Raw genomic sequence first — 56,504 nt, forward strand, 5'->3', positions numbered from 1 at the left:
TTGCCGCCGGCGGCCCAACGGATACGGTCGCGCGTCTCGTTGCTGAATCCATGTCGAAGGATCTCGGCCAGCAGATCATCGTCGAAAATGTCGGCGGCGCAGGCGGCACGCTGGGTGCTGGTCGTGTGGCATCGGCCGATCCGGACGGTTACACGGTCCTTCTCCATCATATCGGCATGGCCACCAGCGCCACGCTCTACCGCAAGCTTGCCTATGACACGCTGAACGCCTTCGAATATGTCGGCCTGGTCACCGAAGTGCCGATGACCATTCTGTCGCGCAAGAACCTTGAGACGAATGATCTGAAGGGTCTGATCGAATACGCCAAGGCGAACAAGGACAAGGTCACTGTCGCCAATGCCGGCATCGGCGCTGCCTCGCATCTGTGCGGCATGCTGTTCATGAGCGCCATCGAGACGCCGCTGGTCACCGTTCCCTACAAGGGTACCGGACCGGCCATGACCGATCTGCTCGGCGGCCAGGTCGACATCATGTGCGACCAGACCACCAACACCACCAAGCAGATTCAGGGCGGAACCGTGAAGGCCTATGCCGTAACCACGGCCAAGCGGTTGGACGTGCTGCCTGACGTGCCGACGGTCGTCGAGGCGGGCCTGCCGAAGCTTGAGGTTGGCATCTGGCACGGCATCTATACGCCCAAGGGCACGCCGGCTGAAATCAACGAAAAGCTCTCCAAGTCGCTGCAGGTCGCGCTGAAGGACAAGAATGTCGCGGCTCGTTTTGCCGAACTGGGCACCACGCCCTCCTCGGAGAGCGATGCGACGCCAGCGGCGCTGAAGGCCAAGCTCGAAAGCGAAATCGCCCGCTGGAAGCCGGTGATCGAAGCTGCCGGCCAATATGCCGACTGATGAACGCGGAAGGGCCGGCGGCATCGCGCCGCCGGTCGACCGTGATCATTTTAACAGGCGGACCGGTGTGATGCCGGCCGCGGTGGAGGGGCATCTTTCATGAAGTCGTTATTTAATGACCCTGCCGAGGCAGTCTGCGGGGCAATTTTCATGGGACTTGGCGTCTTTTTCGCCTTGCAGTCCTATGGGCTGGAGATCGGAACCGCCTTTCGCATGGGGCCGGGCTATTTCCCGCTCGTTCTGGCAATCATTCTCATTCTGCTCGGTGGCATCATATTCCTGCGCTCAGCCCGCCCGGCCGCGGAAGGGATCGGAGCGATCGCCTGGCGTGGCATATTCTTCATCCTGCCCGCGCCGATCTTCTTCGGCTTCACCGTTCGGGGTCTTGGTTTCGTGCCGGCGCTGTTTTTCAGCGCACTCATCGCCTCATTCGCCTCGCACAAGATGAGCCCGCTTATGGCGATTGTTCTTTCCGCAGCCATCACGGCCTTTTCCGTCGCTGTTTTCAATTACGGTCTCGGCCTGCCGTTCCAGCGCTTCGGCCCCTGGCTTAAATTTTGAGGTGCTGCGATGGATTTGCTCGATAATCTTGCTCTCGGTTTCGTCACGGCCTCATCGCTGGCAAACCTGTTCTTCTGCCTGATCGGCGTGCTGCTCGGCACCCTGATCGGTGTGTTGCCCGGCATCGGCGCGACGGCGACCATTGCCATGCTGCTGCCCATCACCTTTCAGCTCGAGCCCGTCTCGTCGCTGATCATGCTCGCCGGCATTTATTATGGCGCGCAATATGGCGGTTCCACCACGGCCATCCTGATCAACATGCCCGGGGAATCCTCCTCTGCCGTCACCGCCATCGATGGGTATCAGATGGCGCGCAAGGGCAAGGCAGGGGCTGCTCTCGCCATTGCCGCCATCGGTTCGTTCTTTGCCGGCACGGTTTCCACCTTCCTCGTGGCGATCTTTGCGCCGCCGCTCACCGCGATTGCGCTGGAGTTTGGTGCGGCGGAATATTTCTCGCTGATGGTCGTAGGCCTCGTTTCGTCCATCGCCCTTGCCCATGGCTCCATCGTCAAGGCGCTGGCTATGGTCGTACTCGGTCTGCTGCTCGGTCTGGTCGGCACGGATATCTATAGCGGCACGCCGCGTTTCACCCTTGGTATCCGCGAATATGCCGATGGTCTGAACTTCGTCGCCGTGGCTGTTGGTGTCTTCGGTATCGCCGAAATCCTGCGCAACCTCGAAAACGAGCGCACCCGTTCAGTACTGATCGCCAAGGTCAGCGGGCTGATGCCCACACGGGAGGATTTCCGGAAAATGGTCGGCCCGGTACTACGCGGCACGGCCATCGGTTCCGCGCTCGGCATCCTGCCGGGCGGCGGCGCCATCCTCGCGGCCTTTGCGTCCTACACGGTGGAAAAACGCGTCTCCAAGAACCCGGAAGAATTCGGGCATGGCGCGGTGGCCGGTGTGGCCGGTCCGGAATCGGCCAATAATGCCGGCGCCCAGACCTCCTTCATCCCGCTGCTCACTCTCGGCATCCCCGCCAATCCGGTGATGGCGCTGATGATTGGGGCGATGATCATCCAGGGGATCGTGCCGGGTCCAAACGTTGCAGTCGAGCAGCCGGCGCTGTTCTGGGGCATCATTGCCTCCATGTGGATCGGCAACCTGATGCTCGTCGTCCTGAATCTGCCGCTGATCGGGCTGTGGGTTAAGCTGCTGACGGTGCCCTATTACGTGCTGTTCCCCATCATCATGGCCTTCTGCGCCATCGGGGTATACAGCGTCAACTCCAACGTCTTCGATCTCTATGCCGTCGCCTTCTTCGGCTTCATCGGCTACGTGCTGGTGAAACTGCGCTGCGAGCCGGCGCCGCTGCTCCTCGGTTTCGTGCTCGGCCCGCTGCTGGAGGAAAACCTGCGTCGCGCGATGATCCTGTCCCGGGGTGATCCGACCACCTTCGTCACCCGGCCGATCAGCGCCACACTGCTTTTCATCGCTTTGGCCGTGCTGATCGTCGTCTTCCTGCCAAGCGTGAAGAAGAAACGCGAAGAGGTTTTCGTAGAAGAAGACTAGGCAATATCAAACTTCTGGACGCCGGCGATGGAAACATCGCCGGCTTTTTCCGTTTCCGGATCACTATGACGAATTCGCTTCGCGAAAGCGACATATGGTTGACTCGCAAGCTTTTAGGCCCAAGGAAGGGCTGGAAAGAGAGGTCGATATGACGTCGGAAACCGAAAAACGGATCATCGCGCTCGAGGAGACGGTCGCGCATCAGGCGAAGGTGATAGAGGAACTGTCCGACCAGTTGGCGGAACAGTGGAAGGTGGTGGAGCAGACCCGTGCCAAGCTCGACCGATTGACGGAGAGGTTCCTGACCCTTGAGGAACAATCGCTGGACGCGCCTGCGATCACCCGGCCGCCGCATTATTGACAGGGAAGAGCAGATGAAAAACGACACAGCCGCGCTTGCCGCCGATATCGTCGATTTCTGGAAGAAGGCCGGGCCGGACAAGTGGTTCGACAAGGATGCCGCCTTCGACAGTCATTTCCACGACCGTTTCCGTGATGCGCATTTTGCGGCCGCGAGACGCGAGCTGGACGACTGGCTGGACGGCGCGGAAAGCAGCCTTGCGCTGATGCTTCTGCTGGATCAGTTTCCACGCAACTGCTTTCGCGGCACTGCCCACATGTACGCCACCGACCCGCTGGCGCGGCTCTTTGCCGATGAGGCCATCCGACGCGGGCATGATCAGGCGGTGGGCGAGGACTTACGCGTCTTCTTCTATCTGCCCTTTTCCCATGCGGAGGATATCGCCGCCCAGCGGCGTGCATGCGACCTGAACCAGCCGCTCGGCGGGCTTTATCTTCATCATGCCGAAGAGCATCGCGATATCGTTGAACGTTTCGGCCGTTTTCCGCATCGCAACGACATATTGCTGCGGGAAACGACATCAGAAGAACGGCAATATCTGGAAGAAGGCGGCTTTTCCGGCTGAGCCCAAACGCAAACGCCGCCAGTCTCAAGGGATGGCGGCGTCCTAAAAGCTTGGGACCGGCGGAAATCAGCCGTCGAAGAATTCCTTCATCCGGGCAAAGAAGCCCGTCGATTCCGGATTGTTCTCCTTCGAGGAGAGCTGCTCGAACTCCTGCAACAGCTCGCGCTGACGCTTGCTGAGTTTCTGCGGCGTCTCGATCTGAATCTGGATATAGAGATCGCCTGTCTGCGCCGAACGCAGCACCGGCATGCCCTTACCCTTCAGACGGAACTGCTTGCCCGGCTGGGTGCCCTCGGGAACCGTGACACGTGACTTGGTGCCATCGAGTGTCGTGACATCGAAGGTGCCGCCAAGCGCCGCCGTCGTCATGGAGATCGGTACGGTGCAATAAAGATCGGCGCCGTCGCGCTGGAAGAACTCATGCGGACGCACGGACAGGAAGATATAGAGATCGCCCGCCGGACCGCCGCGCATGCCGGCCTCGCCTTCGCCCTGCAGGCGAATGCGGGTGCCGTCTTCGATACCCGAGGGAATGTTGACCGAGAGCGAGCGCTCTTCCGTTACGCGGCCCTGGCCGTGGCACTTGCCGCAAGGATCGGAGATCGTCTGACCGCGGCCATGGCAGGTGGGGCAGGTGCGTTCCACCGAGAAAAAGCCTTGCGCCGCGCGCACGCGGCCGGAACCCTGACAGGTGGCACAGGTCTTCGGCTGTGTGCCGGGTTTGGCACCCGAGCCCGAACAGACGTCACAGGTGATCGAGGTCGGAACCCTGATCTGCGCCGTCTTGCCGGTGAAGGCCTCTTCCAGCGTGATTTCCATGTTGTAGCGAAGGTCGGCCCCGCGCTCGCGCCCGCCGGAGGAGCGGCGCGCACGGCCGCCACCCATCATCTCGCCGAAGATGTCCTCGAAAATATCGGAGAAGCCGCCATTGGCGAAACCGCCGCCACCAAAGCCGCCCCCGCCGCCCATGCCGCCATTTTCAAATGCGGCGTGGCCGAAACGGTCATAGGCCGCGCGCTTCTGCGGGTCTTTCAGCGTTTCGTAGGCTTCGTTGATTTCTTTGAATTTCCGTTCGGAATCGGCATCATCAGGATTCTTGTCCGGATGGTACTTCATCGCGAGTTTGCGGAAGGCGCTTTTCAGCTCTTTTTCGTCCGCGGTCTTGCTGACGCCGAGTGTTTCGTAAAAGTCTGCTTTCGCCATTAAGTTAACAAGCCCCGCAAATGGATTTCCGGCTGCACTCGGCAGCCGGATGTCTTGCATATGTTGTCAGGAGACGGGAAGCCGCGCGATTAAGCGGACTTCTTGTCGTCCTTGATTTCTTCATAGTCGGCATCAACGACGTCATCCTTGCCGCCTTCAGAAGCATCACCGGCCTCGGCCTGCTGTGCTTCGTAGATGGCCTGACCGAGCTTCATGGAAACTTCCATGAGGGTCTGGGTCTTCGCCTGAATGTCGTCTGCGTCAGGCTCGGCGGCTTCGACAGCGGTCTTCAGGGCGGCTATGGCGTCTTCGATTGCCTTACGATCGGTCTCGGAAACCTTGTCACCATATTCCTTCACCGACTTCTCGGTGGAGTGAATGAGGCTTTCGGCCTGGTTCTTGGCTTCGACACCTGCACGACGCTTCTTGTCGGCTTCCGCATTGGCTTCGGCGTCCTTGACCATCTTTTCGATGTCGGCATCGGAAAGACCGCCGGAGGCCTGGATACGGATCTGCTGTTCCTTGCCTGTGCCCTTGTCTTTCGCCGAGACCTGCACGATGCCGTTGGCGTCGATATCGAAGGTGACTTCGATCTGCGGAACACCGCGCGGCGACGGCGGCAGGCCGACGAGGTCGAACTGGCCGAGCAGCTTGTTGTCCTGGGCCATTTCGCGCTCACCCTGCGAAACGCGGATGGTCACGGCCGACTGGTTGTCTTCGGCGGTCGAGAAGGTCTGGCTCTTCTTGGTCGGGATCGTCGTGTTGCGATCGATCAGACGGGTGAAGACGCCACCCAGCGTTTCGATGCCGAGCGACAGCGGGGTCACGTCGAGCAGCAGAACGTCCTTGACGTCGCCCTGCAGAACGCCAGCCTGGATAGCGGCGCCCATGGCAACCACTTCGTCAGGGTTCACGCCCTTGTGCGGCTCCTTGCCGAACAGCTGCTTGACGACTTCCTGCACCTTCGGCATGCGGCTCATGCCACCGACGAGAACGACTTCATCGATCTCGGAAGCGGAAACGCCGGCATCCTTCAGCGCTGCCTTGCAAGGCGCGACGGTGCGCTGGACGAGATCATCGACCAGGCTTTCGAACTTGGCGCGGGTCAGCTTCAGCGTCAGGTGCTTCGGACCGGAAGCGTCAGCCGTGATGAACGGCAGGTTGATTTCGGTCTGCTGCGAGGACGAGAGTTCGATCTTTGCCTTTTCGGCAGCTTCCTTGAGGCGCTGCAGGGCAAGCTTGTCGTTCTTCAGGTCGATGCCCTGATCCTTCTTGAACTCGCCGGCCAGATATTCGACGAGACGCATGTCGAAGTCTTCACCGCCAAGGAAGGTATCACCATTGGTGGACTTCACTTCGAAAACGCCGTCGCCGATTTCCAGAACGGAAATATCGAAGGTGCCGCCGCCAAGGTCGTAAACGGCGATGGTCTTGCCGTCCTTCTTGTCGAGGCCGTAGGCGAGCGCTGCCGCGGTCGGCTCGTTGATGATGCGCAGGACGTCCAGACCGGCAATGCGGCCGGCATCCTTGGTAGCCTGGCGCTGGGCGTCGTTGAAATAGGCCGGAACGGTGATGACGGCCTTTTCGACCTTTTCACCGAGATAGGATTCAGCCGTTTCCTTCATCTTCTGAAGGATCATCGCGGAAATCTGCGACGGGGAATAATTCTTGTCCTGAGCCTTCACCCATGCATCGCCATTGTCGCCCTTGACGATTTCAAAGGGAACGAGGGCCTTGTCCTTTTCGACAGTCGGGTCTTCGTAACGACGACCGATAAGGCGCTTCACCGCAAACAGGGTGTTGGTCGGGTTGGTGACCGCCTGGCGCTTGGCCGGCTGGCCGACAAGGCGTTCGCCATCGTCGGAAAATGCCACCATGGACGGCGTGGTGCGCGCGCCTTCCGCATTTTCAATTACTTTCGTGTCCTTGCCGTCCATCACTGCGACGCAGGAATTGGTCGTGCCAAGGTCGATACCGATTACTTTTGCCATGCTCTTCTCTCCTTGAAGCGAGCCGTCGGAACCCCGTGAGGCATTCCATTGACAACTCCTTGACTTGGATTTGCAGTATTCGCTGCAGTTATGCGGCGTATATAAGGAGCGATTTTTCCTGCTGCAAGGCGCAAGAGAGGGGTAAGAGCAGCAAAAAGCGGATGAATCCCTTGTCTGTGCAGAAGCATAGCCATCAACGCATGCGGAAGCGGAAAAACGCGACTTTGCCGTTACGCCTTGCCGTTATTGAATGCGGCCGGGTTGGACGCTGGCGGGGTTCGGTTTTGACGCTGATAGAGATGGCGTGAAATGGCGGACAGGGTGGGATTCGAACCCACGGTACGCTTTCACGCACACACGCGTTCCAGGCGTGCGCCTTAAACCACTCGGCCACCTGTCCTTTTTTCAAATCTGCATGTTTTGAAGAATGCAAATCACTGGAACGGCGCGATATATACCGATGAATTCGCAGGGATCAACACGAATCTGACAGTTTTTTGAAATGTCGGCAATTTCCTGTGTTCCGACGCGATTGCAAACCGGTTTTCCCACCTTTATCGATGCATTATAGGTTTCAAAAAGTGGCTGTCTGACCGGCAGATCGTGAGCGAGGTATACCAATGAAAGCTTTTTTGCGGTTTTTGAGCTTTCTTTTCCTCGTTGCGGCGGTTTTTCTGGGCGTGCTCGATTCGATCCGCTCGGTTTCCACATCCTCGATCGACATCACCGGCATCCTGTCCGTCTGGAACTATCTTCTTCCTGCTTCCCGCACCATGGTGGAAGCGGCCTTGGCTCACTATATTCACCCTGAAGCGTGGCGCTTCATTGAAAACGCCCTGACGGCGGTGCCCGCATTTGCCGTTTCCCTGGCGCTTTCCCTGCTCTGCTGGATGGCGGGGTACAGGAAACACAGGGCGATGCGGCGTTTGTCAGCCTGACTTATGTCAGTCGAATTGGGCGCGCCCGCAGACGTGAACCACAAGAGAAGCGGCGGAGCTGGCCGCATGGAGGACCGAATGTTCCTGTTCGATACGCTTTCAAAAAAGACGACGATGCCGACGCAAGAAACCGCCTTGCCTGGCCGTGAAGCGGCGCTTGCGGTGCCGGAAGCCCATTTTGTCAATGGCCGGCCCTTGAAGGGACCTTATCCCGACGGTCTTGAAACCATCTATCTCGGCATGGGCTGCTTCTGGGGCGCGGAACGGCTGTTCTGGAAAACGCCGGGGGTGTGGGTGACGGCGGTGGGTTATGCTGGTGGTTTCACCCGTAATCCCACCTATCAGGAGACGACGACAGGTCAGACGGGCCACGCCGAAGTGGTCAAGGTTGTCTATGACCCGGCCGTGATTTCGCTCTCGGGCCTCTTGAAGATATTCTTTGAGGAGCACGACCCGACGCAGGGGATGCGCCAGGGCAACGATGTCGGCACGACCTATCGTTCCGCCATTTACGCGACGACGGAAGGCCAGTTGCAGCAGGCGCAGAAAGCGCGTGATGCTTTTCAGGAGGCTCTGGAGGCGGCGGGCCATGGCAGCGCCATCACCACCGAGATCGGGCCGCTTGAAAAGTTTTATTACGCTGAAGACTATCATCAGCAATATCTTGCCAAGAACCCGGGTGGCTACTGCGGCCTCAGGGGAACGGGCGTAAGCTGCAATATCGACTAGATTTTTTGCAGGTCGCCGGGTGGAAAGACCAAAAAAGCGCCAGAATAAAGTTTTTCCACCGGGTCAAAAAAACCGGATGAATTTTTCATTGAGCCATGCAAGGATATGAGCCAAGCACAGCCGGGAAACACGGCTGGCGGTTCCGCAGACATTCCCGGCCAACGGGTTTGCGGGAGGACCCTTAAAATATCAATTGCAACAACAGGGCTGCACAATGAAAAAATCCCTTCTGACGCTTTTTGCGCTTGCCGCAATGTCGGCTTCCGCGCTGGCCGCCGATATTAAGCCGGCGCTGGTCTATGGCACGGGCGGCAAGTTCGACAAGTCGTTCAACGAAGCCGCTGCGGCTGGCGCTGAAAAGTTCAAGGCGGAAACGGGCATCGAGTTCCGCGATTTCGAGCCGACCAGCGACACGCAGGGTGAACAGGCCATCCGCAACTTCGCCAGCAAGGGCTTCAACCCGGTCGTTGCTATTTCCTTCATCTGGGAAGCGCCGATGGCCAAGGTCGCGGCAGAATATCCCGATACGAAGTTCGTGATTGTTGATACGGTCGTGGATGCGCCTAACGTGCGTTCCGTCGTTTACAAGGAGCACGAGGGTTCTTACCTCGTCGGTCTTCTGGCGGGCATGGCCTCCAAGACCGGCAAGGTGGGATTCGTCGGCGGAATGGATGTTCCCTTGATCCGTAAATTCGCCTGTGGTTATGCACAGGGCGCAAAAGCCGCCAACGACAAAATCGAAGTCTTCCAAAACATGACGGGAACGACGGGTGCAGCCTGGAATGATCCCGTCCGCGGCGGTGAACTCACCAAGAACCAGATCGATCAAGGCGCCGACGTGATCTATGCGGCAGCCGGTGCGACCGGTCTCGGCGTTCTGCAGACAGCCGCAGACAATAAGAAGCTTTCGATCGGCGTCGATTCCAACCAGAACCACCTGCATCCCGGCTCGGTTCTGACGTCCATGGTCAAGCGGGTCGATCTCGCAGTTTATAACGCGTTCAAGGATGCCAAAGACGACAAGTTCACAGCTGGCGTCGTGGCGCTCGGCGTGAAGGAAGACGGCGTCGCTTACGCGGTTGACGACAACAACAAGGCTCTGATCACACCGGAAATGACTGCTGCCGTGGACAAGGCGAAGGCCGACATCATCTCTGGCACCGTCAAGGTCCATGACTATATGGCGGACAAGTCCTGCCCGAAATGATATGATACAAGCTTGGGGCGCATGATGATTTTCATCTTGCGCCCTTTTCATATCCAGCCTTCGGAGAGGTTTCGGTTTGAGTATGGACCCTGCAATCGAACTCGTGGGCATCGACAAGAAATTCGGTGCCGTTCACGCCAACAAGAACATCAATCTGACCATTGCCAAGGGCACAATCCACGGCATCATTGGAGAAAATGGCGCGGGAAAATCTACCCTGATGTCTATTCTCTATGGGTTTTATCAGGCAGACGCCGGTGAAATCCGCATGAAGGGCACGCCAGTCTCGATCCGCGATAGCCAGGCAGCAATCAATGCCGGTATAGGCATGGTGCATCAACACTTTATGCTGGTGGAAAATTTCACAGTGCTGGAAAACGTCATGCTTGGTGCTGAAGGCGGCGCGACACTGTCGAGTGGCCGGGCTGGCGCACGTAAGGAACTGAAACGTCTAGAGGAAGATTACGGACTGGAAGTCGATCCGGATGCGGTGATCGAAGAACTGCCTGTCGGTCTCCAGCAGCGCGTCGAAATCCTCAAAGCCATGTATCGGGGCGCGGAAATCCTGATCCTCGACGAGCCGACCGGCGTTCTGACCCCGGCTGAGGCCGATCACCTTTTCAAGATCCTCGGCGTGTTGCGCGAGCAGGGCAAGACCGTCATTCTCATCACCCACAAGCTGCGCGAGATCATGGCGATCACGGATTCCGTCTCCGTCATGCGCCGCGGCGAAATGGTGGCGACCCGCAAGACATCCGAAACCAGCGTCGAGGAACTGGCCGAACTGATGGTGGGCCGCCGGGTGCTGCTCCGGGTGGAAAAGGGTGAGACGACGCCGGGCGAGGTTCTGCTTTCCATCCGCAACCTGACCGTCAAGGACAGCCGCGGCGTCACCATGGTGGATGATGTCTCGCTCGATGTCCGCGCCGGTGAAATCGTCGGCATCGCCGGTGTGGCGGGCAATGGCCAGTCCGAACTTCTTGAGGCGATCGCGGGGATCCGCAAGCCCTATTCGGGAGAGATATGGGTGGCCGGGCAGAAGGTCGACCGTCCCGATCCGGCTATTTTGCGCGAGCTCGGTCTCGCGCATATTCCGGAAGACCGGCACCATATGGGGCTGGTGTTGAAATTCGAGGAATATGAGAACTCCATCCTCGGTTATCACCATGACGAGCGTTACGGCAAAGGGCCTTTCCTAAACCCCGAGGCGATCCGCAAGGATGCGGTCGAAAAGATCGAGAAATACGATATCCGTCCGCCGAACCCGCAGCTGAAGACCGCCAATTTTTCCGGCGGCAACCAGCAGAAGATCGTCGTCGCCCGCGAAATCGAGCGTGACCCCAAGATGCTGATCATCGGCCAGCCCACCCGCGGCGTGGATATCGGCGCCATCGAATTCATCCATCGTCGCATCATCGAAATGCGCGATGCCGGAAAGGCTATTTTGCTGGTTTCGGTCGAACTCGATGAAATCCGTTCCCTTTCGGACCGGATCATGGTCATGTTCGCCGGGCGTGTCGTTGGAGAAAAAACGGCGGAAGCCGAAGAACAGACGCTGGGCCTGATGATGGCCGGCATCGCCGCATGAGGCATGAATGAGCACCGCTTCCACCCCCCTGCCAAACTGGATCAGCTACGGCCTGTTGCCGCTGCTGAATGTCGTCACCGCCTTTCTGATTTCCGGCCTCGTCGTCTGGTCGATCGGTGAAAATCCGCTGGCAGCACTTCGCCTGCTGATCGAAGGTGCGCTCGGCCGTGGCGACGCTATCGGCTTCACGCTGTTTTACACGACGAGCTTCATTTTTACCGGCCTCTCTGTCGCGGTCGCCTTCCATGCCGGTCTGTTCAATATCGGCTCCGAAGGTCAGGCCTATATTGGCGGGCTGGGCGCCGCGCTGGTGGCGCTGGCGCTCGACCGTTATGTGCCCTGGTATGTGACGATGCCCTTCGCCGTCATCGGTGCTGCAGTTTTCGGCGCGGCCTGGGCCTTCATTCCGGCATGGCTGCAGGCAAAACGCGGCAGCCACGTGGTCATCACCACCATCATGTTCAACTTCATCGCCGCGGCGCTGATGGTCTATCTGCTGGTGAACGTGCTGATCGTACCGGGCAAGATGGCGCCGGAAACGCGCACTTTCCTGGCCGGGGGGCAATTGCCGAAACTGGACTGGCTGATGGCGCTGTTCGGCCTCAAGCTTGGGCCGGCGCCGTTCAACGTCTCCTTCATCATCGCGCTGGTCATGTGTTTCCTCGTCTGGGTGCTGATCTGGCGCACCAAGCTCGGTTATGAGATGCGCACACTCGGCGTCAGCCCTTCAGCAGCCGTTTATGCCGGCATTCCCTATGCGCGCACCGTCATCATCGCCATGCTCATTTCCGGCGGTCTGGCGGGCATGATGGCGCTGAACCCGGTCATGGGCGCTTCCGCCCGCCTGCAGGTGGAATTTGTCGGCGGTGCGGGGTTTGTCGGCATTGCCGTGTCGCTGATGGGGCGAAGCCACCCGCTTGGCATCATCTTTGCGGCATTGCTGTTCGGCATCCTCTATCAGGGCGGCGCAGACCTCTCTTTCGAGATGCCGAACATTACCCGCGAGATGATCGTGGTCATCCAGGGTCTGGTGATCCTTTTCGCCGGCGCGCTGGAATATATGTACCGGCCGGCGATCGTCCACATCTACCAGCGCTTGGCAAAGGGGTGAGCTGATATGGATTTCTTCGATATGATGGTCAGCATTCTCGGCTCGACCGTCCGTCTCACCATCCCGCTGCTCTTCACCGCGCTTGCCGGGCTTTTTTCCGAACGCGCCGGCGTGTTCGATATCGGACTTGAAGGCAAGATGCTGGCGGCGGCCTTCGCTTCCGCCTGTGTTGCCTACATCACCGCAAATCCCTGGGCCGGTCTGCTGGCCGGCATTGCCGTCTCCATCCTGTTCTCTTTGATCCATGGTTTCGCCGTCATCACCAATCGTGGCAACCAGATCGTTTCGGGCGTGGCGCTCAACTTCATCGCCGCCGGTCTGACGGTGGTTCTGGGGCAGGCCTGGTTCGGGCAGGGCGGCCGCACACCGCAGCTTCCGGGAGAAGGTCGGTTTGCCCCGATCATCCTGCCGGGTGCGGATGCGCTGCGCGAGGTGCCGTTCATCGGCCCGCTCTACTCCAATGTCATTTCCGGCAATAACATCCTCACCTATCTCGCCTTCCTGGCGGTGCCGCTGTCCTGGTGGGTGCTTTACCGTACCCGTTTCGGCTTGCGTCTGCGCGCCGTCGGTGAAAATCCGGGTGCTGTCGATACGGCAGGCATTTCGGTCACATGGATGCGTTTCCGCGCGGTCATCGTCGCCGGTTTCCTCTGCGGTTTCTCAGGCGCCTATCTCGCGGTGGCGCAATCGGCAGCCTTCATCGCCAACATGTCGGCCGGCAAGGGCTATATCGCGCTGGCAGCGCTGATCTTCGCGAAATGGAAGCCGGTGCCGGTCATGTTCGCCTGCCTGCTTTTCGGTTTTCTGGATGCTTTCGCCAACTTCATGCAGGGCAAATCCGTGCCCGGCATCGGCGAGGTGCCGGTGCAGATTTTCCAGGCCATGCCCTATATTCTGACCTGCATCCTGCTTGCTGGTTTCATCGGCGTCGCCAAGCCCCCCAAGGCCGGTGGCGTTGCCTATGCGAAGGAGCGTTAAACTTATGTCCTCCGATACCCAATCCCATGCCCTGTTCGAGGCAGCGGTGGAGGCCATGGCCTTTGCCCACGCGCCCTATTCGAAATTCCCGGTCGGCGCGGCGATCCGCGCCGAAGACGGCAAGATCTACAAGGGCGCCAATATCGAGAACCTCTCCTTCCCTCAAGGGTGGTGCGCCGAACCTTCCGCCATCAGCGCCATGATCATGGGTGGGGCAAAGAAGATCAGCGAGATTGCCGTCATCGCCGAAAAGCTTGCTCTTTGCCCTCCCTGCGGCGGATGCCGGCAGAAGATCGCCGAATTCGCCACGCCGGAAACGCGAGTCTATCTGTGCGACGAAACCGGCGTCCAGAAGGTCATGACCATGGAAGAGCTTTTGCCCTTCAGCTTCAAGACAGAGCTGCCCTGATGCCGGATATGCTGATCGACATTCTGGTGGAGCGCCTGAACGGTCTGATGCCGCGCGTGGCCATCGTCCTCGGCTCGGGTTTGGGTTCTCTGGTGGAAGAGGTCAGCGATCGGATCCGGGTGCCCTATGCCGAACTTCCGGGTTTTCCCGCAAGCGGCGTCTCCGGCCATGCGGGTGAGCTGGTGGCCGGTTATCTCGGTGGTGAACCGGTCATGATGCTTTCCGGCCGGGTGCATTATTACGAAAAGGGCGATCCCTCCGCCATGCGCGCGATCATCGGGGCGCTGGCCGGTCTCGGCGTGCAGTCGCTCATCCTCACCAATTCGGCAGGTTCCGTCAGGCAGGATATGCCGCCCGGCTCGGTCATGCAGATCACCGATCACATCAACTATTCCGGCATGAACCCGCTGATCGGCGAGGAAAGCGACCGACGCTTCGTCGGCATGACGACGGCTTATGACCCTGACCTGATGCTCGCCATGCGCAATGCCGCGATCCGCGCGACGGTGCCCCTGTTCGGCGGCGTCTACATGTGGTTTTCCGGCCCGAGTTTCGAAACGCCGGCGGAAATCCGCATGGCGCGGCTGCTGGGGGCGGATGCCGTTGGCATGTCCACCGTGCCGGAAGTCATCCTTGCCCGCTTTTTCGGGATGCGCGTTGCCGCCGCATCGGTTATTACCAACTACGGTGCCGGCATGACTGGCGCGGAACTGAGCCATGAAGAAACCAAGGATATGGCTCCCGTAGGTGGCAAGAGGCTTGCCGCCATTCTGAAGGAAATGATCGCAGGAGGAGCGTGACCATGGAACTCCAGCGTCCGCGCGAAGCGGCTGCCCTGACACTGTCCTTGCTGGACCTGACGAACCTCAAGGAAGACTGCACGCCTGAGCAGATTGCCGCTTTGTGCCAGAGGGCGCATACGGAATATGGCAATACGGCCGCGATCTGCATCTGGCCGCGCTTCGTGGCGCAGGCGCGTGCGGCGTTCGGAAAGGACCACGCGATCCGCATCGCCACGGTCGTCAATTTTCCTTCGGGCGATCTCGATGTCGCAACCGTAGTTGCGGAAACCGAAACGGCAATCCGCGACGGCGCCGACGAAATCGATCTCGTCATTCCCTATCGCAAATTCATGGCAGGCGATGAATCGGCAGTTTCCACCATGGTGGCCGCCGTGCGCAAGGCCTGCGCAGCGCCCGTGCTTCTCAAGGTCATTCTTGAAACCGGTGAGCTGAAAGACAAGGTCCTCATTCGTCGCGCCTCCGAACTCGCCATTGCCGAAGGGGCGGATTTCATCAAGACCTCGACCGGCAAGGTCGCCGTCAACGCAACGCTGGAAGCCGCCGACATCATGTTGCAGGCGATCCGCGACAGCAGGCAGAAGGTTGGCTTCAAGCCCGCCGGCGGCATCGGCACGGTGGAAGACGCCACGCTTTACCTGCGATTGGCGGAAACCATCATGGCGCCTAACTGGGCCATGCCCTCCACCTTCCGTTTCGGCGCTTCGGGCGTTCTGGATGACGTCTTGAACGTGCTGGCTGGCGGTGAGCCGGCCAAGGCCGCCAGCGGGTATTGAGCTTGATCCCGCAGGAAATCATCCGCCGTAAACGCGATGGCCTGTCTCTGGAACCGCAGGAGATCGCCGCTTTCATAAGCGCGCTTTCGAAAGACGGCATATCGGAAGGCCAAGCGGCCGCTTTTGCCATGGCTGTGTTTTTCCGTGGCATGAACCGGGACGAGATGGTGGCGCTGACGCTCGCCATGCGCGACAGCGGCGATGTTCTGTCCTGGAGCGATATCGGCAGGCCGGTGGCGGACAAGCACTCGACCGGCGGTGTCGGCGACAATGTCTCCCTGATGCTCGCTCCCATCGTTGCGGCCTGCGGTCTCGCCGTGCCGATGGTTTCCGGCAGGGGCCTTGGCCATACCGGCGGCACACTCGATAAGCTGGAAGCGATCCCCGGCTACAACGTGATGCCGGACGAAGCCCTGTTTCGCCGGACGGTGAAGACGGTCGGCTGCGCCATCATCGGCCAGACGGGCGATCTCGCCCCCGCCGACAAACGCCTCTATGCTATTCGTGATGTGACCGCGACGGTGGATTCCATCCCGCTGATAACCGCCTCCATCCTGTCGAAGAAGCTTGCGGCCGGGCTGCAGACGCTGGTTCTGGATGTGAAGGTCGGCAATGGTGCTTTCATGCAGAGCGTGGAGGATGCCCGCAATCTCGCCCGCGCGCTGGTCGATGTGGCGAATGGTGCGGGCCTGCCGACGACGGCCCTGATAACCGACATGAACCAGCCGCTTGGCGATGCTGCCGGCAATGCGGTCGAAATCGTCAATTGCCTGGATTTTCTGGCTGGTCGCAAAGCGGGAACCCGTCTCGAAAAGGTCGTGCTCGCCTTCGCCGCGGAAATGCTGGTGCAGGCCGGGAGCGCGACTACGCTTGATGAAGGCGAGGCGCTGGCGCTGGCCGCTCTTTCCTCCGGCCGGGCCATGGAGGTCTTTGCGCGGATGGTTTCAGCACTCGGCGGGCCTTCGGATTTCGTTGAGCGCCCGTCCCATTATCTGCCATCCGCACCGGCCACTCTCCCGGTTTCGGCTCCGCGCAGTGGTTGGCTTGCATCCTGTGCGACGCGCGATCTCGGTATGGTGGTTGTGGAGCTTGGCGGCGGCAGAAGAAAGCCGTCGGATACCGTCGACGCTGCGGTCGGTATTTCGGACATGCTGCCGCTCGGCACAAAAGTGGAAAAGGGCGAGCCTATCACCATCGTCCATGCGGATTCGAAGGAAGAAGCGGAACGTGCTGTCAAACGGATTGCGGCCTGCTACGGGATTACTGACTCTGTTCCAGAGATCAGTGCGCCCATTCTTGAGCGGATCACCTGATCAGCCGCATTTCGCCGCCCGATACCTTAAATGACGACAACTGTTTCAGGAAGCTCATGCCGATCAGCATGTTGCTCAGCGCATTGTCTTTGAGCACGATGGCATCGACATTCTGAACGCGGATCGTGCCGATTTCTACTCGGTCGAGCTTCACATAGGCCGCCATGGTCTGGCCGTTGGCGGTCGAGATCGGATATTTGAAATCGAGGCTGTTGACGCCGAAACCGAGCCGCCGGGCGATCGTTTCGTTGATGGCGACCGTGGAGGCGCCTGTGTCGACAAGCCCGTCGAAAGATTTGCCGTTGATACGGAAGGTGGCATTGAAATGACCGCGCGCATCCGCCTTCAGACTGACGCTGCCCAGCGACACCGGCTGCGGTTTGGCAAGTTCGGTGGCGGCGTCGGATTTTGCCGCGCCGTTTTCCGGGCGCGGCTGAAATTTTTCCATCAGCGCCGGGATCTGCGTGGCGCTGACCGAAAGACCGACAAGCAGAAAAATCGCACGCGCCAGCAAGTGACTACTCCCAATGGCTAGGTTTATTCAGACGCAGCATAGGCGCAAAACATGCTGAAATCTTAAAAGAAAAAGCCATCCGCCGCGTTGGGTGCGGCGAATGGCTCAAGCGGTTAAGCAATGATGAACGGTGTTATTTGGTGCCGTACATGCGATCACCGGCATCGCCGAGGCCGGGAACGATGTAACCCTTTTCGTTCAGCTGCTTGTCAATTGCGGCGGTGTAGATCGGCACATCGGGATGCGCTTCACGGAAATTCTTGATGCCCTCGGGGGCGGCCAGCAGACACAGGAAGCGGATGTTCTTCGCACCACGTTCCTTCAGCTTTTCCACGGCGGCAATCGAGGAATTGCCGGTTGCCAGCATCGGATCGACTACGATGATAAGGCGCGCATCGAGACTTTCGGGAGCCTTGAAGTAATATTCGACGGCCTCCAGCGTATCGTGATCGCGATAAACACCGATATGGGCAACGCGCGCCGAAGGCACGAGTTCGAGCATGCCTTCCAGCAGGCCGTTGCCGGCGCGCAGGATGGAGGCGAAAACCAGCTTCTTGCCCTCAAGCACCGGAGCCTCGATGGTTTCCAGCGGCGTATCGATGGTTTCCATCGTCATTTCAAGGTCGCGCGTCACTTCATAGCAGAGCAGCGTCGAGATTTCCCTGAGTAGGCGGCGGAAGCCGGCCGTCGAGGTTTCCTTCTTGCGCATGATGGTAAGTTTGTGCCGCACCAGCGGATGTTCGATGACTGTGACGCCGTCCATGAAACTGGCCTTCCTTTTTATCTTGTGCCCCTGTAATTCACCGAAAGTGCGCTTTTCGCAAGCCTTGTTCGCGGTTTTACCCCGCGAACCGCGACGTCACGCACAATCGAGTTTTGCAAGCAGCCGATTGCGCGTTTCCTCGTCCACGAAGGCGCATTCCAGCGCGGTTCGGGTCATGCGGTTGATCTCGGTATCGTTGAAGCCGAACTCGTCCGCGGCCAGCGCATATTCCCGTGCAAGCGAGGTGAAGAAGAATGGCGGGTCGTCGGAACTGATGCAGACGCGCACCCCGGCGTCGCGCAACGCCTTGAGCGGATGGCTGGCGAAATCGGGATAAACGTCGAGTGCGATATTCGATCCGGGGCAGACCTCCAGAACCGTTCCCGCCTCGATCAGCCGGGCGACGAGACCGGCATCTTCGATGGCCCGCACGCCATGCCCGATGCGGGCCGGCTTGACGAGATCGAGTGCGTCGGCAACGCTTTCAGGGCCGCAAACCTCACCCGCATGGATGGTCAGCCCAAGACCCGCATCGCGGGCAATGTCGAAGGCGCGCGCATAATCGGCGACCCGACCCATACGCTCCTCGCCCGCCATATTGAAGCCGGTTACCAGGGGATGCTTAGCACGCGCCGCATACTCAGCAGCTGCGATTACCCGTTCAGGACCGAAATGCCGCTCGCCGGTGACGATGATGCGGGTCTCGATGCCGGTCTTTTCTTTGGCGATGCGGATGCCCTCGGCGATACCGGCTAGATAGGCGTCGGCACCGAGCCCGATCCGGTCGCCATGATCGGGTGAAATGATCAGCTCGCTATAGATCGTATTGGCTTGCGCAAGTTCGGTGAGATAGGTTTCGGTCAGGACGGCATAATCCTCATCCGTCTTGAAAACCTGCGCCACCGCATCATAACAGCGGATGAATTCAGCGAAATCCGACCAGACATATTGGCCGTCGCGCAGAAAGCCGCTGGTGTCTATGCCGTATTTCTCCGCCTGCCTTGCGACGAGCGCGGGCGGTGCCGCCCCTTCAAGGTGGCAGTGGATTTCCGCTTTCAGCAAATGGGATGTCAAATGAAGCTCCTGCCGTGAGAACCGGCCTCGATGCCAAGATGGTGGGCGATGCTTTCACCGATATCGGCGTAGCTTGAACGGATGCCGACATCACGGGAACGGATACCCGGCCCGAATGCCATGATAGGCACCCTTTCCCGTGTATGATCCGTGCCCCGCCAGGTGGGGTCGCAACCGTGGTCGGCGGTGAGAAGGGCGATATCACCCGGCGCCATTTTGCGATGGATTTCGGGGATACGCGCATCGAAGGCCTCAAGGGCCGCCGCATAACCGGCAACGTCGCGACGGTGGCCAAAAAGCATGTCGAAATCGACGAAATTGGTGAAAACGAGATCGCCATTCTCAGCTTCGTCGATGGCCTGCAACGTCGCGTCCATCAGTGCGCTGTTGCCATTTGCCTTGATGACGCGCGAGATACCCTGATGGGCATAGATATCGCCGATCTTGCCGATCGCGTGCACCTTGCGGCCGGCCTCTACAAGCCGGTCGAGCAGGGTCGGTTCCGGTGGCGGCACGGAAAAATCGCGGCGGTTGCCGGTGCGTTCGAAGGTTGCGACCGTTTCGCCAATGAAGGGGCGGGCGATGACGCGGCCGATATTCAGCGGATCGAGCAGCTTGCGCACCGTCTCGCAGAGCGCGATAAGCCGCTGCAACCCGAAATGTGTTTCATGCGCGGCTATCTGGAATACGGAATCGGAAGAGGTGTAACAGATCGGCTTGCCGCTCCTGATATGCTCCTCGCCGAATTTCGCCATGATCTCGGTGCCGGAAGCATGACAATTGCCGAGAATGCCGGGAATATCGGCCTGCCTGCAAATGGCGTCCACCAGATCAGGAGAAAAGGCGTCGCCCTCCGTGGGGAAATATCCCCAGTCGAAAGTCACCGGCGTGCCCGCGATCTCCCAATGGCCTGAGGGCGTATCCTTGCCCTTGGATATTTCACTGGCGGAACCGTGCAGGCCGAAAATGCGCTCTGGCGGTTCCATGCCGGCAGGAATGTCGCCGCTTGCCTGTTTCGCGATCTCCAACAGGCCGAGCGAACTCATGTTCGGCAGCTTCAACGGACCGGAGCGAAGCCCGGCTTTGTCGGCGGCGCCCGCGGCACAAAATTCCGCGATATGGCCAAGCGTGTTCGCGCCAAGATCGCCATAGTGTTCCGCATCGGGTGCGCCGCCGACGCCGAAGGAATCCAGAACGAGAAGAAATGCTCTTGCCATAACTCACCGAAACAAAATGCGCCGACGGGCAATGTCAGGCCGAACTGTCGTTATAGATCAGCAAAACGTGAAGAAGGAAGTGCTTTTATGAACCATCCGGTAAAACCGGCTGTTCAATCCTCGCCCCGTTTCGATTTGGGAGCATTGAGATTACGCAGGACATACCAGCCCGCAGCCACCACCATGGCCGCCAGAATATACCACGTAACGGCATAGGAGAGGTGGTTGTTGGGGAAGGTGAGCATGGTCTTGCCGCCGACCGGCAGGCCGCCCGGATTGGGTGTTGCGTCGGCGTCGACATAGAACGGCGCGACATCGGAAAGGCCGGATGCCTGCGAGATCTGAGGAATATTGCGGGAATACCAGCGGCCATTTGCGGGATCGTTGGTGCGCAGGAAAAGCCCGCCGGTTTCGGGCGCGCGCATCAGCCCGACGATCTCGACGTTGCCGGCTGGTTCGCTTTCCCGGCGGGAGGATGGATCGCGCCTGTCGGACGGCACGAAGCCGCGATTGACGATGATGCTGGAGCCATTGTCGCGCTTGAGTGGCGTCATCACCCAATAGCCGGGGCCGAGGTCTGTGACCGTATAGACCTGAACCTCCCTGTCATTGAGGAAGGTGCCGGACAGTTTCACACGGCGATATTCGTATTCCGCGGGGTCGTTGAGTGCTGGCCATTCGCCGACGGCAGGGGCATCGACAGGATCGGCATGGGCGCGGGCTTCGACGCGCTCGATAAGATCGAGCTTCCAGGAAAGGCGTTTGACCTGCCATGTGCCGAGCACCAGCAGCAGACCCGTCAGGACAACGGTCAGAAACAGAACGACGATCGCGGCGGGGCGGATGCCTCGGTTGTGGGGTGTGTTTTCACTCATGTCACGGTCCTTGCGAAGCGCGGCTGGCGGGAAAGGCCATCTGCTTTGGTGAGCCTTTTGGTGCCCGCCGGGGCTTCCTCCAGCAAATAACCCCATAAATCGCGCGGGATTCATGGGGTTATGTGTTGGCGCGGAATGCGGCCCGCCGGAAAACCGGCGGACCGTTGATATCTGCTGCTCAGGGCAGGTTCTTCACATCCTCGATGTGCAGCGGCATCATGTTCTTGTTCATGTTGTACATGACCCACAGCGAACCGGAGAGCGTGATCAGGAGCACCACGACGGTGAAGATCAGCGCCATGAAGGTCCAGCCGCCTTCGGACTTGGTGTCCATGTGCAGGAAGTAGATCATGTGCACGAAGATCTGGATGACGCCGAGACCCATGATCGCGATGACCAGCAGGGTCTTGTTTTCAAGGACGTCGCCCATGACCAGCCAGAAGGGGATCGCCGTCAGGATAACCGACAGGACGAAGCCGATCATGTAGCTTTTGAACGTGCCGTGGCTGGCGCCATCATGGTGATGGTCGTCGCCATGCGCGTCGTGGTGTGCTTCGGAACTCATCAAAGAACTCCCATGAGATAAACGAAGGAGAAGACGCCGATCCAGATGACGTCAAGGAAGTGCCAGAACATCGACAGGCACATCAGGCGACGCTTGTTTGCCGCGATCAGGCCGTGCTTGGAGACCTGGAACATCAGCGTGACGAGCCAGATGATACCGAAGGTGACGTGCAGACCGTGCGTACCGACCAGCGCGAAGAAAGCGGAAAGGAACGCCGAGCGCTGCGGGCCTGCGCCTTCCGCGATCAGGTGGTGGAATTCATAGAGTTCCACGGCGAGGAAGGCGAGGCCGAAGAGACCGGTGACGCCGAGCCAGACCAGCGTGGCCTTCACCTTCTGCTTTTCCATTTCCAGCATGGCGAAGCCATAGGTGATGGAGGAGAAAAGCAGGAAGCCGGTATTGATCGCCACCAGCTTCAGATCGAACAGGTCGGCGCCCGAAGGGCCGGCCGCATAGTTGCGGCCGACAACGGCATAGGTGGCAAACAGCGTTGCGAAGATGAGGCAGTCGCTCATCAGATAGAGCCAGAAGCCCAGCGAGGTGCCGTTCTCCGGGTGGTGGTCTTCCTTAAGGTAGAAGACCGGTTCAGCGCCGTCGACGCTTTGTGCAGGTGTATGAGCCATATTCGTTACGCCTGTTCAGCAAGCAGCTTCGTACGTTCCGCCTCGACCGTCGAAACGTCGGAGGCAGGAATGTAGTAATCGCGATTGTAGTTGAAGGTATGGGCGATGGAGACCGCGATGATGGCGAGCATGGACAGAGCCGCAAGCCACCAGATGTGCCACACCAACGCAAAGCCGAGAACCACGCTGATGGCGCTGATAATAACGCCTGCGCCGGTATTCTTCGGCATATGGATCGGGATGAAGCCTTCCTTGGGACGGTTGTAACCGCGCTTCTTCATGTCCGCCCAGGCGTCGACGTCATGCACAACCGGCGTGAAGGCGAAGTTGTAGGCCGGCGGCGGCGACGAGGTCGACCATTCCAGCGTACGGCCGTTGTAGGGGTCGCCGGTCACGTCGCGCAGCTTTTCGCGATTGAGGAAGCTGACGATGAGCTGGATGACGAAGGAGGCGATGCCGAGCGCGATCAGGAAGGCGCCGAAGGCGGCGATGAGGAACCAGATCTGCAGGGAATTATCCTCGAACTGGCTGATACGGCGGGTAATGCCCATCAGGCCGAGAATATAGAGCGGCATGAAGGCGAAATAGAAGCCGATGAACCAGAACCAGAAGGACAGCTTGCCCCAGAACGGATCGAGACGATAACCGAAGGCCTTCGGGAACCAGTAAACGATGCCCGCAAGCACACCGAACACTACGCCACCGATGATGGTGTTGTGGAAGTGGGCGATGAGGAACAGCGAGTTGTGGAGCACGAAGTCCGCAGGCGGAACGGCGAGAAGAACGCCGGTCATGCCGCCGATGACGAAGGTGATCATGAAGCCGATCGTCCACAGCATCGGAACATCGAACTTGATGCGGCCCTTATACATGGTGAAGAGCCAGTTGAAGATCTTCGCACCCGTCGGGATCGAGATGATCATCGTGGTGATGCCGAAGAAAGCGTTGACGCTTGCGCCGGAACCCATGGTGAAGAAGTGGTGCAGCCACACGATATAAGCGAGGATGGTGATGACGCCCGTAGCGTAAACCATCGAGGCATAACCAAAGAGACGCTTGTTGGAGAAGGTCGAAACGATTTCCGAGAAGACGCCAAAAGCCGGCAGCACCAGGATGTAAACTTCGGGATGGCCCCAGATCCAGATGAGGTTGACATACATCATCGGATTGCCGCCGAGATCGTTGGTGAAGAAATTGGTGCCAACGTAACGGTCAAGGGTCAGAAGGGCGAGCGTGCCGGTCAGGATCGGGAACGAAGCCACGATCAGGATGTTCGAACACAGAGACGTCCAGACGAAGATCGGCAGGCGCATCATGGTCATGCCAGGGGCGCGCATCTTGATGATCGTCACGATCAGGTTGATGCCCGAAAGCGTCGTTCCCACACCGGCGATCTGCAGACCCCAGATGTAATAGTCCACACCCACACCCGGACTGCCGTCGATGCCGGAAAGCGGCGGATAGGCGAGCCAGCCGGTCTGCGCATATTCACCGATGAACAGCGAGATCATGGTGATGACGGCGCCGGCCGTGGTCATCCAGAAGGAGAAATTGTTGAGGAAGGGGAACGAAACGTCGCGGGCGCCGATCTGCAGCGGCACGACGAAGTTCATGAGACCCGTGATCATCGGCATGGCCATGAAGAAGATCATGATGACGCCATGGGCCGTGAAAATCTGGTCGTAATGGTGGGGCGGAAGGTAACCTTCCGATCCGCCCGACGCGATCGCCTGCTGAACGCGCATCATGATCGCGTCGGCGAAGCCGCGCAAGAGCATGACCAGCGCCAGAATGATGTACATGATACCGATCTTCTTGTGATCGATGCTCGTGAACCATTCGTTCCAGAGATAGCCCCACAGGCGGAAATAGGTGAGGGCGCCGACGACGGCGATACCGCCCAGAGCCACGGCCGCGAAAGTCGCGACAAGAATGGGCTCGTGAAGCGGGATGGACTCCCATGTCAGCTTCCCGAACAGGAACGACGTTTGATCGGAATTGACGATCATTTTTAGCCTCTTGCGATTCTAAGACATAAGATCGGCGCAGCCATTGGCCGCGCCGCATAATGCCGGGACGTATCCGTCAGCCAGCGACTTGTTTCTTTTCCGGCAGCGCCGCAGGCTCGAAAGTCTGACCTTCGATGGCAGCCGGAGTGGATTGAGGACCGCTGGCGACGCCATAAGGCGCAAGCGGTGTGCAAACGACCGAGTTCAGCGCCTTGGCGATGTCGATACCTTCCTTGCCGCCGCCGCCATTGGCGTCGATATGCATCATGTCGCGCATGCAGAGCTTGTTCGGTTCGACGCAGCGGTTGAGGATGGCGCTGTAGAGTTCCGGATCGACCGAAGCGAAATATTGCACGGGCTCACGCTCGGAAGGCTTGGCGAATTCCAGATATTCCTGCCGGCCGAAGCCCTTGCCGCCTTCCTTCGCCTTCGCAACCCACTGGTCGAAGCCCTGCTGGCTCAGACCATGGAACTTGAAGCGCATGTGGGAGAAGCCGGGGCCGGAGAAGTTGGCCGAGAAGCCGTCATAAACGCCTTCCTTGTTGATGACCGCGTGCAGCTTGGTCTGCATGCCGCCCATGGCGTAGATCTGGCCGGCGAGCGCTGGAACGAAGAAGGAGTTCATCGCGGTCGTGCCGGTGATCTTGAAATTGATCGGAACATCGACCGGAGCGGCGAATTCATTGACGCTGCCGATGCCAAGTTCGGGGTAGAAGAACAGCCACTTCCAATCCATGGCCACCACTTCGACGGTAATCGGCTTGATGTCGGCGGTCACCTGGCGGTTCTCATCGATACGTTCCAGCGGGCGGTAGGGGTCGAGACGGTGGGTGGAAATCCAGGTCACGGTGCCGAGCATCAGGATGATGGCGACCGGAGCCGACCAGATCACCATTTCAAGGCGCGTGGAGTGGTGCCACTCGGGATCATAATCCTCGGCTTTCCCCGATTCGCGATACTTCCATGCGAAGAACAGCGTCAGGGCAATGACCGGGACGATGATGAGCAGCATCAGAACCGTAGACGTGATGATGAGGTCGCGCTGCTGGATGGCGACATCGCCCGAAGGGTTCATCACCACGAGGTTACAGCCGCTGAGAAGCAGCAGAGCCGGGATTGCCAGAAGGGCGGATAGGATTTTTTTGATCGTGCGCACGTTCTTTGAACTCGTACAGTTTGGATTATGCCGCGAATAATTGCCGAACATCATTTTTCAAATGAGGTATATTGTCGCGGTGCAGCGAAACCTTCGCGATGCACCATGTCTCGGGCAGAGCTGCGTTTGAGGACGGAGCGCGTGCATTATCGCATGGTCGGCTGACTGGGCAACCCTTTATTGCCAAACTTCAATTGACGTTACGTAGGGTGCGTGTGACAATCCGCCGCATCGTAACGCAACGGAAGAGGAGCCGGGGCCTTACAGGAAATGGTTCGTCCATGACGCAGGAGGGATATTATGAGTTATACGAATGCTGCTCCATCCTTTGGGCAGGCGCCGGAAGCGAACGGACATGGGGCCGGTCCCGTCAAGGTCGATCCGGATCGCATCACGATTGCAGTCATTCTCGCGAGAATGACGGAGTTTTTTGACTTTTTCATCTATGCCATCGCCTCCGCGCTCGTTTTCCCGCATGTCTTCTTTTCCTTCGTCGATCCGCTGACGGCCACGCTCTATTCCTTCGCGGTTTTCTCATTGGCCTTTATCGCAAGGCCGATCGGCTCGCTGATCTTCCTCCAGATCGACCGCAAATTCGGACGCGCCGTGAAGCTGATGGCCGCCCTCTTCACGCTCTGTGGTTCCACCATGGCGATCAGCTTTCTTCCGTCCTATGCGGAAGCGGGCATGCTTGCCCCCTGTCTTCTGGCGGTATTCCGTATCGGCCAGGGCCTTGGACTTGGCGGCGCATGGGATGGTCTCGTCTCATTGCTCGCCATGAATGCACCGCCGAAGCAGCGCGGCTGGTACGCCATGATGCCGCAAATTGGCGCGGCCATGGGTTTCGGTCTCGCCAGCGCTTTCTTCATCGTGTTCGTGACGCAGCTTTCCAATGCGGAATTCCTCGCCTGGGGCTGGCGTTTCCCGTTCTTTGTGGCGCTGGCGCTCAATGTGCTCGCGCTCTTTGCCCGTCTTCGCATGATCGTGACGCCGGAATTCCAGGCCATGCTTGAACAGCATGAGCTGGAGCCGCGCCCCATGTTCAAGATGCTGCGTTCGCAGTTTCCGGTGGTCGCCACGGGTGCCTTCGTGCCGCTGGCGAGCTTTGCGCTCTTCCATCTCGTCACGGTCTTTCCGCTGAGCTGGGTTTCGCTCAACACCAGCCAGCGTGTCTCGGATTTTCTGTTCGTGCAATTCGTCAGCGCCATCATCGCCGGCGGCATGATCGTGGTTTCAGGCATACTGGCCGACAGGATCGGCCGGCGGAAGCTCCTGGCTGTCGCGGCGGTGCTGATCGGGCTCTTCAGCCTCGTGGCCCCCGTTCTCCTGAGTTCGGGCGATATCGGTCGCTATCTGTTCGTGTTGATCGGCTTCTCGTTGCTGGGTCTGTCCTTCGGTCAGGCGGGTGGTGCGCTCGCCTCCCGCTTCAGCCGTGAATACCGCTATACCGGCGCATCGCTCACCTCGGATATTTCCTGGCTGATCGGCGCTGGTTTCGCACCGCTTGTCGCACTCGGATTTTCGTCCAAATTCGGCCTTTTCGCGGTTGGCATCTATCTGATGTCGGGCGCTCTTTGTACCCTGATTGCCCTCTGGTTCAGCCGTACGCTGGACATGCCGTCTGAGTGATCTCGGCAATTTAAAAATCCCTGCAGCCATCGCGCCGCGGAATCCTGTCGGATTTCGCGGCGTTTTTGTTTTTTTATTGCGCAAGGCCGATTTTAATCTTGACTCGGTCGATCATGAAATATTATGTAAGCACTACTGACGTAATTCAGTGTATCTCACCGCCGGAAAGCCGGCCATCAGGGAACGCGATGCGAACGATGACGATCATTATTTGCGAGAAAGCGGCCATCGCCGCCACGCCGTTTGCCGGCCGCAAAACGACCGTTCGCGCCATTAAACGCCGATAAGCAGAAGAAGAGGAGCAGCCAGGTCGCCTGCGGCTCCGCCCGCAGAGTGCCGGTTGCCGCGCCGGATTTCGGGAAAAGAGGGTGATGCCGCGCGAAATGCGCAACGAGAGGAGAGTGCCTTGAGTGTGACGGAGCAAAAATTCGGCCTTTACGATGCCGCTTTTGAAAAAAGCAGCTGTGGCGTCGGTTTCATCACCCGCAAGGATGGCGTGCAGACACATGATGTATTGAAGCGCGGCCACGAGGCGCTCTGTGCCGTGCCGCATCGCGGCGGCATGTCGGCGGAAGGTGTCGGTGACGGTGCCGGCGTGTCGCTCGACATCTCGCTCTCCTTTTTCCAGAAGCTGACGGGCAACGATACCTTGCAGGCCGGCCGGTTTGGCGTCGGCAATTTTTTCCTGCCGCAGAACCCAGCTTTCCATGAACAGGCGGTTGGCATTATCGGCAGCGCGCTGCAGCAGCAGGGGTTTTCGATTCTCATCGTCCGCGATGTGCCGGTAAATGACGCGGCCCTCCGCCCGGCTGCCATCCCTTACCAGTTGCCGATCCGGCAATGGGTTTTTTCGGCTCCAGTGGAATGCGCAACTCTCGTCGAATTCGACTGGCGCATCCACAAGGCGCTGCTTGCCATCGAAGCGCTTGCCTATACGGTGCCGGAACTCACCGGTTTTTATCCGCTGTCGCTCAGTGCGCGGACGCAGGTGCTCAAAGGGCGTCTGAACTCGCACGAGGTCATGCCCTATTTCTGCGACCTCACCGATCCGCGCCATGAAGTGCATACGATGTATTTCCACACGCGGTTTTCAACCAATACCGATCCACACCCCTCAATGGCGCAGCCTTTCCGCCTGATGGCGCATAATGGTGAGCTCAACACCGACAAGAAGAACCGGCTGTCGGAAGCGGCCGTGGCGCTGGCGAAGAATGCCAGCATCGTCAGGCCCAAGGGCCAGTCGGACAGCTGCCGGCTGGACCAGACCTTGCAGGCGCGGGTGATGGAGGATGGTCTCGACCTCGTCACCGCCGTCGTCTCGATGATGCCGCCGGCATGGGAAAACGACGACACCCTGTCGCCCGGCGTGAAGGCGATGCTGGAATATTTCTCGCTCTATGAAGAGAAGAATGACGGCCCGGCCGCGCTGATTTTCGGCGACGGTACTATCATCGGCGCCCGTCTCGATCGCCTCGGCCTGCGCCCGCTGCGCACCGTCGAGACGGAGGATTATCTCTGTGTCATGTCGGAGGCGGGGCAGATCGCCTTTCCGGCCGAAAGCGTCATCCGTCGCGGCCGCATCGAGGCGGGCGGCATGCTTTACTACGATCACGCCGAACGTCGCGCCTTTTCCACCGTCGAGGCGTTGGAGCTTCTGGCAGCGCGGAGGGACTATCCGGCGCTGCTGTCCGAATCCCGGGTAATGCTTGATGATTTACCAGAAGTGTCCGCCGAAAAGCAGGGCTCGCCGCTTCGTTACAATGGCGATCTGGAACGGCATCAGCGCTACGTCGCCTATTCGCACAATCAGGAAAGCTTCAAGTTCCTGATGGACCCGATGTTAGCCTCCGGCGCGGAAAAAATTTCGGCCATGGGTTACGGCAACGCCATCAACGCGCTTTCCGATCAGGAAGGCGGGGTTGCCAAGTATTTCTCGCAACGCTTCGCGCAGGTCACCAACCCGCCGCTCGACAGCATTCGTGAGGCCGATGGCATGACGCTGCGCGTGGCTCTCGGCGCAAAGCCGAACAGCGGCGCGAAGAAGGCCCGCCAAATCGTCGTGCGCTCGCCGATCCTGACCCACCTCGACATGCTGCGTATTCGCGAACAGTCGGAGACGCCTCTTCGCCGTTTCGAAATGCTCTATTCGCCGGTCTTCGACGTTGCGCACGCCAATGAAACGGCCCTGCGGCAGGCAATCGACGGCCTCTGCGGTGAGGTTGTGGCTTTTGCGGCTGAGGAAGGCGGCATTGCCATCATCACCGACCGGCATGTCTCGGCAGGCCGCGCGGCTTTGCCGATGATCATGGTCGTCTCCGCCATCAATCAGCGGCTGATCGAGGAAGGCCTGCGGCTGCGCGTTTCGCTGATCGTCGAAAGCGGGCAGTTTTCCTCCTCGCATCACATTGCGGCAAGCCTCGGCTTCGGCGCTTCGGCCGTCTATCCGCTCGGCGTGCAATTCCGCGCCGAGGAGAAATTCGGTGCTGATGCCGACAAGGCCTTCAAGCGCTTCGCCAAGGCGGCCGAAAAGTCGCTGATGAAGACCATGGGCAAGGTCGGGCTGTGTACGGCGGAAAGCTATATTGGCGGCGAGTTCTTCGAGCCGAACTTCCTCGATACCGACGACGTGGTGCTGAAGCGTTATTTCCCGAATGTGAAGACGCCGGTCGGCGGCGTCAATTTCGCCGTCATTGCGCAGGCGGTGGCTGACTGGCACCGGAAGGCGCTGTCCGTGAAGGGTGAAAATGACATTCCCCTGCTCGGTCTTTTCAAGGAGCGCGCCGAAGGGGCCGGCCATTCCTATGGCACGACGGCCGTGCGCGGCTTCGTGGACATGACGGAGGAAAAGATCGGTTTCGACAAGGGAACCGATAATGAAGAGGCGCTGCGCCTCCTGCCGCTCAACCGGCTGGAGGATGCCTTCGGTCTCAACGATGCGGCCTATTATCACAATAGCTTCGACCGGCTGACCCCGGAGGCGATCGACGCCTTCGAGGTAACGCCCGGCTATCGCGCCTTCGCCCGCATGATGGCGGAAGAAAGGTCGCGCCGTCCTGCTGCCCTGCGCGATGTTCTGGAGTTGCCGGCCGATGTGACATTCGCCGGTTCGGCAGAAGAGTTCCGTCGGGAAATGGGTCGCTTTTCCCGGCATGGCAATAACAGCTTCATGGTGCGCGGATTGCTTTGCGAGAGCGCGGGAGACGGTGCGTTCCGGCTACAATTGACCGGCTCGCACGGTCATGAACTTGCCCGGCTTGCCGCACTCGGCCAGTCATTGCTCGACCGCTTCGGAACGGATATCCCCGGCCATTGGCTGGAAGGCGGCGCGCTGCTGGTTCAGGCAAAGGGCGAGGCATTCACCTACCTGTCTCTCATCCGTACCGCGCCGGCAGGCATTCCGCTTTATGCCGTGCAGAAGGCCAGCGAGATCACCAAGACCCTAGCATCGGGCGCCATGAGCCATGGCGCGCTGGTCGCTGCCGCCCATGAGGCGGTGGCGCATGGCACCAACATGGTCGGCGGCATGTCCAATTCGGGTGAGGGCGGCGAGCATATTTCCCGTTACGGCACCATCCGCGCCTCGCGCATCAAGCAGTTCGCCTCCGGCCGTTTCGGCGTCTGGGCCGGTTATCTTGCCGATCCGATGCTGGAGGAAATCGAGATCAAGATCGGCCAGGGTGCAAAGCCAGGCGAGGGCGGGCAATTACCGTCTCCCAAGGTGACGGTCGAAATTGCCGCCGCGCGTGGCGGCACGCCGGGCGTCGAGCTTGTCTCGCCGCCACCGCATCACGACACTTATTCGATCGAGGATTTGGCCCAGCTCATCCATGACGCAAAGGCGGCGCGTGTGCGCGTCATCGTCAAGCTCGTGTCTTCGGAAGGCATCGGCACGATTGCGGTCGGCGTCGCCAAGGCGGGTGCGGATGTCATCAACGTCGCCGGCAATACCGGCGGCACGGGGGCTGCGGCCGTCACCAGCCTCAAATATACCGGTCGTGCGGCGGAAATCGGTATCGCAGAAGTGCATCAGGCGCTTTGCGCCACGGGCCTCCGCGCCAAGGTTCTGCTGCGTTGCTCCGGTGCGCACCAGACGGCGAGCGATGTGGTGAAATCAGCACTTCTCGGCGGCGACAGTTTCGAGTTCGGCACCACGGCGCTGATGATGCTGAAATGCGTCATGGCGAAGAACTGCAACATCAAGTGCCCCGCCGGCCTCACCACCAATCAGGAAGCTTTCAACGGCGATCCGCGCGCGCTGGCGCAATATCTCATGAACATCGCCCATGAAACGCGCGAGATTCTGGCCGCACTCGGGCTGCGCTCGCTGCGTGAGGCCCGGGGCCGTTCCGATCTTCTTCATCTCCTCGATCATCCGGCCAGCGTCGGCCAGCTTGACCTCCGGGCGATGCTTGCCGTGGTCGAAGAGGTGAAGATCGACAACCCTGTCTATATGGAAAAAGACTTCGCGCTGGACGATGCCTTCATCGAACTCGTGCGCTCGGCTCTGATCGACAGCAGACGGGAAAACATCGAGCTTGGCGGCAATCGTTTCCTCAATAATTGCAACAAGAGCGTTGGCGGCCAGCTCGCCGTCGATATAGAGCGCATGCTGAACCATGAGCTTTCCGATGAAGAGGCGGATGCGCTTCCGGCGGTGAAGCGGGATAGCCGTGGCCGCCGGTTCCTTGAGGCTGGGTCGGTGCGCATCGATACTTCAGGGTCGGCCGGGCAATCCTTCGGCGCTTTCTGCAATGACGGCATGGTCATGGTCCATACCGGCACCTGCAATGACGGCGTCGGCAAAAGCGCCTGCGGCGGCACCATCGTCGTGCGTTCTCCGGGCGGCGGCTCGGAAGAGACGGGCGGTAACGTGCTGGTCGGCAATTTCGCACTGTTCGGTGCCACTGGCGGCCGCACTTTCGTAGAGGGTCAGGCGGGCGACCGTTTCGCGGTGCGTAACTCCGGCGCGACCGCCGTGGTCGAAGGCGTGGGCGATTTCGCCTGTGAATATATGACCAACGGCGCCGTCCTCAACCTCGGCAGTTTCGGCAAGGGTTTCGGCAACGGCATGAGCGGCGGTTTCGTCTATCAGTATGATCCCTATGGCGATCTGCTGAAGAAGGTCAGCCACGATTCGATTCTTCTCGGTTCGATCACCGGTGAGGACGAACAGGCCGCGATCCACAATCAGGCCGTCCACCAGCTTTTGACCTGGCATGTCGCGGAGACCGGCTCGGCCAAGGCCGCATGGCTTCTGGAAAACTGGGAGAGCGAACAGCACAATTTCGTCTATGGCATGCCGCGCGCCCTGCTGCTTTATCAGGACAGCGATGAAATTCTGAAGGCGAAGCCCCGCAAGGAGCTGCTGGAGGAACTGGCATCTGCGCTTGCCGCCCATCAGGTGCGGAAGTTCAAGCTGGCTTACCGCGACCGTAGGGCCGTTTTGAACGGAACCGTACCGGGTTATGGCGAGACGGACACGGAGGACATGTATGCGCTTCTCAACAACTACACGGTGTTGAGCATGGCGCAGGCCATCGCCCTGCAACGGTTGCCGCTGGCATCCGGCCCTTCTGATCCCGCCGTCGAAAAAGCCGTGCGCAATCTCATCCTCACGGAAGATTATGCGCTGATGCAGCGGCTGCTGAAATATGCGCGCGAGGCGCTTTCCGACCATAGCGACGAACAGCTTGCGGTGATGATCGCCGCCAAGCGGCTCGACGATTACAAGCAGGCGCTGGCGCGCCGCAACATCTGGTCGGTGGACAGTCCCGGCACCTATGGCTGGATCATCAAGCAGAACCGGAAAAACATCGAGAAGATCGGCCGCCTGCCGGGCTTCGAGGAGCTTTTCGCGGCCCGCGCCATTCCCGACCTCGCCATTGCATCCAGCCACAGGGCAGCATGATGAAGATACCTTATATTCCCGAAGATGCGCCCTTCAATGGTGATCAGCGCGCATGGCTTTCCGGTTTTCTGGCCGGGCTCCATTCCCGCGCCGCCATAGGTCTGGAAACATCTGTTGCCGCCGCTGCCCCGAAGGCGGCGACGAGCGTGCTGAATATTCTCTTCGGCACACAGACTGGCAATGCCGAGGCCTTAGCGATGGATATCGCCGCCGTAGCGCGTGCGCAGGGCATGCGGCCGGTGGTGGCTGCGCTGGATGATGTCTCGATGGACGGTCTCAGTGTCATGAAGCGGGTCATCGTCGTCACCTCGACTTACGGCGAAGGTGAAATGCCTGACAATGCCCAGCTTTTCTGGGAAGCGCTCGCCGCTGACAGCGCGCCGCGTCTGGACGAGATGAATTTTGCCGTCCTTGCGCTCGGCGATACCGGTTATGACGGCTTCTGCCAGGCGGGCAAGCTCATCGATATGCGGTTCGAGCAACTTGGCGGCAAGCGGATGAAGACGCGTATCGACTGCGATATCGACTTCGAGGATGCGGCCGCGGCATGGATCGGAGAGGCCCTGCCGCTTGCGCTTGCTGTCGATGGCGGCAATGCGCCAGCTGTCATGGCCGATGCCGCCGAACCGACCGTGCCGGCAAAACAGGGCTGGAACCGCAAGAATCCCTATTCGGCCGGGGTGAGCGTCAATCGCCGCCTGTCCGGCTCCGGTTCGTCCAAGGAGATTCGTCACTACGAATTCGATCTCGGCGAAAGCGGCCTCGGCTATGAGGCGGGTGATGCTCTGGGCGTCCTACCCCTCAACGACCCGAAACTTGCCGGCGCGCTACTCGAACATTTCGGAGCAGCTGCAGACAGCGAAGTGGCCGGGCTGGACCGGCCGGTTGGTGATGCGCTTCTCAACATGTTCGAGATATCGACTCCCTCGCGCGAACTGGTTGCCGAAATCGGCAAGCGTGCGGGGCATGAAGAACTCAACCACGTCATAGCAAACGGAGACAGGGAACAGCTGGCGACCTTTCTCTGGAGCAAGGATATTCTCGATCTCATCAATCTCGGCGGAAAGCCGCTATTTGATGTCGCCGAATTCTTGACGTTCCTGAAGCCGCTGCAGCACCGGGCCTATTCCATCTCTTCCAGCCCCCTGGTTGCGAAAAAGAGTGTGCATCTGACGATTGCCAGCGTTCGTTATCGAGCCGAGGGCCGTGAGCGTGGCGGCGTGTGCTCCACCTATCTCGCCGACCGGGTGGAGGCTGGGCGGAATGCCGGAATTTTCGTCTCGCCGAACAAGTCATTCCGTGTGCCGCAGGACAATGATGCGCCTGTTATCATGGTGGGACCGGGCACGGGTATCGCGCCCTTCCGGGCATTTTTGCAGGAACGGCAGGCGCGCGGCGCCAAGGGCAAGAACTGGCTGTTTTTCGGTGATCAGCACCGGCAGTCGGACTTCATCTATGAAAATGAACTTGCCGACATGAGCCGCGAAGGTGTGCTGACCCGTCTCGACCTCGCCTTTTCGCGAGACCAGGCGGAGAAGATCTATGTCCAGACCCGCATGCGGCAGAATGGCAAGGCGCTCTATCAATGGCTTGAAGAGGGCGGTTATTTCTACGTGTGCGGCGATGCGACCCGCATGGCGAAAGATGTCGATGATACTCTGCACGACATCATCAGCGATGAGGCTGGCATTTCCACTGAGGCATCAAGCGATTATGTGAACCGGATGAAGCGCGAAAAACGCTATCTGCGCGATGTCTATTAGGCTTCGTTTATAAGGAGGCCGCCCTCAGAGCGCTGATTGGCTCAGCAATTGGTGCAGGCGGTCTCGGCGTCACGTTGCTTGAAGAAGTAGTCACGACCGATCGTGATTGATTTCACTCCGGAGGAGGTGACGTCGGGCATGAACATCAGCAATTCATGCGGGATGGAAAGTTCGACATGGATGAGAAAGGTGTTTTCCTGCAGCAGGCGGGTTGGAACGGTGACCAGTGACCCCACCGCATAGGGTCTCAGATTCTTCTCATCCCAAGACCAGGTAATTTTCGCCTGTTTTTGCGCGTCGATCTTGATGCCGCTGATCTTCAGTTGCAGACCCTTTGTGCTGTAGGGCGCAAACACTGCGGCTGCAACATCCTGCATGCCTGTAAGATAGGCTTTGTCGACAGAACCTGTTTTCGATATCAGGTCGTTGATCGTGGCAGTGGCGCTGCTCGCGCGCTTGTACGTGTTATAGCCGATCGTCAATTCGAACGAGGTCAGATAAAGCGCGAGCAATATCGGAAAGAGGATCGCGAACTCCACCGCGCCCACGCCGCGCTTGTCTTTGGCAAAGCGCGAAACGAGCGCCATCAAGCGCCGCTTGCTGTTTGCTGCACCGGATATCAGTCCCGCCATCATAAGCCCCCGCTCGTGATGTATTTCTCGTTCATGAACGCACTTGTCGCGACGATAAGGAAATGTGAGGGCATCGATCCGTCGGCCGGACGTACTTTGGTCAGGTATGGCCGGATGATATCGGCGACCACACGCCAGCGATAATAGACGCGCAACATGTTAATGGTCTCAGGTCCGCCCGGCTTGAAGCCGAATTGCGCCGTGTCGAGGTCGTAATATTCGCCATAGGCTTTCAGGGGTATCTTGGTCGGGATATCCTTGAAGGTGGTGAAGGAGCGCAGGTCGACATAAAGTTTCTGTTCTTTTTGGATCTCATCTGCCGCGCAGGTGATCATCACAGAGACTTCATTGCAGAAGTTTCTTCGGAAATCTTCCTTGGAAATCGAACTGCTTATCTGTCCGGTCCTCAGACGCCGGGCCATGTTTTCAGTGGCGTTGACGACCACCTGTTCAGCCATCATGGCGATGAAGGTTTCGATGATCGCAAAAACAACAAGAAAATAGGGGATGGCGAGGATTGCGAACTCGATGGCCGCTGTCCCGTCGCGCGAGACTCCGAATTTTTCCAGCAATGGCTTCAGTCTGGCCAGTCGCATGAGGTGGTGTCTATCTCTAAGAATATGCGGCAAGCGCAACCGTTGAATTTGTTGCGGACCATAACCACCCCGATGTTTAAATTCAGTTACTCCAATGAATTATACTTTAGTGATTTCCGAAATTGATACGACCCGCAATATAAAAGCCCGGCACATGGCCGGGCTCTTGTCGAAACTTAAAATGAGCGATTATTCCGCATCCGCTCTGGAGAGAACCTCCAGCGTCGGCGTGGAGGTGATGTTATAACCGCAGTCGACATAGTGGCACTCGCCGGTAACACCGCGCGACAGACTGGACAGCAGGTAAAGTGCCGATCCGCCGATATCATCGATATCCGCCGTCCGCCGAAGCGGCGCGTTTTTCTGGTTCCATGCGTAGATCGCCCGCGCATCCGAGATGCCGGCGCCCGCCAGTGTACGCACCGGCCCAGCCGAGATGGCGTTGACGCGGATATCGCGCGGACCGTAATCCGCGGCGAGATAGCGAACGGAGGCCTCAAGCGCCGCCTTGGCGACGCCCATGACGTTGTAGTTCGGAATGACGCGCTGCGAACCATTGTAGGTCAGTGTGAGCATAGAGCCGCCGTTCGTCATCAGTTCGGCGGCGCGCTTGGCGATTTCCGTGAAGGAGAAACAGGAAATGACCATGGTGCGGCTGAAGTTCTCCCGCGTCGTATCCGCGTAGAGACCCTTCAACTCATTCTTGTCGGAAAAGCCGATGGCGTGAACGATGAAATCCAGCGAGCCCCATTTTTCGCGGATCGTTGCAAACAGGGCGTCGACCGAGGCGATATCCTCGACGTCGCAAGGTACGATGAAATCGGAGCCGAGTTCGGAGGCGAGCGGTTTCACACGCTTGCCGAGCGCTTCGCCCTGATAGGTGAAGGCGAGTTCCGCGCCCTGCGCCGCAAGCGCCTTGGAGATACCCCAGGCGATCGAGTGATTGTTTGCGACGCCCATGATGAGGCCGCGTTTACCCTGCATGATGCCGTTCATTGGCAATTATCCGTTATGACGCTGGAAGACGAGCGTGGCGTTGGTGCCGCCGAAGCCGAAGGAGTTGGAAAGGATGGTGTCGATCTTGGCGTTGTCGATGCGGCTGCGAACGATCGGAACGCCCGCAAATTCGGGATCGAGTTCGGAAATATGCGCGCTTTCGCCGATGAAGCGTTCCTGCATCATCAACAGGCCGTAGATCGATTCCTGCACGCCCGCAGCGCCCAGCGAGTGGCCGGTGAGGGACTTGGTCGACTGGATATGCGGGATCTTGTCGCCGAAGACTTCCCGGATCGCGCCGATTTCCTTGCTGTCGCCAACCGGCGTCGAGGTGCCGTGGGTGTTGATGTAGTCGATATCGCCCTTGACGGTGGAAAGGGCCTGACGCATGCAGCGGATCGCGCCCTCGCCGGAAGGGGCCACCATGTCGTAACCGTCTGAGGTTGCGCCATAACCGACGATTTCGGCGTAGATTTTCGCGCCGCGCGCCTTTGCATGTTCCAGTTCTTCGAGAACCAGAACGCCCGCACCGCCGGCAATCACGAAACCGTCACGGTTGACGTCATAGGCGCGCGAGGCAACGTCCGGCGTCTCGTTATATTTGGACGACATGGCGCCCATGGCGTCGAAGAGGTTGGACATGGACCAGTCGAGATCCTCATGGCCGCCCGCAAACATCACGTCCTGCTTGCCCCACTGGATCATTTCAGCGGCGTTGCCGATGCAATGCGCCGAGGTGGAGCAGGCCGACGAGATGGAATAGTTGACGCCGTGGATCTTGAACCAGGTGGCGAGCGTCGCGGAGGCTGTGGAGGACATGGCCTTCGGCACGGCGAAGGGGCCGATGCGCTTCGGGCTGTTGTTCTTCAACGTGATATCGGCGGCTTCAACGATGGTGCGGGTGGAAGGACCGCCCGAACCCATGATGATGCCGGTGCGCTCATTGCCGCTGATATCGCTCTCTTCGAGACCGGAATCGGCGATCGCCTGCTTCATGGCCACATGGTTCCACGCGCCACCCTGCGACAGGAAGCGCATGGCGCGGCGGTCGACCAGATCGGTCGGGTCGAGAGACGGCTTGCCCCAGACCTGGCATTTGAAACCGTGTTCGGCAAAATCCGGCGAGAATGAAATGCCGGATTTGGCATTGCGCAGGGATGCGGTGACTTCAGCGGCATCACCGCCGATGGAAGAAACAATACCGAGGCCGGTGACAACAACTCGTCTCATGAAAGGGACCTTTTCTTAAGATTTCGGCTGGACGACCGAAGCCGCCCGGCGTTTGTCAGGACTATTCCGTCTGCCTCAGGCAGCCTTTTCCTTCGACAGGCCTACACGCAGGTCCGTCGCCTGATAAATGGTTTCGCCGTCCGCCTTCAGCCAGCCGTCGGCGGTGCCGAGCACCAGACGGCCGCGCATCACGCGCTTGAAATCAATACCATATTGAAGAAGCTTCGTGTGAGGGCGAACCATGCCCTTGAATTTCACTTCGCCGGTTGAAAGCGCCATGCCGCGGCCTTCTTCGCCCAGCCAGCCAAGGAAGAAACCCGTCAGCTGCCACATGCCGTCGAGGCCGAGGCAGCCCGGCATGATCGGGTTGCCCTGAAAGTGGCAGGGGAAATACCAGTCGTCGGGGCTGACATCGTATTCGGCACGGATGAAACCCTTGTCGAAGGCGCCGCCGGTTTCGGAAATTTCAGTAATGCGATGGACCATGAGCATGGGGGGCAATGGGAGCTGTGCATTTCCCGGGCCGAACAATTCGCCGCGACCGCAGGACAGGATCTCCTCATAATTGTAACTTGATTGCCTCGTTGCCATACCGCTTTCACTTCCCCAGTTACTGGTGTTGATCGACTTCACTAGAGCAAGTTAGGTTCAAAATGAAGCGCTGCAAGGGCAGAGGCCGCTCGGGCGTCATTCTTTGTCTTCGAACCTTCTTTGCAGAAGTCATTACCTCAATATGCCGTCCGCATACAGGAACCATCCGGCTGGAACCAGAGGAAATTTGCAAGAATGGCCGGTTTGCCGCCATTTGCCGCGCCTGACGGCGCTGAAACTATTGAAAGCGCTCGCTGCAAAAGATATATGCTAATGCAATTGATGAGTTTTACTCCTGTGCTCGGAATGGGATTGCATGGCATTTGACGCCACATTGGATATCGGAACAAGGCTGCGGCGCTCGGGGCTGCGCCCCACGCGGCAGCGTGTGGCTTTGGGTGATCTTCTCTTCGCAAAGGGTGATCGCCACCTGACGGTCGAGGAACTGCATGATGAGGCGGTCACCGCCGGTGTGCCCGTTTCTCTCGCCACGGTTTACAACACGCTGCACCAGTTCACCGAAGCCGGTCTCATCCGCGTTCTCGCTGTGGAAGGTGCCCGCACCTATTTCGACACCAACGTGTCCGATCACCACCACTTCTTCGTGGAAGGCGAGAACGAGGTTCTCGATATTCCTGTCAACAATCTCCAGATCGACAATCTGCCGGAAGCACCCGAAGGCATGGAAATCGCCCATGTGGACGTGGTCATCCGCCTTCGCCGCAAGCGTGGCTGAAGCTCTTTGTCCGATAGCGGATGTGAAAATGGCGCCCATGGGCGCCATTTCTGTTTTCAGCAGTCATTCTATATGTCACTTCATGACATCCTCCGGCCGCCTGCCTGGCTTGGCCTTGTAGGGCGGGAAAGTCCAGCCGAAGATCAATGCACCGGACCGGATGCCAAATGCCGTCAGGAAACCCGCCGCTGATGCGGCATAAAGCGGTGCGCCGAAAAAATAGACGACAATGAAGGTGGAGGAGCCCAGAAGCGCGCAGGTGATGTAGATTTCCGGGCGCAGGAGAACGGAAGGCTCCCCGGCGAGAACATCGCGCAACACACCACCGAATGTCGCCGTCAAAACGCCGGTAACGATGGCAACGGTTGCTGAGCCGCTGGCCGCAAGCCCCTTGGCTGCTCCCATCACACAATAAGCGGACAGGCCGAGCGCATCGAGCCAGATCAAAACCCGGTAGCGGGATTCGAACAGATGCGCGGTAAAGAACAGCAGCACCGCCACCGAGACGCAGACGAGGATATAGGTAGGGTTTATCACCCAGAACACTGGCGTCCTGCCCAGCACGAGATCACGCACCGTGCCGCCGCCGATGCCGGTCGCGGCTGCGAAAAACAGGAAGCCGATCAGGTCGAGCTGCTTGCGCGAGGCGGCGAGCGCGCCGGTTGCGGCAAAGACGGCGACGCCGGCATAATCGAGAAAACCCAGAAGCGTCATGAAAAGGTTCCCCCCGGAAACACGGGCTGCGAACACGTCAGTGTCGCGCAAGCACTAAACTCTAGGCTGGCCGCCCGGATGATCGCAACATCCATAACCGAAACGGATGCAAAGGAAAATGCCGTGCGAATCGCTCTCGTTGCCGCTCTTCAGGCGCTGGTTCTCTTGACGTTTCCGGTGACGCTATCGGCGCAGCAGCAGCTGGTGAGTGACCCCGAGATTTATGAAAAGGACCATTTCCGCAACGAGTGCAAGGTGGCGGCCTTCGGCGACGATTTCGTCACGCGGCTGGATATCAACAATGACGGGCTGATGGATGCCGTCGTCAATCATGGCGTTCTCGATTGCGATGGTGAAAAAGGCCGTGCCTGCGATGACGAGGGATGCCCCTATAATTTTTACGTCCAGGTGAAAGAGGGCGGTTATCTGATGATCGCTACGGCCCGGATTTACGGTTATGATTTCATCAAGCGTTTCGGCAACATGGTTTTCGTGCTGAAGATGCATCCGCGTTATTGCGAGCGTACCGACAAGGAACCCTGCCTGATGACGGTGCGGGTGCGCGGCACGAAATTCGTTACCATTTCGCGAAAGTGACGGCGACGATCTTCAGGGCGTAATCCGCCGGATTTTGACCCTTTGATTGTAGCGCTGCCGAAGCGAGCGCGGAATGATGAGGGTGGCGATGGCGACGGCGAAAACCGTGGCCGCAACCACCCACAGGGCATTGGACTGCAGCGTGGCGGCAAGAACCGCTCCACAGATCGCGCCGCTGATCATGCCAAGCCAGGGCACGATCTGAATGCCCCAGTCGAGGCTCCGTTCGCCGAGAAGAAAACGGCCAATGCCACGCCCGAAGCGGGAAAGCGCGCCGGTCACATAGGTAAGGCCGATCGGCAGCCCCTCTATATGCTCGACGGCGGCGTTGACCATTCCCATGGCGAAAACGACGCAATAAAATTGCACGAGAGCGGAAGCTTCACCACCGAGCAGTGCGGCAATGACCACCAGCGATCCCACCGCCATCAGAACGGCAAAGATGCGCCGGTCGAACTTATGCGCTACCACGATGCCGCCGGCATTGCCCGCCACGAAGGCGATGATCGCGAAAAGCAGTTTTGCGGCATGGGAATAGAGACCGGCCTCCATTGAGACTGCGGCGCGCGTGGTATTGCCCGTCATGAAGGACACGAAGTCGCCTGAAATATGCAGGCCCACCGCGTCCGTCATGCCGGCGATGAAGGAGATGGCGGCAACCAGCGCAATTCCGGTTCCGGTCCGCCTTGCCCTGATGATACTGCGACGTCTTTGTCTGGTCATGGAAAAGCTCGGTATGGAAAAACAACATACCCGTGCACGGGCCGTGTTATCCTATGTGTAGAATGCCGGGCGGTGTGTTTGCAATCGTTCTGGAGGCGCTCGGGAGCGGCTATTTTGTCTAGACAAATACAAAATCCCTGCCTACCATGCCTCAAATAAAGCGAAAAACAACATCGCACAAAAATAAATCAAAAGGGGTTCAGATCATGAAAAAAACGTGGGTTCTCGCCACTATTGCAGCGCTCGTGTCATCCGCTTCCGCCTATGCCGAGACGTCGGTAACGATCGGCATGTCCGGCTGGACCGGTTTTGCGCCGCTGACACTTGCAAAGCAGGCCGGCATTTTTGAAAAGAACGGCCTGAAGGTCGATATCAAGAAGATACCGCAGGCGAGCCGCCATCTTGCCCTTGCATCAGGTGATATCCAGTGCGCCGCCACCACGGTGGAGACATGGATCGCCTGGAATGCCAATGGTGTGAAATCCACGCAGATTTTCCAGATGGATAAATCGCACGGCGCCGATGGCATTGCCGTGCGTAGCGACGTGTCCAAGATTGCGGATCTCAAGGGCAAGACGGTTGCAGCGTCTGCGCCGGGCACGTCGCCCTATTTCTTCCTTGCCTGGATTCTCAAGGAGAATGGCCTGACGCTCAAAGACGTCAAGGTCGTCAACCTTGAGCCGGGACCGGCCGCGCAGGCATTTGTCGCCGGTCAGAACGATGCGGCCATGACCTATGAGCCCTATCTCTCCACCGTGCGCGCCGCCCCCGATAAGGGCAAGATTCTCGCGACGACGCTGGATTACCCCGCCGTCATGGATACGTTTGGCTGCACGCCGGATTTCCTGAAGGCCAATCCGCAGGCGGCGAAAGCCCTGGCGGATAGCTATTTCCAGGCTCTCGACCTCATCAAGTCCGACCCTGAAAAGTCCTATGAGACAATGGGAGCGGATGTGAAGCAGGCGGGCGAGGCCTTTGCCGCTTCGGCAAAGTTCCTCGAATGGCAGGACAAGGCCGCCAACCAGAAATTTTTCGAGGGTGAGTTCAAGACCTTCTCTGAAAAATCGGCTGATCTGCTTCTGGAAATCGGCGTGATAAAGTCGAAACCCGATCTTTCGACACTCGCGGATACTTCCTTCATCAAGTGACAGAAAAAGGCGGCCGCATTCCCAGCGGGGAATATTGCGGCCAAAGATAAGTGAGAGCGTCGATTTGTGCATCACGACAGGCGCACGGCGCTCTGATGGCGCGGCGAAAATGCCGCGCCGGTTTTTTAGACAGGCGACAGATGCAACCTCTTCAACCCATAAAGAACAGTACGAGGATTATCCTCGGCATCCTGTTCTTCGTGCTGTTTTTCTCCGCCTGGGGCTTTGCCACGCTGGGCGGCTTCGTGTCGCCAACCTTTCTGGCCGACCCCATTACCATGCTGAAGGACGGCATCTATCTTCTGACCGATCAGGGGTTTGCCAGCGATATCGGCATGACGATCTGGCGCGTGGTGGGTGGTTTCGTGCTGGCGTCGCTCATTGCCGTGCCGGTTGGCATCGCCATGGGAGCTTATAAGCCCATCGAGGCGCTGCTTGAACCCTTCGTCTCCTTCGCACGCTATCTGCCGGCTTCCGCCTTCGTGCCGCTCCTCATTCTCTGGGCCGGTATCGGCGAGATGCAGAAGCTGCTGGTGATTTTCATCGGTGCAGTGTTCCAGATTATCCTGATGGTGGCCGTGGCTGTCGCCGGCACGCGACGGGATCTGGTGGAGGCAGCCTATACGCTGGGCGCGAAGGACCGGGGCGTGGTGCGTCGTGTCCTCATTCCCGCCAATGCGCCCGATATTGCCGAAATCCTCCGCCTCGTTCTCGGCTGGGCCTGGACCTATGTCATCGTGGCGGAACTGATCGGCGCATCCTCGGGTATCGGTTATATGATCATCAACAGCCAGGCGCTGATGGCGACCGGCCAGATCATCTTCGGCATCATCGTCATCGGCATTATTGGCCTTATTTCGGATTTTGCATTCAAATCGCTGAACCGGAAGCTTTTCGCCTGGAGGCTTGCCTGATGAGCGAACTCGTTATCAAGGGCGTCAGCCGCACCTTTCCCGGCGTTCAGGGCGGGCAGCCGACGCTGGCCTTGCAGCCGACGAATCTGGAAATCCCCCGCAATGATTTCGTCACCATCCTCGGCCCGTCGGGATGCGGGAAATCAACCCTGCTGCGCATCATCGCCGGTCTCGACCGTCCGACAACGGGCGAGGTATTGTTGTCGGGCAAGGCGGTGACGGGCCCGGGGGCGGATCGCGGCATGGTGTTCCAGTCCTACACGCTGTTTCCCTGGCTGACGATCCGCGAAAACGTTGCTTTCGGCCTTCGTGAGCGCGGCGTGGCCGAGAAGGAGAAGTGGGAGATCGTCGATAGCTATATCGACAAGGTCGGCCTGCGCGGCTTCGAAAACCATTGGCCGAAACAATTGTCCGGCGGCATGCAGCAGAGAACGGCGATCGCCCGCGCTCTGGCGAACGGCCCGAAAATCCTGCTGCTCGATGAGCCTTTCGGCGCTCTCGACAACCAGACGCGCGGGCTGATGCAGGAATTGTTGCTCGGCATCTGGGAGCGGGAGCAGAAGACGGTCATTTTCGTCACCCATGATATCGAGGAGGCGGTCTTCATGGCGTCGCGTGTGGTGACAATGTCCGCAAGGCCGGGCCGCATCAAGTCCATCACTCCGGTCGACCTGCCGCATCCGCGCCACTACACCGTGAAGGCCAGCCCGGAATTTTCTGAGCTGCGCGCCAAGCTTACGGAGGAAATACGCAGCGAGGCGATTGCCGCCGCTGCCCATGGATAGTTGATCCAGCAAAAGGGGAGGATGGAAGTATCGGGATGAGGAGCACAGGCGCCGATCTTCAGGAGAAATCGCTGCACGAGCGCATCCGCAATGATGTCGAGCGCCACATCATGTCGGGCGAATGGCCGCCGGGATACCGTATTCCCTTCGAACACGAGATGACCCGGCAATATGCCTGTTCGCGCATGACGGTGAACAAGGCTCTCGGCGAACTGGTGCAGCGAGGCCTGATTGAAAGACGCCGGCGTCTCGGCACTTTCGTTCGTCAGCCCCATGCGCAATCAGCCGTGCTGGAGATCCATGACATTGAACGGGAGGTGCAGGCGCTCGGTCTCGTTTACGGTTATCGTCTCGACAAGCGACATCTGCGCCCTGCAGGGGAAAAAGACGGCGCAGCCATGGCCCTTGCGGCCGATGCCCCGGTTCTGCAACTCACCTGCACGCATTTTGCCGGCGGCGTTCCCTTTTGCCTTGAAGAGCGCATCATCAATACAACCGCCGTTCCAGAGGCGGAATTTGCGGATTTTTCGCAGGTCGGGCCAGGAACTTGGCTGCTGAAGATGGTGCCCTGGAGCGCTGCCGAACATCGTATCAGCGCCGTTTCCGCCGACCGTAAAAATGCGATGGCGCTGGGTATCGCTTCCGGTGCGGCCTGTCTGGTCATCGATCGGCGGACCTGGCATGGGACGGACTACATAACCCGCGTTCGGGTCACTTATCCCGGCGATCGACATGCGCTCGTTGCGCAGTTTTCACCGTCACAGAACAGCTGAAGACCGTCGATCGGTCAATTTTTTGTAAAGAAGAGTTTACGGGTCGTCTTTTGGCAATATAATAGTTGTCAAAAGAACTCAGGTTTATTATCGGAACGTCAAGCTTTCGCGACGGTATCCGTTCATGGCCCCGGTTTTCAGGAACCGGCCAATCTGCGGATGAGTTCATCGACGGAAATCCGGGATAAAAATTATGTCAGCTGAGACCTCAACTTCTTCCGCATCTTTCAACAGGGCAAACACAACACGGCATCTCTCTCTTGCCATGGCTGTCACCTTGCTGGCCGGCTTAAGCGCCGGCGCGGTTTTCGCTCAGACGGCGCCGGAAGCCCAGACGCAGCCCACGCCGCAAACGGAAGCGGTTCAGCCCGCCCAGCCTGCAACACCGAGCGCTCCGGCCGCCGCGCCCCTTCCGCCTTCGACGACTGCGTCGGAACAGCCGGCCGCTACCGCACCGTCGCAGCCCCAGCCTGCACCTACGCAGCCCGCGACAGATATTGTGCCGCAGCCGACGCAGACCGAGCAGCCCGCGCAGGCGAACCAGACGGCCGCGCCGAATGAAGCCGCGACCCCGATAGAGCCTGTCAGCGCTGCGCCCGCAAGCGCCGAACATCGTGCGGATATCCCGCACAACCTGTCTCCCTGGGGCATGTTCATGGCGGCGGACTGGGTCGTGAAGGGCGTGATGATCGGTCTTGCCTTCGCATCGCTGGTCACCTGGACGGTCTGGGTGGCAAAATCAATTGAGCTTGCGGGTGCGCGGGTGCGCGCCGGCGCGACGCTCAAGGTTATTCGCAGGGCAAAAACTCTGAACGAGGCCACCGAGGCCGTCGAGAAGAAGGGCGGCCCGGCAGCGTTGATGCTGCGCATGGCAACCCATGAAATGCAGCTTTCCGATGCGGTGGTGGAACACACGGATGGCGGCGGCATCAAAGAACGTGTCTCCTCGGCCCTGTCGCGTATCGAAACCCATGCGGGTCGCCGCATGTCGCGCGGAACGGGTGTTCTGGCGACCATCGGTTCCACCGCCCCCTTTGTCGGCCTGTTCGGCACCGTCTGGGGCATCATGAACTCCTTCATCAGCATTTCGGAATCGCAGACCACCAATCTTGCTGTTGTCGCGCCGGGTATTGCCGAGGCGCTGCTGGCGACCGCCATCGGTCTCGTTGCCGCTATTCCGGCCGTTGTGATCTACAACGTCTTTGCCCGCTCCATCACCGGATACCGTCATCTGCTGGCGGACGCCGCAGCCGGCGTGGAACGCCTTGTCAGCCGCGACCTCGATTTCCGCCGCATTCCGCCGGGCAGCGCCAGCAAGCCCGCGGTGTCGCTGGTTGGACGGTGATCGGTCATGGCTGGCGGCATTCGCGAAAATAGCGGAGACGATCTCTCCGAAAACCACGAGATCAACGTTACGCCCTTCATCGACGTGATGCTTGTTCTGCTCATCATCTTCATGGTGGCCGCACCGCTCGCCACCGTCGACGTGAATGTCGATCTGCCGGCATCCACTGCCAAACCGGCGGAGCGCCCGGAAGAGCCGCTTTATCTGACGGTCAAGGACGATATGTCGCTCAATCTCGGAAATGATGCGGTTGCCCGCGAAGCCTTGGCGGCCGCCATCGACCGGCAGACCGGCGGCAAGAAGGATACGCGCATCTTCCTGCGCGCCGATAAAGCGGTCGATTACGGTCACTTCATGGAAATCATGAACCTGCTGAGAGATGCCGGCTATCTGAAGATCGCCCTTGTAGGGCTGGAAAACGCGGCTGCCGCATCGCAGCCCGCCGTTGGCCAACCAGCACCGGCGGGGCAGGGAACCGCGCCATGAGTGAAAACGGCTATCCGCAGGCCCGGCATTCCCGTCTCGGGGAAGTGATGCTGTGGTCCGCCGCGGCGGTGCTCATGCTGAGCGTTCATGCCGGGTTTGCCTATTATCTGATGCAGGAGCCCGAGGAGGTGGATGCCGGTGGGCCACCGCCTGCCGCGATCATGATCGAAATGGCGGCGATACCGGAAGCCGTCCACACCGAAGAAACGACGCAGGCGCAGGATGTCGAAGACGCCGAAGAGGTAAAGAGCGACAGCAGCGAACCGGTCGAGGAAGCAGCCCCGGAAGAGCCGCCGCCACCGGAGCCGGTTGCGGAAACGCCTCCGCCGGAGCCGGTACAGCCGCCCGAACCGCCGGTCGAGGAAATCGTCGAACCGCAAGAAATTCCCGAGCCGGCGGAGCCGATCGATCCCTTTCAGGAGCAGATGATGGCGGAACTCGAAAATGTCGAGGTTCCCTTGCCCGTCATACGGCCTCCGCCGCCACCTGTCGAAAAAAAGGTGGAAAAGAAAGAGCCGGAAGAAAAAAAGAAGGTCGAGCGCCAGCGTCCCAAACCGCAGCAGGCCTCGGACTTTCGCGAAACGGCGAAGGCAGAAGCCCAGCAGTCAGACCGAACTGCTGCATCGCGCAGCAATGCCGGCTTCTTCTCGTCCTCGTCTGCCTCGCCGGCGAAATGGGGATCGAAGGTCCGTTCGCATATTCAACGGCGCAAGCCCCGGTCTCTGCGCAGTGATGCTATGACGGCGACGGTTCGTTTCAGGGTCAATGATGCTGGCGCCATCAGCGGGGTCAGCGTTGTGCAGTCCACAGGCGATTCCTCTATCGACCAGCAGATTGCGGCATGGATTCAGAGCGCGTCACCTGTGCCTGCTCCACCTCCGGACGCAAACAAAACGATCACACTGCCGATCAGCATCCGCTAGGCCGCCTGCTTAAGTCACCCCTTGGGTATGCTCACTATTCCTCATGCGCGGCCCGTTTGGGCATGAATAACATTTCACGAATGTTTTTGATGGTGTAGGTCTTATCGACTTCAAAAGCAGAGGCATTCCGGAATGAAATTCTCAATCGCAGAGGCGGAGGATCTCGTATCCTCTATCTTTCAGCGCAATGGCGTTCTGCCGCAAAACGCCCTTTCGGTAGCGAAGGCGCTTGTCGCCTCCGAGGCGGCTGGCCAGGGTGGCCACGGTTTTCGTCGCATCCCCGTTTATGTCCGTCAGGCGAGGGTTGGAAAGGTTGATGGCAAGGCGTGTCCGGTGGCGACGCGCGTGAAGCCGGGTTTGCTCTCCATCAACGCCAACCACGGTTACGCCTATCCGGCGATCGATTGCGCCCTTGAGGAATTGCCTGAAATGGCCCGGCAGCAGGGCATCGCGCTTGCAGCGATCCACCGCTCTCATCATGCGGGCGTCATGGCGCTGACCGTCGAGCGGCTCGCCGAAATGGGCCTTGTTGCACTCATGTTCGCCAACGCGCCTGCATCCATGGCGCCATGGGGTGGCAGTAAACCGCTTTATGGAACCAATCCAATCGCCTTCGCCACCCCTGTCGGCGGCGCCGATCCGCTGGTCATCGATCTCGCGCTCTCCAAGGTCGCTCGCGGAAAGATCATGGCCGCCCGCCAGAAGGGTGAAACGATACCCGGCGACTGGGCGCTCGACCGAAACGGCCGGCCGACGACCGATCCCGAAGAGGCAATAGAGGGAACCATGGTGCCTGCAGGCGAGGCCAAGGGTGCTGCGCTGGCGTTGATGGTGGAAATCATGGCCGCTGCGATTACCGGCGGAAACTTCGCATTCCAGGCTTCTTCCCTTCTGGACGACAAGGGCGCCCCGCCCTCTCTCGGCCACACGATCATCGCGATCGACCCAGTGTCGTCAGGTGGAGCGGCCTTTACCGAGCGGCTGGCGCTTATCGCCGGCGAGATAGAAAAGCAGGAAAATGTGCGTCTGCCCGGTCGCCGCAGCCAGGGTATTCGTAAACAGGCGCTGGAAAGCGGCATCGTGATCGAAAGCGATATCCTGGCCGAAATTCAATCGCTCTAAAGTCTCCAGAATAATAAAACCCGGCGGGTCGAATAGGACCCGCCGGGCAAACCGTAAATGGCTGCTTTGCATCTGCGTCGATAGGGCGGGACATCATGTCCAGCCCGCTTTTGGTCCGCCATCCCGCCATTGATATGGAAGGATTTTGACGCAGAAAGCCGCTCATTCGGTTTTCAGCTTACGGGAGGGGACGTTTCACGTAAGCCTGGATTGTGCAGGTGGCGGTTATGCGTCCTGTTCGATCAAGCCGCGCAGCAGTGCTATGCTGACAGCGTTAAGCAGATTGGCCGCGCCCAGCCTTTGGCGCACGCGTTCAAGAGTATCCTTCACGTCTGCTTCGTCCGCACCTGTAATCAACGCGACGTGGGAGGGATGCTTGCCTCTCGCGACCAGCCCGAGATATTGCCGCTCGAGTTCCGAAAGGATGATTCCGCGTGTCTGGCGATGTTTATGCGGCGTATTTGAAGACATTTTCTTTCAGCCTCAAAAGAGATTGACCTTCCCGGGGGCGCGATCAGGCAATGATTCACTCCCCGAAACCAGCTCGCTAACCGCTCTGTCTACACGCGAACAGAAACGTTAGTTTCGCCAATAGGTTTCATCCGGCATCGGGAATTATGCAGTAAAAGGCCGCCTTCGCAGCCAGCCGATCCCGGCGTAGACGCTCTATTCTGGGCATTGAAGGGAATTGCGACACCGATATCGCCGGAGACCATAATCGGTTCGGCGCGAAGGCAACTTCAAGGCTCTGGAATGTTTTTCGTCACACCCTAAGGATATGCGGCGCTCTAATAGACGATGCGCTGCATCGATAGAATAACATCGCGCGCCAAGTTTTTCATTTTATTGTTATGGTTCGGCACATGTTGCGATGATAGGCGACATATTTCTTAAATTAAATGCCTCATTCCGAAATATTGATGCCGTCAACATGTATTATCCGGCGGAATGATGCGCGTGTTTCTTGCGAATGTCCGTGGGTGTCGCCCCGAACCAGCGGGAAACGGAACGCGAAAACGCACCTGGCGTCGAATAGCCAAGTCTGTAACTGATGTCGGATACCGGAAGATCGCTTTCCACGAGGAGTTTATAACCGGCGTTTTTGCGAATGGCATCCTTTATCTCGTTGAGATTGGTGCCGAGCTCAGCGAGCCGCCGTTGAAAACTCCGCTCCGACAGGTTGAAATAGGGAGCGATCTCGCCGAGCGAAAGCTCGGCATCAGAGAGCCGCATCTGCATATAACGCTTCACCTGATCGATGAAATGGGTCGCATCCGCCGATGTTTCCGGTCGCAACATGCGGCATTGCAGATTCATCAGCTCGAACAGCCGCTCATCCGCATTCGGATTGACCACATCGAGAAGTGATACCGGAAGACGCATGGTATGGATCGGCTGGGAAAAACTGACGCGTCTGGTCATTCTTTCTTTAAATAGCTGAATATTATTCGGTTTCGGCCGCTCCAGACCGATCTCGATCTGATTGATGCGATCTCCGAGAATATCACGGAGGCGCTGTACCAGGACGGCGAGCGACAAATCCACATATTGATCGCGTTTGGCAATCACCGGTGAGAAGGACCACGACAGGGTTACCTGCGTGGCATCCGTTACCATGGTGAAATTGCTGTTATTGGTGGCGTAATAAACATGGTCCTGAAGAAAACGCAGGAACGCCCGTACCGTCGGCGCGCTGATCAGCCCATATCCGAACGCGCCGGATGCACCCGCTGGAAAGGTGGAGGCGCATTGCAAACCGAAGGCGTCATCGCCGGAAATCAGTGCGCAGGTTTCGAGCAGACGGGAAAATCTATCGAGGCTGATGCGTTCCGTCAGGCTGCTGAATGTGGCGGGATCAATATCAAGAGCTTTGCAGATGGGAGCGATATCGATGCCCCTTGACCGGGCATAATTGCTGACGCCGGCAGCCAGGCCGGCCACCACACTTATCTCGTCACTGACCCTCTTTTCAGGCATCCCTCGCCTTGGCGCACCATGTTTGGAAATTGTCGCCTGATGGTAAGCCCTGAGACAGCGTTTGTCGAGCAGCCCGGCTGCGGGATTCTAAGTACGGCTGGAGCCGAGACTTTGCTCCAATAGCTGCATGATGGTTGTGCCGGCATCTTCGATTGCGCCGCTATTATCGACAGTCGTCACGTCGAAGTCCCCGACGACCGTCAGAGAGCTGCGTTCCAGCCGCCGGAGAATATCTTGCCGGCTTTCCCGCCCACGCTGCTCCAGCCGCCTTGCCAGCACGTCCGGCTGTGCGACGATGTTCACGACCTTGAGACGGGAAAAGGCGGTGCCGAAATGGGGCAGGGCGGAACGTGAGCCGTTGGCGATGACCACGTCTCCCGCGTCGAGATGATGATAGACGGCAACCGGGATTCCGTATTTCAGCCCATGCGCCTCCCAGGAAACTGCGAATGCGCCTGCATCTTTCAGGCGGTTGAATTCGTGCATCGAAACGGCGTTGTGATTTTCACCGCCCGCGTCGCCGCTGCGGGTTATGACGCGACGCGTAAAGTGGAAACCCGGCCGGCCGGAAAGCTGGGTCGCCGCAAAATCCATCAGTGTGTCCTTGCCGGCCCCGCTCGGGCCGACAACCACGATCATCGTACCGGGCGATTGTTCGCGTCGGTTATCCTGCCCATCGTCGGTCATGCCACGCGCTTGCCCTGACGCCAGACGGAACGGGCGACCGGCACGCCATCTTCACGGTGAACGCGGACCAGATCGGCCCGCAATCCCGTCGCAATACGACCGCGATCAACAAGGCCAACCGTCCGGGCGGGCGTGGCGGTGACCATGCGCAGCGCTTCCGGCAGGCTGATGGCTTCCACCTGGTCGGCAAGCAGGAACGGTGCGAAGAGCAGGCTGAACGGCACGTAGTCGGAAGAAAGAACATCCAGCACGCCGATCTCGGCGAGATCGCGGGCGGCGATATTGCCGGAATGGGACTTGCCACGGACGATGTTCGGCGCACCCATCAGCACGCTCATGCCGGCGCTGTGCGAGGCTTTTGCGGCTTCGACGCTGGTCGGGAATTCCGCCAGCTTCACGCCGTGGCCGATCGCTTCGCCCACATGCGCTTCGGTGGCGTCGTCATGGCTCGCAACGGTGATGCCACGCTCGGCGCAGCGGGCGGCCAGATAATCGCGGTGCTTGGTGGAATATTCCGCCGATGCAGCCTGCCGGCGACGCACGAATTCGGCGAAGGCCTCGTCGCTCAATCCGCGCTTCTTTTGATAATAGAAGATATACTGATCCATGGACTGGAACTGGCGCTGACCCGGGGAGTGGTCCATCAGCGAAATCAGCCGCACGCGCGGATCCGTTTCAAAGTCTTCGAAATGTTCGAGCACATCGGCGGAGGCCACTTCGCAGCGCAGATGCAGCAGGTGGTCTGCGCGCAGGCGGTTCTGATCCGCTGCCGCCTCGATGGCGTCAGCCATTTCCCGCATTTCGCCCTTCTGGAAGCCGCCATCCTCATCCGAACCAAGCCGCAGGCAGTCGAACACGGTGGTGATGCCGGAGGCGGCCACCTGCGCGTCATGCGCCTGAATGGCGGCGATCTTGTCCCAGATCACGCCGGGACGCGGCGAATAATGCTGTTCCAGATGGTCGGTATGCAGTTCCACCAGACCGGGGATCAGAAAGTCACCTTCAAGGTCTTCACCGGTTTTGGAAGCGCCCTCGCTGATATCGGCAATCTTGCCGTCGCGGATCAGGACGGATCCCAGAATAATATCGTCTTCCAGAACGATACGGGCATTGGAAAGGGCGTGCTCGGTCATGGGTTCGCATCTTTCTTTGGTGGCTGGCCAAGGGGGTGCCAGCTATGAACGGTAAAGGGTGCGCCGCGCGTTTCTTCAATGAACAAGGCGAGGCCGGAAATGGTGAGAGGCTTGTCAACGAATTCGGAAAATCGCGCCGAAAGCACCTCTTGCATGGCGGGCTGTTCGGTTTCATCGATGCGGCCGGTCAGCGTCATGTGAAAACGGAAATCGTCCATGACATGCGGATAACCCCAGAGCGACAGATTTTGCCGCTGGCTTTCCGTCAGCATCTGTGGCCGCCGACGGGCAATATCGGTCTCCGAGAGGGGTGCACGAAACCGGTCGAAATGGTCGACGATCTCGGCGGCAAAATCCTGCAGCGGTTGATAGATGCGGTCCGGGACCAGTGCGTAAAAAGGCCCTAGCGCACCGACAACGACCCGCGGAATCTCGAAGACGGACTGGCTGGCTGCGAAATCTTCAAAGGCCGAAAGTAGTTCCGCTTCGCTGTATTTTTCGGCAAGTTCGAAAGGAGCCTTCAGGGTCGCGTGGAAACCGTAGCGGCGAGGCTCCTCCGTCATATCGGCATAGTCGTCGTGGTCGTCATGCAATGTGCCGGAAAATGCATTGCGGCCCAGCCATCGTGACGCTGCCTCGGTCAACGGATGATCTTTAGCCGGAGAAAAATAGATGGCGTAGCGCACGGCAAGCACTCTTCAGTGTCATGGGAAACCAGGGATGAGAAGCTATTTGGCGTGACTCGCCCGCTTCCCGCAAGGTCAGGAGTGCGAGGTAATCGGTTTCCGTGACAGAATGATGATGCGGATGGAAAAAAGCGCATTCGAAATGCAGCAAATCTTCAGAATACGCCGAAGACACAGAAGGACATGACGAGGCGGTGCGGCTGGCAGAAATAAGGACTGTGCGAGTGTCCTGATGGGATGACGACCGTCGTTGCGACTCTCGTCATCCCACCCCATCAAAGCTCAGTGCTGTGTTTTGCCGATCAGGCGCGAACGCAGTGAATTGGAGATATGGTCGAACAGGAAAACGACCAGGAGAATAAGCAGAACCATATAGGCGACCTTGTCCCAGTCGGCATTGGTGCCCATTGCTTCCAGCAGCTTAAGACCAATGCCGCCCGCACCCACCGCACCGATGATGGTGGCGGAGCGCGTGTTGCTTTCCCAGAAATACAGCGATTGCGAAATGAAGACCGGCAGGACCTGCGGCAGCACACCGAAACGATTGACGGCAATCGGGGATGCGCCGACCGATTTGACGCCCTCGCGCTGCTTGTCATCGACATTCTCCAGCGCCTCGGCATAGACCTTGCCCAACGCTCCGGTATCGGTGAAGAAGATCGCGGCAATGCCGGGGATCGGTCCGGGGCCGAAACTACGGGTGAAGAACAGCGCCCAGATCAGCATGTCTATCGAGCGAAGGAAGTCGAACAGGCGCTTCATGCCCCAGTTGGCGGCCTTGTTGGCGGTGATGTTGCGTGCGGCGATAAAGGCGAGCGGCAGGGCGACGACTGTGCCGAACAGCGTGCCGACGAAGGCCATGACCAGTGTCTGCACCAGCTTGGAAAGAATATCCGCATGTTGCCAGACGCTGTTGTCGAGGAAATCATCGACCATGTGGCCGATATTGGAGCGTTCGGGATCGAGTCTTTCTCCCCACAGGGCGAGAGCGGCGAGTTCGCCATAACCCTTGCCCCAGAATTCCGATTGAGTGTCGAACAGGAAGTTCGCCCATCCGAGGAAGCGGCGCTGCACATAGACCTGGCTGGTGCGGATTTCGGCCTGACCGGCAAAACCGTAATGCACGAGGACCTTCTTGCCGTCCTGCTGGATTTCGGCGGGAAGACCCGGTGGTGCGACCGCTGCATCGTCATTGATGATAACGGGGTAGCTCTTGCCGTCGACATAAACATCCACCCGTGTCGTCGTCACGTCGAGGCGGTTGTCCGAGCCCGCATAGACGACGCTGTAGCCGCCATCCGGCAAAGGCTGCAGCCAGTCGATCTTTGCATCTGTGGGATATTGACCGCGGCTCGACCATTGCGGCTGAACCTTGCCGTCTTCGAAACGAAGGCGCGGCTGGGCGCGCCAGGAGTACCAGTCCTGAATATAGCTCGAGGCGCGATCCCAGCGGCCCTGCATGAAAGCCGGACCGACATTGAAAAAGAAAAAACAGCCGATGAGATAGACGGTGACGGCGAGAAGGCCGACGAGCAGACCATATCGCTGCATGAAACTGCGGTTGAACACTTGCGGATGTGCGGCCGTCAGTCTTTCGCGGTCGGCGGTGTTGAGAATGAAGCTGGACGACATCAGGCCGCTCCCCGTCCGAATTCAAAGGATTGTTGGCCGATCAGCCTGCGGCGCAGCCAGCTGGAGAACTGGTCGACGGCGATGATGGTGATCAGCAGAAGGATGATGATGGCATAGGTCTTCGACGCATGGTCGTTTCCGATCGACAGCCGGAAGACCTCGCCGATACCACCGCCGCCGACCGCACCGATAATGGTGGAGGCGCGCACGTTGATTTCGGCACGCAGCAAAGCGTAGGAGACGAAATTGGGCAGAACCTGCGGCACGATGGCGAAACGCACACGCTCCAGCCAGTTGGCGCCGGCGGCGCGCAGACCCTCATCCGGCTTCATGTCCGCATTTTCCACCACTTCGAAGAAGAGCTTGCCTAGCGCACCGATCGTGTGGACCGAAATCGCGATGATCGCCGCGATCGGACCGATCGACAGGATGGCGGTGAGCAGCCCGGCAACGACGATTTCCGGAAAGGCGCGCAGCACTTCCATCACCCGGCGCACCACCCAGCGCACGAGGCCGGCGCCGACGAGGTTGGTGGAGGCGAAGAAGCAGAGCACGAAGGCGAAGCCTGTACCGATGATGGTCGAGACGAGTGCGATGTTGAGGGTAATGATCAGCTGGTAGATGAAATGCGGTATGTAGAAACTGTCGGTGACGTAAACACGATCCGCAATATAATTATATTTCATCGAGCCGTTGTCATAGGGCGAGGGCAGGTCGAACATCGCCCGGACGATTTCCATCGGACTGTCGGGCACAAAGGTTTTCATGAAATCGAAAAAATACGGCAGGCGCTCGAAAAACTTGCCTGAATTGGCAGCATTGGCGAAATTCAGCGAGGCGGCGAGGATGACGAGAAAGATCACGAGCGAAATGACGGTATAGATCCGCCGCGTCGCAAGCTGCTGTTGATAGTGACGCATGACCGTCTGGGACGATGCGCTCAATCCCTCGGGCGAGAGGGTACCATGGTGCAGTGTGGTCGCCATGCCGCTTTTCCTTTATTGGCGAAAGCGGCGGCGCCGCAAGGCACCGCCGCTTCCGGATATGATCTGAGAATCAGCCGCCGAT

The 56,504-nt window shown here is 59.1% G+C and carries 54 protein-coding genes and 1 tRNA gene (2 of these 55 cut by a window edge); 28 read left to right on the forward strand and 27 right to left on the reverse strand.

Annotated features, from left to right (window positions below; all coding sequences use genetic code 11):
- The 5 genes from CFB10_RS07140 to CFB10_RS07160 all read left to right on the forward strand — a co-directional run.
- Positions 1 to 869 carry the 3' portion of a tripartite tricarboxylate transporter substrate-binding protein gene (locus CFB10_RS07140; RefSeq protein ID WP_026363842.1) on the forward strand. 115 nt of this gene lie to the left of the window's left edge, so only the last 869 of its 984 coding nucleotides appear in the window; its start codon lies off the left edge, out of view; the stop codon is at positions 867 to 869.
- A 99-nt stretch (positions 870 to 968) separates the two neighbouring features.
- Positions 969 to 1,430: a tripartite tricarboxylate transporter TctB family protein gene (locus CFB10_RS07145; protein WP_026363841.1), complete on the forward strand. Its 462-nt coding sequence runs from the start codon at positions 969 to 971 to the stop codon at positions 1,428 to 1,430.
- 9 nt (positions 1,431 to 1,439) lie between these two features.
- On the forward strand, positions 1,440 to 2,945 hold the full coding sequence (locus tag CFB10_RS07150) for a tripartite tricarboxylate transporter permease (RefSeq protein ID WP_020011258.1): 1,506 nt from the start codon (positions 1,440 to 1,442) through the stop codon (positions 2,943 to 2,945).
- Between the two features lie 148 nt (positions 2,946 to 3,093).
- Positions 3,094 to 3,306, forward strand: coding sequence for a SlyX family protein (locus CFB10_RS07155; RefSeq protein ID WP_026363840.1), 213 nt, complete (start codon positions 3,094 to 3,096; stop codon positions 3,304 to 3,306).
- A gap of 13 nt (positions 3,307 to 3,319) precedes the next feature.
- Entirely contained in the window at positions 3,320 to 3,871 is a 552-nt protein-coding gene (locus CFB10_RS07160; RefSeq protein WP_020011256.1) for a DUF924 family protein, read from the forward strand.
- 66 nt (positions 3,872 to 3,937) lie between these two features.
- Here CFB10_RS07160 and dnaJ read toward each other — a convergent pair whose 3' ends face one another.
- From dnaJ to CFB10_RS07175, 3 genes are all read right to left on the reverse strand, one after another.
- The gene (gene dnaJ / locus CFB10_RS07165) at positions 3,938 to 5,074 is read right to left on the reverse strand and encodes a molecular chaperone DnaJ (RefSeq protein WP_004439156.1); all 1,137 of its coding nucleotides are present in this window, start codon (positions 5,072 to 5,074) and stop codon (positions 3,938 to 3,940) included.
- Positions 5,075 to 5,163: 89 nt separating this feature from the next.
- Positions 5,164 to 7,065: a molecular chaperone DnaK gene (gene dnaK, locus CFB10_RS07170; protein WP_003507226.1), complete on the reverse strand. Its 1,902-nt coding sequence runs from the start codon at positions 7,063 to 7,065 to the stop codon at positions 5,164 to 5,166.
- A 310-nt stretch (positions 7,066 to 7,375) separates the two neighbouring features.
- Positions 7,376 to 7,465: transfer RNA gene (locus CFB10_RS07175), tRNA-Ser, on the reverse strand.
- Positions 7,466 to 7,685: 220 nt separating this feature from the next.
- On the opposite strand from CFB10_RS07175, the gene CFB10_RS07185 reads away from it, so the two are divergent.
- From CFB10_RS07185 to deoA, 10 genes are all read left to right on the forward strand, one after another.
- Positions 7,686 to 8,003, forward strand: a complete 318-nt coding sequence (locus CFB10_RS07185; protein ID WP_020011255.1) for a hypothetical protein — start codon at positions 7,686 to 7,688, stop codon at positions 8,001 to 8,003.
- 78 nt (positions 8,004 to 8,081) lie between these two features.
- Positions 8,082 to 8,732 (forward strand): peptide-methionine (S)-S-oxide reductase MsrA, encoded by a 651-nt coding sequence (gene msrA / locus CFB10_RS07190; RefSeq protein WP_026363838.1) that lies wholly within the window; start codon positions 8,082 to 8,084, stop codon positions 8,730 to 8,732.
- A gap of 214 nt (positions 8,733 to 8,946) precedes the next feature.
- Positions 8,947 to 9,939 carry a BMP family protein gene (locus tag CFB10_RS07195; protein ID WP_020011252.1) on the forward strand — a complete coding sequence of 331 codons (993 nt, stop codon included), beginning with the start codon at positions 8,947 to 8,949 and terminating at the stop codon, positions 9,937 to 9,939.
- Positions 9,940 to 10,021: 82 nt separating this feature from the next.
- Positions 10,022 to 11,527, forward strand: coding sequence for an ABC transporter ATP-binding protein (locus CFB10_RS07200; protein ID WP_020011251.1), 1,506 nt, complete (start codon positions 10,022 to 10,024; stop codon positions 11,525 to 11,527).
- 7 nt (positions 11,528 to 11,534) lie between these two features.
- Positions 11,535 to 12,638: an ABC transporter permease gene (locus CFB10_RS07205; RefSeq protein WP_020011250.1), complete on the forward strand. Its 1,104-nt coding sequence runs from the start codon at positions 11,535 to 11,537 to the stop codon at positions 12,636 to 12,638.
- Between the two features lie 6 nt (positions 12,639 to 12,644).
- Positions 12,645 to 13,616, forward strand: coding sequence for an ABC transporter permease (locus CFB10_RS07210; RefSeq protein WP_020011249.1), 972 nt, complete (start codon positions 12,645 to 12,647; stop codon positions 13,614 to 13,616).
- A gap of 4 nt (positions 13,617 to 13,620) precedes the next feature.
- A complete protein-coding gene (locus CFB10_RS07215) occupies positions 13,621 to 14,025 on the forward strand; it encodes a cytidine deaminase (RefSeq protein ID WP_020011248.1) in 405 nt (134 codons plus the stop codon).
- Positions 14,025 to 14,825, forward strand: a complete 801-nt coding sequence (locus CFB10_RS07220; RefSeq protein ID WP_020011247.1) for a purine-nucleoside phosphorylase — start codon at positions 14,025 to 14,027, stop codon at positions 14,823 to 14,825. Before CFB10_RS07215 ends, CFB10_RS07220 begins: the two co-directional genes overlap by 1 nt.
- A 2-nt stretch (positions 14,826 to 14,827) precedes the next feature.
- Positions 14,828 to 15,601: a deoxyribose-phosphate aldolase gene (gene deoC / locus CFB10_RS07225; protein ID WP_020011246.1), complete on the forward strand. Its 774-nt coding sequence runs from the start codon at positions 14,828 to 14,830 to the stop codon at positions 15,599 to 15,601.
- The gene (gene deoA / locus CFB10_RS07230; protein ID WP_081629592.1) at positions 15,598 to 16,914 is read left to right on the forward strand and encodes a thymidine phosphorylase; all 1,317 of its coding nucleotides are present in this window, start codon (positions 15,598 to 15,600) and stop codon (positions 16,912 to 16,914) included. The genes deoC and deoA overlap by 4 nt, the downstream gene beginning before the upstream one ends.
- Here the strand turns inward: deoA and CFB10_RS07235 are convergent.
- The 9 genes from CFB10_RS07235 to cyoA form a co-directional block, all read right to left on the reverse strand.
- Positions 16,907 to 17,428 carry a TIGR02281 family clan AA aspartic protease gene (locus CFB10_RS07235; RefSeq protein ID WP_020011244.1) on the reverse strand — a complete coding sequence of 174 codons (522 nt, stop codon included), beginning with the start codon at positions 17,426 to 17,428 and terminating at the stop codon, positions 16,907 to 16,909. The two genes, deoA and CFB10_RS07235, sit on opposite strands and share 8 nt — an antisense overlap.
- Before the next feature lie 133 nt (positions 17,429 to 17,561).
- Positions 17,562 to 18,191, reverse strand: a complete 630-nt coding sequence (gene upp / locus CFB10_RS07240; protein WP_003493096.1) for a uracil phosphoribosyltransferase — start codon at positions 18,189 to 18,191, stop codon at positions 17,562 to 17,564.
- Between the two features lie 96 nt (positions 18,192 to 18,287).
- Positions 18,288 to 19,265: an adenosine deaminase gene (locus CFB10_RS07245; RefSeq protein WP_026363836.1), complete on the reverse strand. Its 978-nt coding sequence runs from the start codon at positions 19,263 to 19,265 to the stop codon at positions 18,288 to 18,290.
- Positions 19,262 to 20,482: a phosphopentomutase gene (locus CFB10_RS07250; protein ID WP_020011242.1), complete on the reverse strand. Its 1,221-nt coding sequence runs from the start codon at positions 20,480 to 20,482 to the stop codon at positions 19,262 to 19,264. Before CFB10_RS07250 ends, CFB10_RS07245 begins: the two co-directional genes overlap by 4 nt.
- Positions 20,483 to 20,595: 113 nt before the next feature.
- Positions 20,596 to 21,357: an SURF1 family protein gene (locus CFB10_RS07255; protein ID WP_020011241.1), complete on the reverse strand. Its 762-nt coding sequence runs from the start codon at positions 21,355 to 21,357 to the stop codon at positions 20,596 to 20,598.
- 178 nt (positions 21,358 to 21,535) lie between these two features.
- Positions 21,536 to 21,922, reverse strand: coding sequence for a cytochrome o ubiquinol oxidase subunit IV (gene cyoD / locus CFB10_RS07260; RefSeq protein WP_020011240.1), 387 nt, complete (start codon positions 21,920 to 21,922; stop codon positions 21,536 to 21,538).
- The gene (gene cyoC, locus CFB10_RS07265; RefSeq protein ID WP_020011239.1) at positions 21,922 to 22,545 is read right to left on the reverse strand and encodes a cytochrome o ubiquinol oxidase subunit III; all 624 of its coding nucleotides are present in this window, start codon (positions 22,543 to 22,545) and stop codon (positions 21,922 to 21,924) included. Before cyoC ends, cyoD begins: the two co-directional genes overlap by 1 nt.
- Positions 22,546 to 22,550: 5 nt before the next feature.
- Positions 22,551 to 24,554 carry a cytochrome o ubiquinol oxidase subunit I gene (gene cyoB, locus CFB10_RS07270; protein WP_020011238.1) on the reverse strand — a complete coding sequence of 668 codons (2,004 nt, stop codon included), beginning with the start codon at positions 24,552 to 24,554 and terminating at the stop codon, positions 22,551 to 22,553.
- A 76-nt stretch (positions 24,555 to 24,630) separates the two neighbouring features.
- Positions 24,631 to 25,761 (reverse strand): ubiquinol oxidase subunit II, encoded by a 1,131-nt coding sequence (cyoA, locus tag CFB10_RS07275; protein WP_051091646.1) that lies wholly within the window; start codon positions 25,759 to 25,761, stop codon positions 24,631 to 24,633.
- 249 nt (positions 25,762 to 26,010) lie between these two features.
- Between cyoA and CFB10_RS07280 the strand changes: the two genes are divergently transcribed.
- The 3 genes from CFB10_RS07280 to CFB10_RS07295 all read left to right on the forward strand — a co-directional run bounded on the left by CFB10_RS07280 (position 26,011) and on the right by CFB10_RS07295 (position 35,010).
- Complete coding sequence (locus CFB10_RS07280) at positions 26,011 to 27,339, forward strand: MFS transporter (RefSeq protein WP_020011236.1); 1,329 nt, start codon at positions 26,011 to 26,013, stop codon at positions 27,337 to 27,339.
- Positions 27,340 to 27,745: 406 nt separating this feature from the next.
- On the forward strand, positions 27,746 to 33,247 hold the full coding sequence (locus CFB10_RS07290) for a glutamate synthase-related protein (protein ID WP_026363834.1): 5,502 nt from the start codon (positions 27,746 to 27,748) through the stop codon (positions 33,245 to 33,247).
- On the forward strand, positions 33,244 to 35,010 hold the full coding sequence (locus CFB10_RS07295) for a sulfite reductase subunit alpha (RefSeq protein ID WP_020011233.1): 1,767 nt from the start codon (positions 33,244 to 33,246) through the stop codon (positions 35,008 to 35,010). The genes CFB10_RS07290 and CFB10_RS07295 overlap by 4 nt, the downstream gene beginning before the upstream one ends.
- A 41-nt stretch (positions 35,011 to 35,051) precedes the next feature.
- On the opposite strand, the gene CFB10_RS07300 is transcribed toward CFB10_RS07295, so the two are convergent.
- The 5 genes from CFB10_RS07300 to fabA all read right to left on the reverse strand — a co-directional run bounded on the left by CFB10_RS07300 (position 35,052) and on the right by fabA (position 39,055).
- Positions 35,052 to 35,645 (reverse strand): TadE/TadG family type IV pilus assembly protein, encoded by a 594-nt coding sequence (locus tag CFB10_RS07300; RefSeq protein ID WP_020011232.1) that lies wholly within the window; start codon positions 35,643 to 35,645, stop codon positions 35,052 to 35,054.
- Positions 35,642 to 36,238 carry a TadE/TadG family type IV pilus assembly protein gene (locus tag CFB10_RS07305; protein ID WP_020011231.1) on the reverse strand — a complete coding sequence of 199 codons (597 nt, stop codon included), beginning with the start codon at positions 36,236 to 36,238 and terminating at the stop codon, positions 35,642 to 35,644. The genes CFB10_RS07300 and CFB10_RS07305 overlap by 4 nt, the downstream gene beginning before the upstream one ends.
- A 189-nt stretch (positions 36,239 to 36,427) precedes the next feature.
- On the reverse strand, positions 36,428 to 37,234 hold the full coding sequence (gene fabI, locus CFB10_RS07310; protein ID WP_020011230.1) for an enoyl-ACP reductase FabI: 807 nt from the start codon (positions 37,232 to 37,234) through the stop codon (positions 36,428 to 36,430).
- A 6-nt stretch (positions 37,235 to 37,240) separates the two neighbouring features.
- Positions 37,241 to 38,464 carry a beta-ketoacyl-ACP synthase I gene (fabB, locus tag CFB10_RS07315; RefSeq protein WP_020011229.1) on the reverse strand — a complete coding sequence of 408 codons (1,224 nt, stop codon included), beginning with the start codon at positions 38,462 to 38,464 and terminating at the stop codon, positions 37,241 to 37,243.
- A gap of 75 nt (positions 38,465 to 38,539) precedes the next feature.
- Positions 38,540 to 39,055, reverse strand: coding sequence for a 3-hydroxyacyl-[acyl-carrier-protein] dehydratase FabA (fabA, locus tag CFB10_RS07320; protein WP_003507274.1), 516 nt, complete (start codon positions 39,053 to 39,055; stop codon positions 38,540 to 38,542).
- Positions 39,056 to 39,371: 316 nt separating this feature from the next.
- On the opposite strand from fabA, the gene irrA reads away from it, so the two are divergent.
- Positions 39,372 to 39,791, forward strand: a complete 420-nt coding sequence (irrA, locus tag CFB10_RS07330) for an iron response transcriptional regulator IrrA (protein WP_003507276.1) — start codon at positions 39,372 to 39,374, stop codon at positions 39,789 to 39,791.
- Positions 39,792 to 39,866: 75 nt separating this feature from the next.
- Here irrA and CFB10_RS07335 read toward each other — a convergent pair whose 3' ends face one another.
- Entirely contained in the window at positions 39,867 to 40,505 is a 639-nt protein-coding gene (locus CFB10_RS07335; protein ID WP_020011227.1) for a trimeric intracellular cation channel family protein, read from the reverse strand.
- 78 nt (positions 40,506 to 40,583) lie between these two features.
- On the opposite strand from CFB10_RS07335, the gene CFB10_RS07340 reads away from it, so the two are divergent.
- A complete protein-coding gene (locus CFB10_RS07340) occupies positions 40,584 to 41,102 on the forward strand; it encodes a hypothetical protein (RefSeq protein ID WP_020011226.1) in 519 nt (172 codons plus the stop codon).
- A gap of 12 nt (positions 41,103 to 41,114) precedes the next feature.
- On the opposite strand, the gene CFB10_RS07345 is transcribed toward CFB10_RS07340, so the two are convergent.
- Positions 41,115 to 41,825, reverse strand: coding sequence for a YoaK family protein (locus CFB10_RS07345; protein ID WP_020011225.1), 711 nt, complete (start codon positions 41,823 to 41,825; stop codon positions 41,115 to 41,117).
- Positions 41,826 to 42,031: 206 nt separating this feature from the next.
- Between CFB10_RS07345 and CFB10_RS07350 the strand changes: the two genes are divergently transcribed.
- The 8 genes from CFB10_RS07350 to CFB10_RS07385 all read left to right on the forward strand — a co-directional run bounded on the left by CFB10_RS07350 (position 42,032) and on the right by CFB10_RS07385 (position 49,321).
- The gene (locus CFB10_RS07350) at positions 42,032 to 42,973 is read left to right on the forward strand and encodes an ABC transporter substrate-binding protein (protein ID WP_020011224.1); all 942 of its coding nucleotides are present in this window, start codon (positions 42,032 to 42,034) and stop codon (positions 42,971 to 42,973) included.
- Positions 42,974 to 43,113: 140 nt separating this feature from the next.
- Positions 43,114 to 43,887, forward strand: coding sequence for an ABC transporter permease (locus tag CFB10_RS07355; protein WP_020011223.1), 774 nt, complete (start codon positions 43,114 to 43,116; stop codon positions 43,885 to 43,887).
- Positions 43,887 to 44,672 (forward strand): ABC transporter ATP-binding protein, encoded by a 786-nt coding sequence (locus CFB10_RS07360; RefSeq protein WP_020011222.1) that lies wholly within the window; start codon positions 43,887 to 43,889, stop codon positions 44,670 to 44,672. The genes CFB10_RS07355 and CFB10_RS07360 overlap by 1 nt, the downstream gene beginning before the upstream one ends.
- 35 nt (positions 44,673 to 44,707) lie before the next feature.
- Positions 44,708 to 45,445, forward strand: a complete 738-nt coding sequence (gene hutC, locus CFB10_RS07365) for a histidine utilization repressor (protein ID WP_020011221.1) — start codon at positions 44,708 to 44,710, stop codon at positions 45,443 to 45,445.
- Between the two features lie 193 nt (positions 45,446 to 45,638).
- Positions 45,639 to 46,790, forward strand: a complete 1,152-nt coding sequence (gene exbB / locus CFB10_RS07370) for a tonB-system energizer ExbB (RefSeq protein ID WP_026363833.1) — start codon at positions 45,639 to 45,641, stop codon at positions 46,788 to 46,790.
- A 6-nt stretch (positions 46,791 to 46,796) separates the two neighbouring features.
- Positions 46,797 to 47,276 (forward strand): TonB system transport protein ExbD, encoded by a 480-nt coding sequence (gene exbD, locus CFB10_RS07375; protein WP_020011219.1) that lies wholly within the window; start codon positions 46,797 to 46,799, stop codon positions 47,274 to 47,276.
- Complete coding sequence (locus tag CFB10_RS07380) at positions 47,273 to 48,199, forward strand: TonB family protein (RefSeq protein WP_020011218.1); 927 nt, start codon at positions 47,273 to 47,275, stop codon at positions 48,197 to 48,199. Before exbD ends, CFB10_RS07380 begins: the two co-directional genes overlap by 4 nt.
- A gap of 132 nt (positions 48,200 to 48,331) precedes the next feature.
- Positions 48,332 to 49,321, forward strand: a complete 990-nt coding sequence (locus tag CFB10_RS07385) for an Ldh family oxidoreductase (RefSeq protein ID WP_020011217.1) — start codon at positions 48,332 to 48,334, stop codon at positions 49,319 to 49,321.
- 225 nt (positions 49,322 to 49,546) lie between these two features.
- Here CFB10_RS07385 and CFB10_RS07390 read toward each other — a convergent pair whose 3' ends face one another.
- The 8 genes from CFB10_RS07390 to phnD form a co-directional block, all read right to left on the reverse strand.
- The gene (locus tag CFB10_RS07390; protein ID WP_020011216.1) at positions 49,547 to 49,792 is read right to left on the reverse strand and encodes a transcriptional regulator; all 246 of its coding nucleotides are present in this window, start codon (positions 49,790 to 49,792) and stop codon (positions 49,547 to 49,549) included.
- Positions 49,793 to 50,257: 465 nt separating this feature from the next.
- On the reverse strand, positions 50,258 to 51,298 hold the full coding sequence (locus CFB10_RS07395; protein WP_020011215.1) for an AraC family transcriptional regulator: 1,041 nt from the start codon (positions 51,296 to 51,298) through the stop codon (positions 50,258 to 50,260).
- Positions 51,299 to 51,385: 87 nt separating this feature from the next.
- A complete protein-coding gene (gene phnN / locus CFB10_RS07400; RefSeq protein ID WP_020011214.1) occupies positions 51,386 to 51,985 on the reverse strand; it encodes a phosphonate metabolism protein/1,5-bisphosphokinase (PRPP-forming) PhnN in 600 nt (199 codons plus the stop codon).
- Complete coding sequence (locus CFB10_RS07405) at positions 51,982 to 53,118, reverse strand: alpha-D-ribose 1-methylphosphonate 5-triphosphate diphosphatase (protein WP_020011213.1); 1,137 nt, start codon at positions 53,116 to 53,118, stop codon at positions 51,982 to 51,984. The genes phnN and CFB10_RS07405 overlap by 4 nt, the downstream gene beginning before the upstream one ends.
- Positions 53,115 to 53,813, reverse strand: coding sequence for a DUF1045 domain-containing protein (locus CFB10_RS07410; RefSeq protein ID WP_020011212.1), 699 nt, complete (start codon positions 53,811 to 53,813; stop codon positions 53,115 to 53,117). The genes CFB10_RS07405 and CFB10_RS07410 overlap by 4 nt, the downstream gene beginning before the upstream one ends.
- A gap of 273 nt (positions 53,814 to 54,086) precedes the next feature.
- Positions 54,087 to 55,436, reverse strand: a complete 1,350-nt coding sequence (gene phnE / locus CFB10_RS07415; RefSeq protein ID WP_020011211.1) for a phosphonate ABC transporter, permease protein PhnE — start codon at positions 55,434 to 55,436, stop codon at positions 54,087 to 54,089.
- A complete protein-coding gene (gene phnE, locus CFB10_RS07420; RefSeq protein ID WP_026363831.1) occupies positions 55,436 to 56,422 on the reverse strand; it encodes a phosphonate ABC transporter, permease protein PhnE in 987 nt (328 codons plus the stop codon). Before phnE (CFB10_RS07420) ends, phnE (CFB10_RS07415) begins: the two co-directional genes overlap by 1 nt.
- 70 nt (positions 56,423 to 56,492) lie before the next feature.
- On the reverse strand, positions 56,493 to 56,504 hold the 3' end of the coding sequence (gene phnD, locus CFB10_RS07425) for a phosphonate ABC transporter substrate-binding protein (RefSeq protein ID WP_003524413.1). It continues 894 nt past the right edge of the window; 12 of the gene's 906 nt are visible here — the last part of the coding sequence; its start codon lies off the right edge, out of view — the gene reads right to left on this strand; the stop codon is at positions 56,493 to 56,495.

This window comes from Agrobacterium sp. 719_389 (assembly GCF_900188475.1).
Taxonomy (GTDB): Bacteria; Pseudomonadota; Alphaproteobacteria; order Rhizobiales; family Rhizobiaceae; genus Agrobacterium; species Agrobacterium radiobacter.

What these genes read in the sequence shown, in the direction of transcription:
- CFB10_RS07145 (WP_026363841.1), top strand. Translation starts at nt 969, where the DNA reads ATGAAGTCGTTATTTAATGACCCTGCCGAGGCAGTCTGCGGGGCAATT.
- CFB10_RS07150 (WP_020011258.1), top strand. Translation starts at nt 1,440, where the DNA reads ATGGATTTGCTCGATAATCTTGCTCTCGGTTTCGTCACGGCCTCATCG.
- CFB10_RS07155 (WP_026363840.1), top strand. Translation starts at nt 3,094, where the DNA reads ATGACGTCGGAAACCGAAAAACGGATCATCGCGCTCGAGGAGACGGTC.
- CFB10_RS07160 (WP_020011256.1), top strand. Translation starts at nt 3,320, where the DNA reads ATGAAAAACGACACAGCCGCGCTTGCCGCCGATATCGTCGATTTCTGG.
- dnaJ (WP_004439156.1), bottom strand. Translation starts at nt 5,074, where the DNA reads ATGGCGAAAGCAGACTTTTACGAAACACTCGGCGTCAGCAAGACCGCG.
- dnaK (WP_003507226.1), bottom strand. Translation starts at nt 7,065, where the DNA reads ATGGCAAAAGTAATCGGTATCGACCTTGGCACGACCAATTCCTGCGTC.
- CFB10_RS07185 (WP_020011255.1), top strand. Translation starts at nt 7,686, where the DNA reads ATGAAAGCTTTTTTGCGGTTTTTGAGCTTTCTTTTCCTCGTTGCGGCG.
- msrA (WP_026363838.1), top strand. Translation starts at nt 8,082, where the DNA reads ATGTTCCTGTTCGATACGCTTTCAAAAAAGACGACGATGCCGACGCAA.
- CFB10_RS07195 (WP_020011252.1), top strand. Translation starts at nt 8,947, where the DNA reads ATGAAAAAATCCCTTCTGACGCTTTTTGCGCTTGCCGCAATGTCGGCT.
- CFB10_RS07200 (WP_020011251.1), top strand. Translation starts at nt 10,022, where the DNA reads ATGGACCCTGCAATCGAACTCGTGGGCATCGACAAGAAATTCGGTGCC.
- CFB10_RS07205 (WP_020011250.1), top strand. Translation starts at nt 11,535, where the DNA reads ATGAGCACCGCTTCCACCCCCCTGCCAAACTGGATCAGCTACGGCCTG.
- CFB10_RS07210 (WP_020011249.1), top strand. Translation starts at nt 12,645, where the DNA reads ATGGATTTCTTCGATATGATGGTCAGCATTCTCGGCTCGACCGTCCGT.
- CFB10_RS07215 (WP_020011248.1), top strand. Translation starts at nt 13,621, where the DNA reads ATGTCCTCCGATACCCAATCCCATGCCCTGTTCGAGGCAGCGGTGGAG.
- CFB10_RS07220 (WP_020011247.1), top strand. Translation starts at nt 14,025, where the DNA reads ATGCCGGATATGCTGATCGACATTCTGGTGGAGCGCCTGAACGGTCTG.
- deoC (WP_020011246.1), top strand. Translation starts at nt 14,828, where the DNA reads ATGGAACTCCAGCGTCCGCGCGAAGCGGCTGCCCTGACACTGTCCTTG.
- upp (WP_003493096.1), bottom strand. Translation starts at nt 18,191, where the DNA reads ATGGACGGCGTCACAGTCATCGAACATCCGCTGGTGCGGCACAAACTT.
- CFB10_RS07250 (WP_020011242.1), bottom strand. Translation starts at nt 20,482, where the DNA reads ATGGCAAGAGCATTTCTTCTCGTTCTGGATTCCTTCGGCGTCGGCGGC.
- CFB10_RS07255 (WP_020011241.1), bottom strand. Translation starts at nt 21,357, where the DNA reads ATGAGTGAAAACACACCCCACAACCGAGGCATCCGCCCCGCCGCGATC.
- cyoD (WP_020011240.1), bottom strand. Translation starts at nt 21,922, where the DNA reads ATGAGTTCCGAAGCACACCACGACGCGCATGGCGACGACCATCACCAT.
- cyoC (WP_020011239.1), bottom strand. Translation starts at nt 22,545, where the DNA reads ATGGCTCATACACCTGCACAAAGCGTCGACGGCGCTGAACCGGTCTTC.
- cyoB (WP_020011238.1), bottom strand. Translation starts at nt 24,554, where the DNA reads ATGATCGTCAATTCCGATCAAACGTCGTTCCTGTTCGGGAAGCTGACA.
- cyoA (WP_051091646.1), bottom strand. Translation starts at nt 25,761, where the DNA reads ATGTTCGGCAATTATTCGCGGCATAATCCAAACTGTACGAGTTCAAAG.
- CFB10_RS07280 (WP_020011236.1), top strand. Translation starts at nt 26,011, where the DNA reads ATGAGTTATACGAATGCTGCTCCATCCTTTGGGCAGGCGCCGGAAGCG.
- CFB10_RS07295 (WP_020011233.1), top strand. Translation starts at nt 33,244, where the DNA reads ATGATGAAGATACCTTATATTCCCGAAGATGCGCCCTTCAATGGTGAT.
- CFB10_RS07300 (WP_020011232.1), bottom strand. Translation starts at nt 35,645, where the DNA reads ATGATGGCGGGACTGATATCCGGTGCAGCAAACAGCAAGCGGCGCTTG.
- CFB10_RS07305 (WP_020011231.1), bottom strand. Translation starts at nt 36,238, where the DNA reads ATGCGACTGGCCAGACTGAAGCCATTGCTGGAAAAATTCGGAGTCTCG.
- fabI (WP_020011230.1), bottom strand. Translation starts at nt 37,234, where the DNA reads ATGAACGGCATCATGCAGGGTAAACGCGGCCTCATCATGGGCGTCGCA.
- fabB (WP_020011229.1), bottom strand. Translation starts at nt 38,464, where the DNA reads ATGAGACGAGTTGTTGTCACCGGCCTCGGTATTGTTTCTTCCATCGGC.
- fabA (WP_003507274.1), bottom strand. Translation starts at nt 39,055, where the DNA reads ATGGCAACGAGGCAATCAAGTTACAATTATGAGGAGATCCTGTCCTGC.
- irrA (WP_003507276.1), top strand. Translation starts at nt 39,372, where the DNA reads ATGGCATTTGACGCCACATTGGATATCGGAACAAGGCTGCGGCGCTCG.
- CFB10_RS07335 (WP_020011227.1), bottom strand. Translation starts at nt 40,505, where the DNA reads ATGACGCTTCTGGGTTTTCTCGATTATGCCGGCGTCGCCGTCTTTGCC.
- CFB10_RS07340 (WP_020011226.1), top strand. Translation starts at nt 40,584, where the DNA reads ATGATCGCAACATCCATAACCGAAACGGATGCAAAGGAAAATGCCGTG.
- CFB10_RS07345 (WP_020011225.1), bottom strand. Translation starts at nt 41,825, where the DNA reads ATGACCAGACAAAGACGTCGCAGTATCATCAGGGCAAGGCGGACCGGA.
- CFB10_RS07350 (WP_020011224.1), top strand. Translation starts at nt 42,032, where the DNA reads ATGAAAAAAACGTGGGTTCTCGCCACTATTGCAGCGCTCGTGTCATCC.
- CFB10_RS07355 (WP_020011223.1), top strand. Translation starts at nt 43,114, where the DNA reads ATGCAACCTCTTCAACCCATAAAGAACAGTACGAGGATTATCCTCGGC.
- CFB10_RS07360 (WP_020011222.1), top strand. Translation starts at nt 43,887, where the DNA reads ATGAGCGAACTCGTTATCAAGGGCGTCAGCCGCACCTTTCCCGGCGTT.
- hutC (WP_020011221.1), top strand. Translation starts at nt 44,708, where the DNA reads ATGAGGAGCACAGGCGCCGATCTTCAGGAGAAATCGCTGCACGAGCGC.
- exbB (WP_026363833.1), top strand. Translation starts at nt 45,639, where the DNA reads ATGTCAGCTGAGACCTCAACTTCTTCCGCATCTTTCAACAGGGCAAAC.
- exbD (WP_020011219.1), top strand. Translation starts at nt 46,797, where the DNA reads ATGGCTGGCGGCATTCGCGAAAATAGCGGAGACGATCTCTCCGAAAAC.
- CFB10_RS07380 (WP_020011218.1), top strand. Translation starts at nt 47,273, where the DNA reads ATGAGTGAAAACGGCTATCCGCAGGCCCGGCATTCCCGTCTCGGGGAA.
- CFB10_RS07385 (WP_020011217.1), top strand. Translation starts at nt 48,332, where the DNA reads ATGAAATTCTCAATCGCAGAGGCGGAGGATCTCGTATCCTCTATCTTT.
- CFB10_RS07390 (WP_020011216.1), bottom strand. Translation starts at nt 49,792, where the DNA reads ATGTCTTCAAATACGCCGCATAAACATCGCCAGACACGCGGAATCATC.
- CFB10_RS07395 (WP_020011215.1), bottom strand. Translation starts at nt 51,298, where the DNA reads ATGCCTGAAAAGAGGGTCAGTGACGAGATAAGTGTGGTGGCCGGCCTG.
- phnN (WP_020011214.1), bottom strand. Translation starts at nt 51,985, where the DNA reads ATGACCGACGATGGGCAGGATAACCGACGCGAACAATCGCCCGGTACG.
- CFB10_RS07405 (WP_020011213.1), bottom strand. Translation starts at nt 53,118, where the DNA reads ATGACCGAGCACGCCCTTTCCAATGCCCGTATCGTTCTGGAAGACGAT.
- phnE (WP_020011211.1), bottom strand. Translation starts at nt 55,436, where the DNA reads ATGTCGTCCAGCTTCATTCTCAACACCGCCGACCGCGAAAGACTGACG.
- phnE (WP_026363831.1), bottom strand. Translation starts at nt 56,422, where the DNA reads ATGGCGACCACACTGCACCATGGTACCCTCTCGCCCGAGGGATTGAGC.